This is a genomic window from Occallatibacter sp. (genome assembly GCF_049582745.1).
GTDB lineage: Bacteria > Acidobacteriota > Terriglobia > Terriglobales > Acidobacteriaceae > Telmatobacter.
This window is the reverse complement of the sequence record NZ_JBAUUO010000074.1, coordinates 115,343-173,013: the sequence shown is the minus strand read 5'-3', so window position 1 is coordinate 173,013 and position 57,671 is coordinate 115,343. Positions and strand designations below refer to the sequence as shown.

General features: G+C 58.9%; 37 protein-coding genes, 2 tRNA genes and 1 riboswitch (2 of these 40 running past the window's edge). Of the genes, 18 read left to right on the top strand and 21 right to left on the bottom strand.

Annotation, left to right across the window (positions count from 1 at the left end; genetic code table 11):
• A protein-coding gene (locus WCA10_RS12570) for a hypothetical protein (RefSeq protein ID WP_472822862.1) crosses the window boundary here: on the top strand, positions 1 to 754 show its 3' portion. Its footprint begins 110 nt before the window's first position; only the last 754 of its 864 coding nucleotides appear in the window; its start codon lies off the left edge, out of view; the stop codon is at positions 752 to 754.
• 10 nt (positions 755 to 764) lie between these two features.
• Here the strand turns inward: WCA10_RS12570 and WCA10_RS12565 are convergent, their stop codons facing one another.
• From WCA10_RS12565 to WCA10_RS12555, 3 genes are all read right to left on the bottom strand, one after another.
• Entirely contained in the window at positions 765 to 2,729 is a 1,965-nt protein-coding gene (locus tag WCA10_RS12565; RefSeq protein WP_472822861.1) for a cytochrome b/b6 domain-containing protein, read from the bottom strand.
• Between the two features lie 139 nt (positions 2,730 to 2,868).
• Positions 2,869 to 3,732 carry a formate dehydrogenase subunit gamma gene (locus tag WCA10_RS12560; protein WP_472822860.1) on the bottom strand — a complete coding sequence of 288 codons (864 nt, stop codon included), beginning with the start codon at positions 3,730 to 3,732 and terminating at the stop codon, positions 2,869 to 2,871.
• Positions 3,725 to 5,056 (bottom strand): cytochrome c3 family protein, encoded by a 1,332-nt coding sequence (locus tag WCA10_RS12555; RefSeq protein ID WP_472822859.1) that lies wholly within the window; start codon positions 5,054 to 5,056, stop codon positions 3,725 to 3,727. Before WCA10_RS12555 ends, WCA10_RS12560 begins: the two co-directional genes overlap by 8 nt.
• A gap of 265 nt (positions 5,057 to 5,321) precedes the next feature.
• Here WCA10_RS12555 and pyrF point away from each other — a divergent pair, with 265 nt between their 5' ends.
• A complete protein-coding gene (gene pyrF, locus WCA10_RS12550; protein WP_472822858.1) occupies positions 5,322 to 6,092 on the top strand; it encodes an orotidine-5'-phosphate decarboxylase in 771 nt (256 codons plus the stop codon).
• A 431-nt stretch (positions 6,093 to 6,523) separates the two neighbouring features.
• On the opposite strand, the gene WCA10_RS12545 is transcribed toward pyrF, so the two are convergent.
• From WCA10_RS12545 to WCA10_RS12530, 4 genes are all read right to left on the bottom strand, one after another.
• Positions 6,524 to 6,703 (bottom strand): Rcat domain-containing protein, encoded by a 180-nt coding sequence (locus WCA10_RS12545; protein WP_348261564.1) that lies wholly within the window; start codon positions 6,701 to 6,703, stop codon positions 6,524 to 6,526.
• A 153-nt stretch (positions 6,704 to 6,856) separates the two neighbouring features.
• On the bottom strand, positions 6,857 to 8,263 hold the full coding sequence (locus tag WCA10_RS12540; RefSeq protein WP_472822857.1) for a hypothetical protein: 1,407 nt from the start codon (positions 8,261 to 8,263) through the stop codon (positions 6,857 to 6,859).
• A gap of 111 nt (positions 8,264 to 8,374) precedes the next feature.
• Positions 8,375 to 9,415 (bottom strand): lysostaphin resistance A-like protein, encoded by a 1,041-nt coding sequence (locus WCA10_RS12535; protein ID WP_472822856.1) that lies wholly within the window; start codon positions 9,413 to 9,415, stop codon positions 8,375 to 8,377.
• A gap of 106 nt (positions 9,416 to 9,521) precedes the next feature.
• Positions 9,522 to 10,367 (bottom strand): acetyl-CoA carboxylase carboxyltransferase subunit alpha, encoded by an 846-nt coding sequence (locus WCA10_RS12530; RefSeq protein WP_472822855.1) that lies wholly within the window; start codon positions 10,365 to 10,367, stop codon positions 9,522 to 9,524.
• A 215-nt stretch (positions 10,368 to 10,582) separates the two neighbouring features.
• Here WCA10_RS12530 and WCA10_RS12525 point away from each other — a divergent pair, with 215 nt between their 5' ends.
• Complete coding sequence (locus tag WCA10_RS12525) at positions 10,583 to 12,406, top strand: amidase (protein ID WP_472822854.1); 1,824 nt, start codon at positions 10,583 to 10,585, stop codon at positions 12,404 to 12,406.
• A gap of 43 nt (positions 12,407 to 12,449) precedes the next feature.
• On the opposite strand, the gene WCA10_RS12520 is transcribed toward WCA10_RS12525, so the two are convergent.
• The 4 genes from WCA10_RS12520 to WCA10_RS12505 all read right to left on the bottom strand — a co-directional run bounded on the left by WCA10_RS12520 (position 12,450) and on the right by WCA10_RS12505 (position 18,629).
• Positions 12,450 to 13,106, bottom strand: a complete 657-nt coding sequence (locus WCA10_RS12520) for a TetR/AcrR family transcriptional regulator (protein ID WP_472822853.1) — start codon at positions 13,104 to 13,106, stop codon at positions 12,450 to 12,452.
• Positions 13,107 to 13,108: 2 nt separating this feature from the next.
• Positions 13,109 to 13,867, bottom strand: a complete 759-nt coding sequence (locus WCA10_RS12515) for an ABC transporter permease (protein ID WP_472822852.1) — start codon at positions 13,865 to 13,867, stop codon at positions 13,109 to 13,111.
• A gap of 3 nt (positions 13,868 to 13,870) precedes the next feature.
• Positions 13,871 to 14,656: an ABC transporter ATP-binding protein gene (locus WCA10_RS12510; protein ID WP_472822949.1), complete on the bottom strand. Its 786-nt coding sequence runs from the start codon at positions 14,654 to 14,656 to the stop codon at positions 13,871 to 13,873.
• A 106-nt stretch (positions 14,657 to 14,762) separates the two neighbouring features.
• Positions 14,763 to 18,629 (bottom strand): alpha-amylase family glycosyl hydrolase, encoded by a 3,867-nt coding sequence (locus WCA10_RS12505; protein WP_472822851.1) that lies wholly within the window; start codon positions 18,627 to 18,629, stop codon positions 14,763 to 14,765.
• A 467-nt stretch (positions 18,630 to 19,096) separates the two neighbouring features.
• Here WCA10_RS12505 and WCA10_RS12500 point away from each other — a divergent pair.
• A tRNA-Ser gene (locus WCA10_RS12500) sits at positions 19,097 to 19,186 on the top strand.
• 187 nt (positions 19,187 to 19,373) lie between these two features.
• On the opposite strand, the gene WCA10_RS12495 is transcribed toward WCA10_RS12500, so the two are convergent.
• From WCA10_RS12495 to WCA10_RS12485, 3 genes are all read right to left on the bottom strand, one after another.
• Positions 19,374 to 20,315, bottom strand: coding sequence for a VWA domain-containing protein (locus WCA10_RS12495; protein WP_472822850.1), 942 nt, complete (start codon positions 20,313 to 20,315; stop codon positions 19,374 to 19,376).
• 123 nt (positions 20,316 to 20,438) lie between these two features.
• Positions 20,439 to 23,312 carry a hypothetical protein gene (locus WCA10_RS12490; protein WP_472822849.1) on the bottom strand — a complete coding sequence of 958 codons (2,874 nt, stop codon included), beginning with the start codon at positions 23,310 to 23,312 and terminating at the stop codon, positions 20,439 to 20,441.
• A gap of 649 nt (positions 23,313 to 23,961) precedes the next feature.
• A complete protein-coding gene (locus WCA10_RS12485) occupies positions 23,962 to 25,338 on the bottom strand; it encodes an FAD-containing oxidoreductase (protein ID WP_472822848.1) in 1,377 nt (458 codons plus the stop codon).
• A 165-nt stretch (positions 25,339 to 25,503) separates the two neighbouring features.
• On the opposite strand from WCA10_RS12485, the gene WCA10_RS12480 reads away from it, so the two are divergent.
• Positions 25,504 to 26,028 (top strand): Dps family protein, encoded by a 525-nt coding sequence (locus WCA10_RS12480; RefSeq protein ID WP_472822847.1) that lies wholly within the window; start codon positions 25,504 to 25,506, stop codon positions 26,026 to 26,028.
• 91 nt (positions 26,029 to 26,119) lie between these two features.
• On the opposite strand, the gene WCA10_RS12475 is transcribed toward WCA10_RS12480, so the two are convergent.
• On the bottom strand, positions 26,120 to 28,579 hold the full coding sequence (locus tag WCA10_RS12475) for an ADOP family duplicated permease (protein ID WP_472822846.1): 2,460 nt from the start codon (positions 28,577 to 28,579) through the stop codon (positions 26,120 to 26,122).
• Between the two features lie 95 nt (positions 28,580 to 28,674).
• Between WCA10_RS12475 and WCA10_RS12470 the strand changes: the two genes are divergently transcribed.
• On the top strand, positions 28,675 to 29,121 hold the full coding sequence (locus WCA10_RS12470) for a MarR family winged helix-turn-helix transcriptional regulator (RefSeq protein ID WP_472822845.1): 447 nt from the start codon (positions 28,675 to 28,677) through the stop codon (positions 29,119 to 29,121).
• A gap of 144 nt (positions 29,122 to 29,265) precedes the next feature.
• Here the strand turns inward: WCA10_RS12470 and WCA10_RS12465 are convergent, their stop codons facing one another.
• Complete coding sequence (locus tag WCA10_RS12465) at positions 29,266 to 30,552, bottom strand: amino acid deaminase (RefSeq protein ID WP_472822844.1); 1,287 nt, start codon at positions 30,550 to 30,552, stop codon at positions 29,266 to 29,268.
• Positions 30,553 to 30,617: 65 nt separating this feature from the next.
• Here WCA10_RS12465 and WCA10_RS12460 point away from each other — a divergent pair, with 65 nt between their 5' ends.
• The 6 genes from WCA10_RS12460 to groL all read left to right on the top strand — a co-directional run bounded on the left by WCA10_RS12460 (position 30,618) and on the right by groL (position 38,074).
• Positions 30,618 to 32,072: an N-acyl-D-amino-acid deacylase family protein gene (locus tag WCA10_RS12460; RefSeq protein ID WP_472822843.1), complete on the top strand. Its 1,455-nt coding sequence runs from the start codon at positions 30,618 to 30,620 to the stop codon at positions 32,070 to 32,072.
• A complete protein-coding gene (locus WCA10_RS12455) occupies positions 31,984 to 33,456 on the top strand; it encodes a GntT/GntP/DsdX family permease (RefSeq protein WP_472822842.1) in 1,473 nt (490 codons plus the stop codon). The genes WCA10_RS12460 and WCA10_RS12455 overlap by 89 nt, the downstream gene beginning before the upstream one ends.
• Before the next feature lie 197 nt (positions 33,457 to 33,653).
• The gene (locus WCA10_RS12450; RefSeq protein ID WP_472822841.1) at positions 33,654 to 34,616 is read left to right on the top strand and encodes a glycosyltransferase family 2 protein; all 963 of its coding nucleotides are present in this window, start codon (positions 33,654 to 33,656) and stop codon (positions 34,614 to 34,616) included.
• 52 nt (positions 34,617 to 34,668) lie between these two features.
• A complete protein-coding gene (locus WCA10_RS12445) occupies positions 34,669 to 35,298 on the top strand; it encodes an SAM-dependent methyltransferase (RefSeq protein WP_472822840.1) in 630 nt (209 codons plus the stop codon).
• Positions 35,299 to 35,953: 655 nt separating this feature from the next.
• Positions 35,954 to 36,265, top strand: coding sequence for a co-chaperone GroES (locus WCA10_RS12440; protein ID WP_472799201.1), 312 nt, complete (start codon positions 35,954 to 35,956; stop codon positions 36,263 to 36,265).
• Between the two features lie 138 nt (positions 36,266 to 36,403).
• Complete coding sequence (gene groL, locus WCA10_RS12435) at positions 36,404 to 38,074, top strand: chaperonin GroEL (protein WP_472822839.1); 1,671 nt, start codon at positions 36,404 to 36,406, stop codon at positions 38,072 to 38,074.
• 168 nt (positions 38,075 to 38,242) lie between these two features.
• On the opposite strand, the gene WCA10_RS12430 is transcribed toward groL, so the two are convergent.
• The 3 genes from WCA10_RS12430 to WCA10_RS12420 all read right to left on the bottom strand — a co-directional run bounded on the left by WCA10_RS12430 (position 38,243) and on the right by WCA10_RS12420 (position 45,717).
• Complete coding sequence (locus WCA10_RS12430; protein WP_472822838.1) at positions 38,243 to 38,503, bottom strand: hypothetical protein; 261 nt, start codon at positions 38,501 to 38,503, stop codon at positions 38,243 to 38,245.
• A gap of 251 nt (positions 38,504 to 38,754) precedes the next feature.
• The gene (locus tag WCA10_RS12425; RefSeq protein WP_472822837.1) at positions 38,755 to 42,900 is read right to left on the bottom strand and encodes an outer membrane beta-barrel protein; all 4,146 of its coding nucleotides are present in this window, start codon (positions 42,898 to 42,900) and stop codon (positions 38,755 to 38,757) included.
• Between the two features lie 303 nt (positions 42,901 to 43,203).
• A complete protein-coding gene (locus WCA10_RS12420; protein WP_472822836.1) occupies positions 43,204 to 45,717 on the bottom strand; it encodes a TonB-dependent receptor in 2,514 nt (837 codons plus the stop codon).
• A 30-nt stretch (positions 45,718 to 45,747) separates the two neighbouring features.
• A riboswitch (cobalamin riboswitch) is annotated at positions 45,748 to 46,039 on the bottom strand.
• Positions 46,040 to 46,480: 441 nt separating this feature from the next.
• On the opposite strand from WCA10_RS12420, the gene WCA10_RS12415 reads away from it, so the two are divergent.
• Genes WCA10_RS12415 through WCA10_RS12405 form a run of 3 tightly spaced genes read left to right on the top strand, consistent with a single transcriptional unit; the run spans position 46,481 to position 52,335 of the window.
• Positions 46,481 to 47,698 carry an efflux RND transporter periplasmic adaptor subunit gene (locus WCA10_RS12415; RefSeq protein WP_472822835.1) on the top strand — a complete coding sequence of 406 codons (1,218 nt, stop codon included), beginning with the start codon at positions 46,481 to 46,483 and terminating at the stop codon, positions 47,696 to 47,698.
• A 3-nt stretch (positions 47,699 to 47,701) separates the two neighbouring features.
• The gene (locus WCA10_RS12410) at positions 47,702 to 50,923 is read left to right on the top strand and encodes an efflux RND transporter permease subunit (RefSeq protein ID WP_472822834.1); all 3,222 of its coding nucleotides are present in this window, start codon (positions 47,702 to 47,704) and stop codon (positions 50,921 to 50,923) included.
• Entirely contained in the window at positions 50,920 to 52,335 is a 1,416-nt protein-coding gene (locus WCA10_RS12405) for an efflux transporter outer membrane subunit (protein ID WP_472822833.1), read from the top strand. The genes WCA10_RS12410 and WCA10_RS12405 overlap by 4 nt, the downstream gene beginning before the upstream one ends.
• Before the next feature lie 28 nt (positions 52,336 to 52,363).
• Here WCA10_RS12405 and WCA10_RS12400 read toward each other — a convergent pair.
• A tRNA-Arg gene (locus WCA10_RS12400) sits at positions 52,364 to 52,440 on the bottom strand.
• A gap of 154 nt (positions 52,441 to 52,594) precedes the next feature.
• Between WCA10_RS12400 and mtgA the strand changes: the two genes are divergently transcribed.
• The 3 genes from mtgA to WCA10_RS12385 all read left to right on the top strand — a co-directional run bounded on the left by mtgA (position 52,595) and on the right by WCA10_RS12385 (position 56,109).
• Positions 52,595 to 53,269 (top strand): monofunctional biosynthetic peptidoglycan transglycosylase, encoded by a 675-nt coding sequence (gene mtgA, locus WCA10_RS12395; RefSeq protein WP_472822832.1) that lies wholly within the window; start codon positions 52,595 to 52,597, stop codon positions 53,267 to 53,269.
• A 619-nt stretch (positions 53,270 to 53,888) separates the two neighbouring features.
• Positions 53,889 to 55,028, top strand: a complete 1,140-nt coding sequence (locus WCA10_RS12390) for a tetratricopeptide repeat protein (RefSeq protein WP_472822831.1) — start codon at positions 53,889 to 53,891, stop codon at positions 55,026 to 55,028.
• Entirely contained in the window at positions 55,012 to 56,109 is a 1,098-nt protein-coding gene (locus WCA10_RS12385) for a multiheme c-type cytochrome (protein ID WP_472822830.1), read from the top strand. Before WCA10_RS12390 ends, WCA10_RS12385 begins: the two co-directional genes overlap by 17 nt.
• A 167-nt stretch (positions 56,110 to 56,276) precedes the next feature.
• Here WCA10_RS12385 and WCA10_RS12380 read toward each other — a convergent pair whose 3' ends face one another.
• Positions 56,277 to 57,671 carry the 3' portion of a TonB-dependent receptor gene (locus WCA10_RS12380; protein ID WP_472822829.1) on the bottom strand. It continues 2,145 nt past the right edge of the window, so the window shows 1,395 of its 3,540 coding nt (coding positions 2,146–3,540); the start codon falls outside the window, past its right edge; the stop codon is at positions 56,277 to 56,279.

Below are 57,671 nucleotides of genomic sequence, written 5' to 3'. Positions count from 1 at the left end.
GCGTGTACTGGCGCTTGCATACACGCAGAATCTTCCCAACTTCATCTGCACCCAGATCACCCAGCGCGAAGCCCAGGACCAGATCAACTTCGGCATGTCGCTCAATGGCGCGAGTTCTTCACGAGGCGGAACCGGGTTGGCCGGCGCGCCCCATTCCCAGACAGCCATGCATGACGTGATCGAAGAGCGGCTGACATTCTTCGATCAGATGGAGCACTACGAAGTGGTCGCGGTGAATGGCAAGAAAGCAGCGGGGCAAAAGCACATGGACTTTGCGGGCGCCATCAGCGCGGGCGAATTTGGCAGCGCGCTGCGGAACCTCTACGATCCGCGCTCGCGCGCGGATTTTTCATGGGAAAAGGCGACGAGCTTGAACGGCCGCAGCGTGAACGTCTTCAAGTTTTACGTGCCCAGCCAGAACGGCACGATCGTAATGCACCGGGAATCGGACCAGAAGATCCTGGTGGCATCCTCGGGACGGCTTTTCGTGGACAGCAAAACGTTCGAAGTTGCGCGCATCAGTTCAGCGCTGGAACTGCCGGTCGATTTCCCGATCAAGATGGCAACAATTGAGGTCACGTACAGGCCCGTTGAAATTGCCGGCAAAGCCTACAACCTACCCAGCCTCTCCGAGGTGCGCGTGAAAGACAGCACGCGCCTCTACGTAAACGAGATCGAATTCAAGAACTACCACAAGTTTGCCGTGGAATCGACGATTCATTACGACAGCCAATCGCCGGCGCCGAAAGAGTGACGACACCGCTTCACTGCTTCGGGGCTCCTGAATCGCTTCCGTGCGTTGTGTCGGGTGAGTCTGCGCCACGTAGCGATTCCGAATCGAGCGCGTGCTCCTCGCGGTAGTGTTCTACCGGCATCTTGCCGTCCCACCAGGCCCAGTTCATCGGGTAAATATCGGGATCGAAGAAGACCTGGTAGAAGTGCCAGACGAGAATCGCAAGGGTCGCGAGGATAGCCTCGTAAAAGTGCACGGCAGTGGCCACATCGACCCACCAGCGGGCCAGCAGGTTGCCGACCCACACCTTGGCCCACATCATGATGCCGGTGATGCCCATCAGGGCGGTGCCCCATACGAGCGCCCAGTACTCGGCCTTTTCGCCATACGTGAAGCGGCCGAATTGCGGCTTCTTCTTGCTGAGGCCGAGGTAATAGAGCATGGCGCCGAGAGCATCCTTTCCATCTTTCGGGCGCGGCGCAATGTCGCGGAGCATCCTGCGCCCTTCCTGCGCGATGGCGAGATAGAAGACGTGATAGAAGCCGGCGGCAATGAGCACGACTCCGGCAATGCGATGGACGATGCTGCGCAGGTGTTCGCCCATGCCGAGGAGTTCGGCAAACCAGGAATCGGGGAACTTGAGCGCAAACCCGGTCATGACCAGGATGATGAAACTGCTGAGAAGGATCAGATGCTGCCAGCGCTGGTTGGTGCTCATGCGCTGCATCATGGGGTTCTGCATGTGTCGCCGAGCGGCGGCCTTGCTGCGCCAGATGATGAAGTTGTGTACAAACATGGCGCCAATGACGGCGAGGATGAGAACAATGTAGAAGATGCGCACCCAGCGCGTGATGACCGACCCGATGTCTTTGGGGTGAACGCCGTCGGCCATGTGTACGGGTGTGAGAGTGAACTTCTGCGTAACGCCCTTGTGACACCTGCCGCAGGTGGCGCCGAGGTTGGCCTTGTTGATGGTAGAGTGTGGATCGCTCGAGGGCAGAATGTTGTGGACGCCATGGCAACTCGAGCAGTTTGCAGCGACCACGGAGCCGCCTTCTGCCGCGAGACCGTGGTAGCTATCCATATACGTGGAGACGCGATTGCCCGGAAGGCCGAACTCGCTGGAGAGACGTACTCCTTCGTGACACCGGGCGCAGGTGTCCCGCGAGAGATTCTTCTCGGACACGGGTGAATTAGGATCGGTATGCGCCTTGATGGAATGAATGCCGTGGCAATCTGTGCAGACAGGCGAGAGGTTGTTTCCCCGCGCGATGGCCTGGCCGTGAATGCTTTGATTGAAGGCCTGCGTGATCTCGGCGTGGCACTTGCCGCAGGTGGCGGGGACATTGAATTTCGAGATGGGGGACTCGGCGTCGTTCGCGGGGCTGATGGCATGCGCGCCATGGCAGTCGGTACAGACGGCAGCTTTGGTTGAGCCTTTTTCAGTGGCACGGCCGTGCACGCTGTCCTGGTATGAGAGGAATGGCTGCGTGGTTTCGCCGTTTGACTCCATCAGGAATTTCTGACCGTGGCAGCGTCCGCAGGTATAGGGAATGTTGGCGTGATTCACCGGCGAATCGGGATCGCCGCCGGCCAACACCTGGTGCGCGTTCCCGTGACAATCCTGGCAATTGGCCGCGCTTTTGCCGGCGGCGGTGATCTTCGCATGGGTGCTGTGCGCGTAAGCGTCCTTTGCGTCGGCATGGCAACCGGCGCAGAGGACCTTTTGCGGCGGCGTGTCGTGCGCCAGGCTCTTCACGTCCTTGTGGCAGTCGACGCACGCCAGCTTCATGGAGTTGTGGATGGAGCGCTTGAGCTTTTTTGCGTCGACAAACAGAGAGACTGACTTGCCGTTGATGTCGGTCGTGAGCGTCGGATCGCCGTGGCAGGTCAGGCAATCTTCATCTTTCAGCTTGTGTTGGGCGCGAATGGGGAGGGCCGAGCCCAGCAGAAAGAATGCGAGCGTACAGAGCAGGATTCTGCTGGAAACTTTCACGCTATTGAGGAGACGCCTGCGGCGATGCGCGTGCCGTGACAGGAGTCACAAGTCGATAGGAGACGCATCACAGCAAATAGTCCCGGCGTGATGGGGAGGGCATGACTGAAGGCATGCCCTGATATGATCCGCTCCCTGATTATTCGAAATACGCAGTCAGCGTCAGGACCAGGAGGGTGAGGCCGATGAATATCGCCGTAAATCCGACGATGCGCGAGCCGTTGACGAACCACAGAGCCGGCGCTGTGCCGAGGCGCTGCTCAAGTTTGCCTTCGCGGACCATGCGTGCGTATTCCTGGGGGCGCTTGTGCTTGAATTCTTCTTCGCTCTCGACGCCCGTAAAGATCACCATGTCCATCGGAAAGCTGTCTGGACGCAGGTGCGTGTTGACGAAGTGAATGGAAAAGATGAAGAGAATGGCGAGCAGGCCCTCTTCGCTATGAATGACAAGGGCGGCGTTGAGCGCCCAGCCGGGAAGGAAGCGTGCAAAGAACGGCGCGAACCACATCGCGTAGCCGGAGAAGCCGATCACGATCATTCCCCAGAAGACCGCCCAGTAGTCGAATTTTTCCCAGTAAGCGTAGCGCTCGAATTGCGGCTTGGGGCCCAGGCCGACCATCCAGCGCATATGGTTGAACATGTCTTTCGCATCTTTCCAGTTGGCGACCATCGAAGTCGCGCCCCAGAAGATGCCCTTTTCGCGGTGCAGGAGGCCGCGGGTGAAGATCTCTTTCACGTGAATTAGAAATGCAATGGTGAGTACGAGGGCACAGAATTTATGAAAGAAGAGGATGGCTCCGAAACCGCCGACAGCGCCGGCCAAACCGCGCGCCCAGATGCTTTCGCTGAAGCGCAGGGGCAGTCCCGTCCCAGCGAGGCCCAGGAACGTGCTGAACAGCACGAGATGAAGGTAGCGCTGCTCGCGGGTGAAGCGGTTGAAAAAGCGGCCCGCGGTCGTTATTTGCGCCTGGTCTTCAGCCGGCGCCAGTTCAAGATCAGGCATCTTTGCCTCCATTTGCCGACTTTTTCCTGACCTGGTCGAATCGGGAACGAATCAGCCACAGAATGGTGTGAATCACGAAGAACGTAAGCACGCTGACCAGCAGCAGGTTCATAAACAGGCGCACGAAGTAGAGAGCCGGATTGAGGTGCCGGTCATGCGCATTGGCGTGCGGCTGATATTGCACGAAGCTCAGATTCGCGCCGGCGTGGCAGCGGCCGCAGGTCTTTACCAGGTTGGCCTTGTTGACGGGCGAGCGTGGATCTGATGCGGGGTAAATCTCGTGCGCTCCGTGGCAGTCCCAGCAGCGCGCTGTTTCCACGTAGCCGCCGAGCGAACCAAGCTGCGAGTGGAACGTGTCGCGGTAAGTGGAGAGTTTCTCTTTGTGGCAGGATCCGCAGATCGGCGTCGACTGCATCCGGAATTCGGATTCTGTCGGCTGCAGGATCGCGTGCGCAGTGTGGCAATCGGTACAGACAGGCGCCTTCAAATTGCCCGAAGCGACAGCGTGGCCATGGGCGCCGCCCTGGTAGTCGTCGTTGATTTTGGCGTGGCATGTGCCGCAAGTTTTGGGGATGTTCGCCTTGTAGGTCGAACTGGCTGGATTGTTGTGACTAAGAATCCCATGCGATCCGTGGCAGCTCTGGCAGTTGGCTGCAACAAGCAGGCCTTCTTTGCTAAGCGCAAAGCCATGGATCGAATCCATGTAGTGCGGATAGACGCTTGACAAACCCTTCTTGTTCGCCATGGCGCCATCGCTGTGGCACTGGCCGCAGGTCTTGGGCACGTTGAGCGGGTAGACGGCGGAGCGGGCGTCGGTCTTGGGAAATATCTCATGCGCGTTGCCGTGGCAGCTCGTGCAGGGATGATCCTTTGAAGACGAGTGCACGCTGGCGGTGAGCTTCGAAGCTTCTTCAGCGTGGCAGGTTTTGCAGTCGACCTTGGCAATGTGATCAGGATGCGGGTATTGCTTGATGTCGGCATGGCAGTTGTTGCATTGCAGGCTTCCGTGCATGCTGGCGCTGAACTTGTCGCCATCGACGGCGATGCTGTGACCGGCTGCGTCCTGCATGGTCTTGTCGCCATGACAAGCCAGGCAATCCGCTTGCGCGGCCAGCCGGTGCGGCATAGCGAGCAGGAACAGGGCCAGGAAGCCGAGCGTCGCGGCCCGATGCCGTCGAGCGGTCTGGAACAAGCCGAAAAACCAGTCGGCTGTGCCCACAACAATAGCAATGAAGAACGAAACAATGCGTGCGGCTTTGGTCATGCGGCCGTATCTTCCTCCATGGTGCGTGAGCAGTTGCATTTGCGCACATGGCTTCCCCATAGCAGATTTCTCCGCTTCTTCGGAAAACTCTGGCGGGGATTGCACCTTTGAGAAGACTCTCTTTGCGCATCCGCTGGCAGTGATAGTTGTCACAACTGCAGGACTTATGGGATGTGTGGAAAGATATCCCTGTGTGACGCATGCCACTTCACAGTGCATTGCTGGACCGCGACTGCCAGAAATCGGTCTCCACCAGGGATTCTCAGATGCAAAATGGCAAACGGAACGCCAATCGCCGCGCAAGGAACCGGGGTACGATTGAGGTATGTCCCACTCTGAGACCGCTGCCGTCCCCGCCGAGGTCGCCAAAGCCGTCATGAATGACCCGATCGAGCTTGCCCGCCAACGCCTGATTGTTGCGCTCGATGTTCCCGATGCACGGTCGGCCATGCGCCTTGTCGCGGAACTCGAAGGTACCTGCAGATGGTTCAAGGTCGGGTTGGAGCTTTTTGTTGCAGCCGGCCCGGCAGTTCTGGAACCAATCGTTGCGCGCGGGCACAATGTGTTTCTCGATCTCAAACTGCACGATATTCCCAACACGGTTGCAGGGGCTGTTCGCTCGGCGGCAGGGCTTGGCGTGCGCATGCTGACCGTACATGCGGGCGGTGGTCCGGCCATGCTGGCCGCGGCAAAGAATGCGTTGGCTGGGGTTACGAATCCGCCGGAATTACTAGCTGTCACAGTTCTGACAAGCATGGATGCGGACCAGTTGCATGCGGTTGGCGTCGATTGCATGCCTTCTTTACAAGTCGAGACGCTGGCGAAGATGGGAATCGGCGCGGGCATTCGCGGCTTTGTTTGCTCGCCGCAGGAGGTGGCGGCGGTTCGATCCCTGACCGGGCCTGAGGGTGTGTTGGTCATCCCCGGGATTCGGCCGGCGGGAGCTGCGCTCGGCGATCAGAAACGTGTTGCGGGGCCTGCCGAAGCGTTGCGACTGGGCGCCAGCTACCTGGTCGTCGGACGGCCGATAACCCAGGCGCCAAACCCGGTAGAAGCGGCCAAGGCCATTCTGGAAGAGATGGCGGAAGCGATGTAGCGCCACCTGTGCTCGATGCGGCGGCATGCAGGGGAGGCTTCCGAACGGTCTCGAAGGTTAGAAAAACATCCCTCGGGGGATAAAGCAGGCTGCGGAAAAACCGGAATGAAATGGCGAATCGTCGAAAGAACCTCCCTCCGCGGCTAAGCCGACGTTGATTATGGTGCCTCTTACCGCACGGCTGAAGCCGTGCCCTTTCAAAGCAACGAGTTTCTCCGCAGCCTGTAAAGCCCGCACCTTCTTGGGTCAAGCTTTTGACATGATTGAAGTCCTACCCTGATGCAGACCATCCATCCGATACATGCCATCACGGCGGCGTCGATGCCCTGAGTGGGGTTGAAGCCTATCTTCCAGCGAAGTAAAGAGCGATATAGAAAGAAAAGCCCGGCGGTATGCCGGGCTTTCCCATCAGCTGAGAGTTATTCCAGGACTTAAAGTTTTTCGTAGAAGTCGCAGGCTGAGCAGGAGATATAGACTCCGCCCGGTACGCCGCGCTCGCGATCCTTTACGCGCTTGACGATGCGCGTCGGTTTGCTGCACTTGGGGCAGTCGGTGGACTTCGTCGTGTCCATTGCTTTCTTGCGGTCGCCGGTTTTGGCAATTTTGGCCATGGGTCGGGTGTTTCTCCTTTGAAGAGTGTCTCTGCACACACGCGCAAGATTGCTGCACGCGGCTTCAACGGCGCGGTCGATGAACTCACCCCTGCTTGCAATTTTGTTTGCGGGAGGCAGCCGGACTCGCTGCCTCCTAGTTTACATCAGGACTCAGTGCGGCGGGGTCGCGTCAGCCGACGGAGGCGCTGGGGTGGAGGAGGGCGCACTTGCGGGAGATTGCGACGAACTGCTTCCCTGGCCACCGGAGGGCTCTTGCGTGCCTGTGCTGCCGTTTGCAGGCTTGTCCCTGGAGGCATCCGGCTGCGTATCTTTCGCCTTGTCGGCTGCCTCAGCCGCCCTGGCCTGGTCGGCGCGCCGGGCCGCTTCGACATCGGGATAGTCATCCGGCTTCTGCTTGGGAAACTCGACCGGCTTCATGGCGCCAGGCTGATTCTGCCCCGCGTAGTCGGGCAGTTTCTCTCCTGGTGCCGTGAGCGTGGGCGGAGGCGCGGGGGCCTGCGTATCAGGATCGCGCTGGACATCGCCCATTTTGACCGTGTGGGCCGCGGCATCTGAAGCGACGAGGGGCGAGCCGTCTGTGCGCATCATGCCTTCAACTTCATCTTTGGTAAAGACAACGGGTTCTTCGCCTACTTTGGCGATCTCAACGCGAATAACGCGATTCCCGTTGATGCGGACGAACTCAACAGGCTTGGGAGGCGAGCCATATATCCACTCTTCGAAGGGCATCTGTCCTTCGATCTCGCGCACCTTGCGTTCGGGCTGGCCAAGGGCAAAGAGCACCATGTCGGTAGTCATGCCAACCATCACGTCGTGGCTCAGAATTGCGCTCTTGAGCTTGGCCGGAAGCGTATCAGTGAACGCCTCGATGGGCGTCTTGACGCCGAAGGAGATCAGGGGAGCGAGAAGCGCTTCAACCTCTGTACCGGTGAGTTCCGGGACGTGGCCTTTGAACTCCAGTGTGAGACGGGCGCCCGTGGCGGGGTTGCCGTCGTCCTGCACGACGGGATTCATCATGCCGCCGCCGCCCAGCTCGATGTGGCGCAGAAAGCGATGTTTCAGGTCGGGGCCGCCGTTCAGCTCGAAGATGATTTTGTTGTGGTCAAACTTGATGTCGGTAAGCACCACGCGGTCGCCGGGCTTTGCGCAGATTCCGAATTCCGTGACCATGTCGAGATAGGGCTCACCGGCGGGGATTAGCTTGCCGTTTGCCTCCAGTTTCAGGCCCTTGTGACCCATGGGAAAGGGACGCATGGCAAATCCCTGTTCGGCCTGCAGCACACGGATCAGTTCGCTCCTGGTCTTCGCATCCAGTTCAGACTGGGTGAGGGGAACATTGGTGGGCTTGATCTGGGCATAACGCCGGTCGACGGTGCCACCTAGACTTCCGTGGTTTGCTCCGCTATGCGTATCGATTGTGATGGCTTGTGCCGCTGCCAGGACGCCGGCGAAGGCCAAAGTCAGCACACAAGCGCCCGCTACGCCGTGGCGGCAAATTCCAGCAAAATGGCGAGGGATAACTACCGGAGAAGGGATGGTGGGCATTGGCCTGATCATGGGCGTCCTCCCATGGCCGCGCGTAGTGTTGTGCCAACAGTAGTTCTAATCAACCACAAAGGTCAAATCGAAGATATGAACCGGAGCAGGGGGTCTATGAGCCGGGCGCATTCAGCGAGTATCTTCGGGGTCGGCTGCTGGAGGCTCGGATGCGGGCTGGGCAGGCGCGGGTGGCGCGGCTACCGGAAGAATCTGGACCAGGGAGGGCGCCGGCGGTTCAGCGGCAGGGCCCAAAGCCGTCTCGTGCTGGCGGCGGGCAGCGGCATCCAGATCGACCGCGATACCGCCGGGAATGACGACTGGTGCGTTAAAGCGAAAATCGAGATCGCGCGTAACGCTGTAAACCACGTGAAATGCGACAAGAAGGACGAGGCAAGCGAACCAGCTTTCGTCGAGGCCGAAGCCGCCGCCGGTAAGCCAGAACGGCCCCATCGGGTTTCCCTCAATAATCGGAGAGTGGCTGCTGACGCCGCTGACCGTCAGCCCGAAGATAAGTGCCTGCGAGGCCTTCCAGCCAAAGTTGAGTCCCCAACTCACCCACAGGGCACGCGTCCGCAGATAAGCCGTCGTGAGCAGAAAGCTGAAGACGACAGAGATGGCGATGCTGGCATTCGTCGATCCCGGCTGCAAGGCGTGGACGATGGCATAAAACAGGGCGAAGCCAAACGCCGCACCCGATGACCCGACCACGGCAGCAAAACGTTGAAAGCCGTAACCTCGAAAAGCGACTTCTTCGCCAAGCGCGAGGAGCGCGAAGTAGGCTGCGTCTGCAACCAGCCATGGCCACGCGGATGGCTGGGTGGTGACGACGACGGCAATGCCGCCGATGACGACCATGGCGAGAACGCAGACGACCACTGCGCCCCAGCCCACTGCCATGCCAACGCCGGCCTCGCGTGTCCAGCCGGTGCGAAGAGGCAGGCCCTGCGCAGCGATCGACCCCGACTGCCGGTCGAAGAGGGAGCCAAAGGCGGCGTAACCGAGAATGAGGAACGTTGCCAATAGAAACTGCTCGATCAGAGGTTCCCAGGCAACGTGCTGAATGCGGATAGCGGCCCCGTGGGCGAAGGACCGCGCCACGAAGAAATAGAGGACCGCGGCGACGAATTCGAGATAGGCGCGCATCTTGCCGGCGCGTACAGGCGCACTCATCGCGGTCTCCCGTGAACTAGCGCATATGTGTTGACGATGGACATTGGGGATCGGCGACTATCGTGCGAGCGGCCGTGCTCGATGGCTTCTCGGAACGGCACGCGCACTAACTTTCTGTGTAGCACTGGGCGATGTTGCGGAACTTCAACTGCCGCGCTGCGATAAGCGCATCGACAGACATGGATTTCAACTCGGCGAGGTGCTTTTGGATCGCAGCGCCCACCAGTCCGGCTCCTACGGGATGATCGGTATGTACGCCGCCGGGCGGTTCGCTAATGATCTCGTCTACGCAACCAAGCGCGGCAACCTCCGGCGCAGAGATGCGCATGGCCTCGGCGGCTTGCTGTTTGTGCGCCGCGTCGCGCCACATGATGGCCGCGCAAGACTCCGGCGTAATCACGAAGTAGAGCGCATTTTCGAGAATCAGCACGCGATCGCTGACGGCCAGAGCCAAGGCCCCGCCCGATCCGCCTTCGCCGCTGATAATGGAAATTGTGGGCACCCGCAGCCGCGCCATCTCGCGGATGTTGCGAGCGATGGCTTCGGCCTGGCCGCGCTCCTCCGCGCCCAGTCCTGGATAAGCGCCCGGAAGATCGATCAGGCTGATGACGGGGCGGTTGAATTTCTCCGCGATTTTCATGCAGCGCAGCGCCTTGCGATAGCCTTCGGGATGCGGCATGCCGAAGTTGCGCTTGACACGCTCCTTGGTAGAGCCGCCTTTGCGGTTGGCGATCGCCAGCACCTCATCGTCGCCGAGGCGCGCCATGCCGCAAGCTATTGCGGCATCGTCGCCAAAAGCGCGATCCCCGTGAATCTCGCTGAAATCCGTGAAGATTCGCTCGATAAAGTCCATGGGATAGGGCCGCTGAGGATGGCGTGCCGTCTCAATTCTCTTCCACGCAGGTGAAACCGGCTGCGGGACGTCAGTGGAACCTGATGGTTGTTCGCTCATCGCTAGTCGGCAGCGGCTGGGACACGAGCGACCCTCCTGCCCCGCATGCTGCTCCTAGTGATTCTACGGGGCGGCGCTGCGTTGGACAAATCCTTGCTGGAATCAAAAGGTTAGATTGACGGCCGAACATGCACGCCGCCACCCTCCGATGCGCAGAGTATATTGCTTCTAGTCTTGCCGCACTCCTCAATTCACATGCTTCGAACGAAGGCAAAATGACCCAGACACGCAGAGATTTCCTCGCCGCCAGCGCGCTTGGAGCTTTGGGCGCAGCGCTTCCGCTTGATGCCCAGAGCAGCGCACAGACTCCCGCGTTACCCGCCAATCAGCAGACCCCAGGAGCGCCAACCGCATCCGGCACCGCGCCGCCAGTTGGACCCGAAGTGACCGCTGACACGTTTGCCGAAGCGGAGAAGCTGGTGCAGATCGAGATGTCGCCGGCCGACCGCTCGGAGGCCGCGGGCAACTGGCGCCAAGCGATGGCGCGGCTCTATGAACGCCGAACCGGCCCGCGCACGTTGGCACTGGAGGAAGGCCTTGCGCCGGCGACGGTCTGGAACCCGATGCTGCCCGGCGTGCAGGCCGGAAAATCCGGCACGGCAGGAAACCATTTCGTAATCGGCGAAGGGGTGCACGTTCCCTTGCCCGCCAACGAGGAGAACATCGCCTACGCATCCGTTCCCCAACTTGGCCGATGGATCAAGTCGCGCGTCATTACATCGGAGCGATTGACGCAGATTTATCTAGGCAGGCTCGAAAAGTTCAATCCGAAGCTGCACTGCGTGATTACGCTGACGCGCGATCACGCGCTGGAGCAGGCGCGGCAGGCGGACGCGGAGATTGCGGCGGGGAAATATCGCGGACCTCTGCACGGAATTCCATGGGGGGCGAAGGACCTGCTGGACACAGCCGGCATTCCGACGACGTATGGTGCAGAGCCCTACCGTGATCGCGTTCCGAAAAAAGACAGCGCGGTGGTGGAGCGGTTGAATGCGGCAGGTGCTGTACTGGTGGCAAAGCTGAGCCTCGGTGCGCTGGCCTTGAACGACATCTGGTTCGGCGGACAGACAATGAATCCGTGGCTGCCCGAAGAAGGCGCATCCGGATCGAGCGCCGGGCCGGGCGCGGCAACGGCGGCAGGGCTGGTTGGATTCGCCATTGGCAGCGAGACCGGTGGCAGCATCGTGAGCCCTTCGATGCGCTGCGGCGTTACCGGACTGCGGCCGACCTATGGACGCGTTGCGCGTACCGGTGCAATGACGCTGTGCTGGTCGCTGGACAAACTGGGGCCGATGGCGCGGTACGTGGAAGATACCATCGTTGTGCTTAACGCAATCTCCGGGCCGGATGCGGGTGATGTCGCAAGCGTTCCGAGTACCCTGGCCTTCGATGCGAATGCCAAGGTTGCCGGCCTGCGGGTCGGCTACTTCCCTGCCTGGATGAAGGAGACGCCAGCGACGGATGTGGATCGCGCAGCGCTGGATGTGGTCAAGAAACTCGGCATGGAACTGGTAGAAGTTTCTCTTCCCGACTGGCCTTACGACTCACTCAACCTCATTCTCTTTGCGGAAGGCGCCGCGGCCTTCGAGGAGCTGACGCTCGCGCACAAGGAGGCCGAATTAAAAGCGCAGGTACCCGATGCGTGGCCGAATACTTTTCGCCAGTCGCGCTTCCTTTCGGCGGTGGATTTTGTCCAGGCCGACCGCATGCGACGCAAGGTTGCCATGGAAATGGTGCGCGTGTTCTCTCAGGTTGATTTGTTGCTGGTGCCGTCACTGCGCGACGAGATTCTGGTCATCACCAACAACACTGGGCATCCCTCGCTTACATTGCGCGCCGGATTCGTCGAAGTGTCAGAGGCACGCAGCGACTGGGCTCCCGATCCGCAGCATCCGTTGCCGAAGTTTTCGCCGCCACGCAGGGTGCCACATGGGGTGACGCTGATCGGCAGGCTTTTCGATGAGGGGACTTTGTGCGAAGCGGGAATCGCGCTGGAGAGAGCCTTCGGAGTTGCGGGGGAACGGCCGGCGGGGTTCTGAATAATATAGCCGTCAGCTCTCAGCTTTCAGCCCGAACCTCGGGCTACCGAGGTTTCCTCGAGCCGCTTCCCGGCTGAGGCGCGCGCTTTTTGATCCCGGCCCTTTCGATCTTTTGCTCGCGGGCCTTGCTGTATGCGCGCCAGAAGGCGTGAGCAGTCACCGGTCCAAGGTCAGGCGCATGCGGGTGCTGCTCTTTGTGGAAGACGTGCGCGTAGAGCATGGGACCTAGCAGCAGCGCCATAGCGGCCTCGAGATCCAGATTGCCAGGCAGCAGGCCCCGCGCGATGCCGCGCCTCAGCACGCGCTTCAGACACTGCCGCGGCGGCTCCATGACACGATGCCGCCATGCCTTTCCGAACTCTGGATGAACGGCGGAATAGGCGATGAGCGTGGGCATCATGCGATTGCGCGCGTCGTCGAATTTGTCGGGAAGCTTGCGCGTGAGCACGGTCGTCAGGTCACGCTGCAGGTCGCCGGTGTCGACGTCTTCCGGCTCCCGATCAAGGCCGTTCAACATCAGCATCACTTCCAGCAGCAACGCTTCCTTGTCGACCCAGTGGTTGTAGATGGTCGCCTTGCTTACGCCCGAGGCCTGCGCGATGGCGTCCATGCTGGTGGCCTCGATGCCACGCTCGGCAAACAGACCGAGCGCGGCATTGAGAACCTTTTCGTGTGCTTCGATACTGCGCGTGCGGGCCACGGCTAGGCTTCGATCTTCGAGAAGCGCCAGGCACCGACGATCAGGAGAATCGTGCCGACCACAATGAGTACGGCGAGATCGATGCTGATACCGAACGCCGGACGGAAGGAGGCCGCGCTGAGGAGCACCGAACGCATACCGTCGATGCCGTAGGAAAGCGGATCGAGGGCGGTGATGAAACCGAGGATTTTGCCCTGGTTGGTGAGCGGGAACATGGCTCCGGAGAGAAAGTAGATGGGAAGGACCAGGAAGTTCATGATGAGCTGAAATCCCTGCATGTCCTGAAGGCTGGAACCGAAGATCACTCCCAGCGCGGCGAAGAGTAAAGCGATAAGCACCATGAATCCGATGGCCACTGGAATGGCAAACCAGTTTGCCGGACGGAAGCCGGAGATGAGACAGATCGTCAAAACGAGCAGCCCCTGAATGACAGCTACCGTGCAGCCACCGAGGGTGCGGCCGATCATGATCTGGATGCGCGGCACCGGAGCCACCAGTGTCTCTTTAAGAAAGCCAAACTGGCGGTCCCACAGCAGGCCGAGGCCGGAGAAGATTGAAGAAAAGAGCACCGACATTCCAATTACTCCTGGAGCGATGAATTGGAAATAGCTACCATAGCCTGCACGCTTGAACACGGGATTGAGGCCAAACCCCAGTACAAGCAGGTAGAGCATAGGCTGCCCCAGGGATGCAACGATCTGCGCGCGCGAGCGCGTGTACCGCTTGAGCTCGCGCAGCCAGAGAATATAGATGGCACTCATCGACTACCTCCTTTGCTGCTGCCACATTTTGGCGAACTGACGCATCTGGTCAGTTGAGTTGGCGCTCTCGTCGCGGATGGTCGAGCCGGTCAGTTTGAGAAATGCGTCTTCGAGCGTCGCGGTGCCGGTCTGCTCCTTGATCTGCGCCGGAGTTCCCTGGGTGACCAGTTTGCCGTGATCGATAATGCCGATGCGATGCGCGACGCGGTCCGCCTCATCCATATAGTGCGTGGTGAGCATGACAGTCACGTTCTCAGATTCGTTGACACGCTTCACGTGATTCCAGAGCTGGTTGCGACTCTGCGGGTCAAGGCCGAGCGTTGGTTCATCGAGAAACAAAATCTTCGGCGTATGCAGAAAGCCACGGGCGATTTCGAGACGCCGCTTCATGCCGCCGGAAAATTTCTTCACCTGGTCGTTGCGGCGCTCCCAGAGTTCGAACAGTTTCAGGAGTTCTTCGGAGCGATGATGGCGCGTCTTGTGCGGAACATGATAGAGCACACCGTGGATTTCCATGTTCTCCCATGCGGTGAGGTCGCCGTCCAAGCTCGGGTCTTGAAAGACGATACCGAAGCGCTGGCGAACTTCGTTCTGATGCGTCTGCGGATCGAGGCCGTCGAGTTCGATGGCGCCGCTGGTGGGGCGCAAGAGCGTGGTGAGCATTTTGATGGTGGTGGTCTTCCCTGCTCCATTGGGGCCAAGGAAGGCGAATATCTCGCCGGCCGCAACGTCAAAGGAGACATCGTTGACGGCGGTGAACGTGCCGAATGTCTTTACGAGGTTTTGCACCCTGATCAAAGCGAGCGACCTCCCGGGGCGCGAGATTCAATACTGAACGGTTTAGTTCAGTTTGTCAATAGCTTGATTTCGTGGTTTTCGATAAGAATCGTGCGGCCTATTTGTTCGGCTTGACCGGCAATTCTTCTGAAGCCTTCCGCGAGTTAGCCACGCGAGCGGCCGATGCCGAGTCATCCTCCGTCTGCGCCGCTTCCCTTCCGGATCCTGCCTCTTTCTCAGTCGGAGTCGCGGGCGTTCCGGGTTTCTTCGCATCGACGCCCAGCATTGTCTGCAGGCGATAGCCGGCCTTATCCGCTGCGGCCGAGGCTTCATGCACCTTCGCATTCAGTGCGCGGACTTCGGACTTGTTCGGCGAGGGCTGGCCGGCGATGCTCAGCAACTCCGGCATCTGCAGCCACCACAGCAGTTCTTCATAGGGCTCGCAGACCACGTAGGTACTGTCTCCCGCGTCGTGCACTCCTGTCAGCCAGCGCACATCGGGGTCGGACCAGAGTTCGCGCGGAATGCCGCATACGATGGGCTCCGGAATTGCCGGCACAGCGGGCGTTGCCGGACGATCTAGGTCCTGCTCCACCTTCGGCTCGGCGATTGGTTTCGAATCGATTTCCGCCGGCGTCGCAGGCAACTTTGCTTTCTCAACGGTCTTTGCCCTGGCTATCTCTGCCTGTGCCAGAAGTACGACCTTGATCCGCGCGGCGGCACGCCAACCCGCTTCCCCTTCAAATCCGAGCGCGTTGAAGGATTCACCAAGTGGCTGACGCAGGCGCAAACGATCAAATGCTTCGAGCGCGATCTGTTCCGGTTTATTCGCGTTGATCGATTCGGCCAGCGTCTCCAGCGCGCACCACGCGATGATGGGAGCCCACATGGCGGTCGCAGTCAACTGCGGGCTGGGGCTGGGCAGCACGCGACGGGCGGCCGCGGTCCATGGCTGCGGGAACAGCGCTTCCACCACTGGAATCCGCATGGCGGCGGTAAGCCGTTCGCGGAACGCTGGGCCAAGCAATCCCGGCATCGTCAACTCACCCTGCCCACCGGTGCGCGTGCGCCATGCCTGCTGCGCGATGCGCACAAAGGCTTCACAGCGCTTCCACGCGAAATTGAACAGTTCGCTGCGCTTGCGATTCGCCTTGCGATCGATGGCGGCGCTCACGCTGCCGTTTCCGGCGGCGGTGCGCGGATGTTCGGCGAGATCTGACAAAAGGCGAATCGTGTCCTGATCGAGAAGTGACCGCAGCGCGTGGTACATCGGCTGCAATTCCATGTCGATGAGCGCATCGTCGAGGCTGCGCACACCGCGGCCGTTGAGCTGATCGCACAGCCGGTCCCACGGATACTCTGCCGAAGACCACTTCTCGTGCCAATCCATAAGGACATGGCATTGATAGGCATGCAGGTGGAAAGTTAGGCCGCGGTCCGAGAATTCATTCGCGCGGCGCAGGTATTCGAGACCTGTAAGCACGTCGCGGTAGGCGAGAATTGCGCCGGAATCTCCCGCGAATCCAAGCCCATCGCCAATTCGCCGCTGGCGCAGTTGCGCGTTGCCCTTGTCGGCGTAGGCGGCGGAGTTGTGGATGGTTCCGTGCGCCTCGCCGTAACGATTGTTGTAGACAATGAGCGCGCGCTCGTTGCCGGTGCGGTTGGAGTAGGCGAAGACATTCTCGTCGACCGAACCGGATGCTTCAAAGAAGTCGTAGAGGAGGAAGTTGTGGCTCTCCGCGAAAACCCAGCGGCGTTTCAGCAGCGGCGCAATCTCTCGCTCGTGGCGCTCAACGAGCCAGTGGTCCGGCGTCTCGTCGTAACGAGGGCGCTGGTACTCCATCCCGTACTTTTCGGTGAAACCTTCGATCTGGCCGTGCCCAAACATCGGCAATCCCGGCAGCGTGGCCATGAGGGCGGTCACCCCGAAGCATTTATCGCCCTTACCAAACTGGTCAATTGCTGTTCTTTCATCGGGATTACTCATGAAGTTAACGTAACGCTTCATGATGTCCGGATCGAATTCCAGGGTGTTCTTGATGACGGAACGGTATTCGGCATTCTTCTCGTCGCGCAGCATGTTCATGAAGGCGCTGTTGTAAACCCGATGCATGCCAAGAGTGCGGACGAAGTAGCCCTCCATCAGCCAGAAAGCCTCGGCCAGCAGCAGTGTGCCGGGCACCTCAGCGGCCACGCGATCGACAACCTCGCGCCAGAATTCGTGCGGCATGTGCCGGTTAAATTCCGCCTGGCTCATGCTGTACTCGGCACGCGACGGAATGGCGCCGCTAGATCCGGGCCCCGGAAACCAGAGCCGATGAAAGTGACGCTTGGCCAGCGTCATCGCAGCATCAAATCGAATCACGGGAAAGAGGCGCGCGACATAAAGGATGGTCTGGATCACCTGTTCGCGTACGGCGGCATTCAGATAGTCCAGTTGCGCGGTGTCGTTCCACGGAAAGCTGGTACCGTCGTTGCCGTGATAGATAAAGCGCGTATCGCCGGTCCACTTGTCGCGGCGGCGAAAGACCACTGCCGCGTCAGTCTGTTCGAAGTAGTGATCTTCGATTTTGATCTCCACGCGGCTGTCGTGCGAGAGGTCCGGTCCGTTGAAGCTGTATGCCGGATAGGGCGACTCATTGCGCGAGATAAACCACTCGGGATGTTCGATTACCCACGGCGAATCGATGCCCATGTGGTTCGGTACCATGTCGCTGGCGAGACGAATACCCTTGTGATAGCAGCGGTCGCGCAGCGTGATGTATGCCGATTCCCCGCCCAGGTCTTCGGCAATCTTGTAGTCAAAGAGCGAATAAGCCGAGGCCACCGCATCCTGATTGCCGCAAAGCTGCTTGATGGTTTTCGAAGCGCGGCTGCGTTCCCACACGCCGATCAGCCACAGCGAGTTGATGCCGCGATGGGCCAGCGTGGCCAGTTCCTCTTCGGGGATCTGATCGAGCCGGTGAAAGTGCCGGCCGTACTGTTTGCTCAACTGCGCCAGCCACACGTAGGTGCTCTTCGCGATCAGAACGGTATTCGGCATCCACGCAGTGTCGGGGCTGAACTTTTCGTACTCGTTCGCAGGATCGCCAAATGTGGGTACCTGCGATTCGCTTACGATGGACGGCCATTGCTGCGTTCCCTGCTCGCGGCGCCGGCGCGCGGCCTCTTCGGCGGCAGCGCGAGCGCGGGCAGCATCGGGATTGAATTGCATCCAGATGGCCAGCTCTTCCTCATGCAGAACCTCGCCGCCCATCATCAGAAGACGATCCATCGAGTCACCCAGCAGCGGGCGCCACAGTTTGCGGATCAGGGCCAGTTGCTCGCTGAGCGAGGCAGGCGCACCACTCACAGGCGCTCGCAGCAGGTCGAAGAGGCTGATCGCCGTCGCTCCTTCAACAGGGATCAGCGGACGCGTAGCAAAATACTGGGGAAGCTCCTGCGTCACCTGCTTGTAGACCGTCTTTTCTGCCAGTGGCTTGTCTTCAAATAGTTCTTCGAATTTTTTGAAAGCCTCGTTGCGATTGGCCGACCACAACAGGAGCAGCTCTTCGAGCGCCGCCTCGCGATGCGTCGTTTTGCCGGTCTTGCCGTTCAGCCATTGCCGCGGAGTCTCCTCGCCCCGCATCACGCTCTGGCCGGGAAAATGCTCCACGAACGTGAGCAGCATGGTGTCGAGTTCGCGCGTTCCCACGCGCCCCGCAAACCAGTCCAGCGCCGAGGTCATCACCTCGGGGTCAAACTGCTCGCGGTAGCGGGCCATCAGCACGTGGCTCGCCTCGTCGATCAGGCCCATGGCGAATAACTGCCCGGCGTGCACGGCCAGGTCGGGGTTCTTGTCGGCCTCGCGCACGAGATTCATCTGGTGCGCAAAGGCGCGGCAGGCCGCCACGTTGGCGAAAACCACGTTGCCATTGTAGGAAAAAAGCGACTCCGCGAACCTGTAGCGTTCCCGGGCCTTTCGCGAGATGTGGAACTCCATCATCTGAGTTTCAGCTCCCCTGCAAACAGCGTGCAAGACGTGGAATGTGAATTCCCACAGGCTGTTGTTTTCGTCGATATTCGAGCCATCCCGCTGCGACAAACCAGGCCAGAGAGTAAAGTAACACCTCGCGGCGACCGACTGCTTCTGTCAGTCGCGTAAACCTATCCCACTCATTGCGGCACGCAAGGCATCCCCCAACCGGCTGCCCGGCACCCGCGCAAAACCCGCGGCCAGCCCAGACCTCCTCAGCGCGGAATCGAAAGCCGCCGCCTTCGGAATTGCCATAGCGGCATCGAGACCGGTAAACTTAGGATGCGCAATCGCATCGCAGCCTCAACTTTGCTGCTGGGGAAGTATCCCAGTCTGCGAGATCCGGCCGCGAACGACCGCGATTGCTGCCACTTCTCGCCATGGATCGCCGGCCGCCGGGCCCCAGCGCTTCGCTCGAGATGTGTTCCAATCAAAGCGGAGAGGTGGCAGAGTGGTCGATTGCGCTCGCCTCGAAAGCGAGTGAGCCTTTACGGGCTCCGGGAGTTCGAATCCCCCCCTCTCCGCCAGAACGCCTACCAGCAGTGTCCAGGCAGGTTCAACCATGAGCCTGTCCACTCCCTTCCAGCGGAAGCCATAGTTTGCTGGGCACCTGTTGGGACCAGCAGGGGCCGGAGGTTGAAATCGTTCTTCTCACCGAACAATGCGAATTCGGAAGATTCCAATAACTTCGCGGAGTTCGAGCGAAGATATCTTCTACCTTTGCCCAATGAGTCGGTAGCCATCCCGGGTGCGAACGCGATATTTCTGCAGCGCCTTACCTTCCAGGCTCACCTTGATTGAACGCCAGCCGCGATTGGGATTCGCCTGAGGATAATAACTCAGTGTATAGAGGTGGACCAAGTCCTCCCGGATTGAGGCGAACGCCTGCTTTTCTTCGCGCCAGTTCTTCGCAAAGTAAGCCTTGCCGCCCGAAACCTTGCTCATGCGCTCAAATGCAGCAGCAGAAACAGGATCCTCCTGGGCCTGCCGGGTGCTGATGATGTAAATGATCGTACCCGTCGATTGTGCCAACTCAGCCACATCCTCCGGGGGAATCGAACTGGCATTGTCGGGACCGTTTGAAAACACCACGACCGCTTTGCGACCCTTGAGCGGCGCAGCATCTTTCACCGTCAACAAGAGACTGTTGTAGAGTGCGGCATCATCACCGGCGACCGTACTCCGTACCCCGTTGATCAAGCGGAAGCGATCGGAAGTCAATTGAATCCCGCGAGAGAGATCCCGGCAATACGAATAAAACGCGATCCTGCTCGCATCATCCATCGAGCGGACAAAATCGGTGATCGCGTCCTGCGCGAACACAAAACTTCGGTACATGTAGTTGCTGGTGTCGAACAGAACAAACACTGTGGCTTCATTCAAATGCGGGCCGTCTGCCGGTGGATCAATCTGCGGCGACGGATCGGGCTCCGAAACCTGGCGCGCGGCTTCCGACGCGGAAACCTGACCCGGCCGAGTAACCTCCCTGGAACTGGGCGCCGATTCCCGGCTTTCTTCGAAGGTGGAGATCTTCTGCGGTATCTTGTCCTCGGTGATCGCAAAATCTTCAGGACGAAGGTCCGTCACGTAGTTCCCCTTGCTATCCATTACTGCGATGTTGAGTTGCACCAATACAACGTTTACACGCAGTTTCATTGGATCCTGAGCAGGAGATTGCGATCCCGTGCTCTGCAAAACGAGGCACGAAAGCGTGATGTAACAGCCTAGAGTTTTCCTTCTCATCGAAGTTAGACCCCTTTATGCGGTTCTCGCATGCTCTTAATGCTGGAACGTCGTAACGGCCTGGAGCGTAATCTTGCCCTTTCGAAATTCGTCTCCCGTTTGCTGCATCGCTCGAAGCAATGCGGGCGAGTCGTCGATGTTGCTGGCGAAGATATTGGCCACCATGTTGCGGGTTAGCTCGGGCACCAGAAGATTAAGTTCGGCTGGGGTATAGCCCATCTCGTCTGCAAGTCTGGCCCAGTAAAGATTGTTGGAATCCCATGATTCTGCAAACAGTCTGCCGGCGTCTCCGCCAAACGTTGAAATCGACTTTATGTTGAGCAGGGCGGAAGAAGCCGTGATCATCAGACCCGGATGGGGCACGCCGAAATCAGCCGACAATCGCTCCATGCCAGCCTCTGAAGGGTATTTCTGAGCAAGCTCATCCAATTCCCGCCCCACTGGTCCCGCCATCGATGCCGGATTGGGATATCTCCTCCGGAACTCCATCGCAAGATAAAAGACATCCGCAGGCGGCGTTTGTCCGATCACGATCGCGGCGCCCTCCGGACCCATAAGAGCCTTTGCGGTCTTTTCCACCTGACCCGGCATCATTCGATCCGCGAGGATGGCGATCACTTTCTCCCGAAGGTCCGCATTGCCCGCGGCTGCATTTAGCAGTTCTTCGCCCGCTCGTTGATACATCGCTGCAAGGTGCAATTCGTTTTGGCTCACATTCCACCAGCGCGGCAAGGTGGCGCTTACCAGGAGGTCGGGAACGATATCCTTCCAGATCAAGGCCTGAATGTTCTTTGGGACGATGAAATCTTCTTCCGCCGACGCCAGCGCATAAGGTAAATCTGCCAGAGAACCCAGCAAGTAGGCTCCCCCACCGGCCGTTGCGCCAATTCCTATCAGCCGGGGAACTCCCCATATCTCGACAGTCCCCTGAACCGAGATGGAGGAGAAATCATGGGAACGGACGAACAGCGGATTGTTATGGAGAACCTCGGCACCGGGTGGCTCGTAGTACGCATAGTTCAATCCAACCAGCGTGTCTCTCAGGAACGGAGTGAGCTGACCTCGGCCGGCCTCAATCTGCGACGGCGTTACCGAAGTTTTGAGGATCTTCGTCAGGTCCGTTCTCACCTGCAATTCCGCATGCCTGCTTGTGTATACAACTGGCGCCCAGGCGCTCTTCTCGTTTCCCGTAAAGATGGGCCGCGGCATCTCGAACTCACGGAGATTCTCAGCAAGGGGCAGCAACGCATTCCCGGTCGCGGATCCGCGCGCCATTTCGGTCATTCCATCGTAGAGGCCGAATAAGGTATCGAGAGAGACCAGGCGTTGATCATCCAGAACAGAACGAAGCCTCTCGGCCATTTCTTGGTGAACGCGTTGGCTGTCATGGTCATCGTGAACCGGTCCCGCAAGAAGGTCGATGATCTCATCCTGAGAGAGGTTTCGGTTGCCGCTCGCCGCCTGCAGCGCCCCCTGCAACGAACTTTGGGCCGCTTCGAAGAGTTGCACGGAGGAACGGCTCCCTATGAACGGCTGCACCACTTCGTGCCACGACGAATTCAGCTTGTCGAGGGGTATCTGGCCCTGCCGGGCAAGGATTTGCCAAATTCCAATGTCGGCCTGAAACGCTCCCAACGCATTCGAACGAAGAGCCAAATTCGGGATGCTGTCGATTCGATCTGACGCATCTACAAACTGCGCGATCGCGCTATCATCAAGACCCGGAAATTCGGCAAAGATAGCGAACCAATGGTGAAACTGTGCAAAGCGGCGTGCCACCAGTTTGTCCGTCTCACCGGACAGCTGGCGTTCCGGCGGTCTCAGGGAATTCATTGCATTCAGCAAAAGAAAAACCTGGACTGGGCCCGTGTCAGATTGAAGGTTCGACGACGCAATCAACGTTTCCAGCAGTCGCCCCGAGGTATTCCAGTCGTGACTCCGCCCTAACCAAGACCTCATTTGCCTGAATTTGGCCATCTGCGAGAGGATTTCCTCCCATACAAAAACATCTCCAGGAATCGCAAAGTCGCCGTCTGCCTTCCACTTTAACGAGGTCAATAAAATGAAGAGGTCGCCATTTCTAGGAAATATTCCCTTCGTCGCGCCGACGTAGGCAACGGGTGCTCTATAAACTTCGTAGAAACGCTTGAGGCGATTCCCTTCGGTCAGATGTTCCTGTTGGGCATGATTGAGACGAGCCAAAACATCGAAATACGCAGCCAGCCAACCGCTATCTCTTGTCAAGAGTTTGGCCACAAACGGTCCGGGAGCGCGCGGGCTTTCTCCTATCAGGTCCTCCCACGCTTTGTCGTTATCGCCGGGTACGATCACTCGCCCCGATTCGACACGAATTTGGCTTCCATACAAATCAATGACTGTCGCCACGGACATCAGCTTTTTCAGTCCCGGCGATTGATTCAAAGATAGCCGCGTTTCCAGGTCATATTTGGCCATTGCCGCGTAAAGGCGGTCAGCTTCGTGATTGTGCAACAACAGTTCAAGTAACGTGTTATCCGTTTTACGTTTTGAACCGGCGGCTGCAAGCCACTCTTTCTCAGTGAAAATGATCGGCACTCTGGTCGCTGGAAACGAATACGTGAACGGTCCATTCTTCTGCAAGGCTTGCTCAAGCGCGGTAAGCGGGAAACCTGAATCGATGGTTAGAAACGCTCGTTCTGCATTCCCCGTCACCAGCGCGGTATTTCTGTGGCCGCACAGTCCCTGAAACTTATATCCCAGCACGCTCAGTAACTCGGCCGCATCGCCGCAACCGCCGATGTGAATCTTGCCATCCGTCGCCGAAAGTCGCTCGAGGTCGCGAGCCTGGTGGACATACCTGTCTACCAGAATCAGGTACTCCTTTTCCCCGTCTGTGTCGAAGCCATATAGCACCACATTGCGTGCAAGCATCGGCAATACATCTTCAGGAGTTACCTCCTGGCTGATACCCGCCATGCGGAGAAAAGGTCGCAACGGGCCAGGGATCACGATCGAATCCGTTGGAACCGATTGCAGCTCATTGGGACGGGAATCAGAGTGCGCCCGCGAGGTCTGCGAACTCGCTTGCGAACACAGATAAGAAGGGCAGCAGATCGCCAGACAGAACAAACCGGATATACAAATAGACCGGGGATGAGAGAGACTCATCGAAACACCCCTTCAAACCACGAGAGGCATTGACTGGAGCGTCAACCAGGCTCCATTTGCCGGAAATACCCTTGGAACTCGAACGGCACAACCGCAACACATTCATCAAATAGCGTATTTCACAAAGAACGAAACTTCGAATCCGATCAGCGCCAGTCGCTTGGGAATCTCAAGCGGCAGGAGAGGAGCCGCGCAACCGGGCAACCATCATCGCAAATCAATGCGCGCCCGGCAAGCTTAATTGAAAAGCGTTGTTCATCAAGCCTCCCAGGCTCGGCACATAGAGCGGTTGGAGAAACGCAATGTAATTGAATGGTCATCGCTTCGGCGGATTCTGGCACGGACGTCGATATGCCCCGGAGATTTCGGTTCAACCAACCGCTCCTTCAGACTCATTCAAGGCGCGAAAGGTTCACGCAAGCGGTTTCAGTTCCCCAAACGTCGTCGGAATCAGTTCCGCCACCGTGGGATGAATATGCACCGAGTGTGTCAGCAGCGACGCTGGCTGGCGGGCATACATCGCGGTGAGGATGCAGTGGACAGCTTCGTCGCCTCCGACCCCAAATACCGTCGCCCCGAGAATCTGTTTTGATTCCGCGTCCACCAGCACCTTGATAAAGCCGGCGGTCTCCCCTTTTTCAATCGCGCGGCTCACACGCGTCATTGGGCGGACCCCCATCAAAGCCGGCTTTCCGCTCTTACGCACCTCGGCTTCCGACATACCCACACGCGCCAGTGGTGGGTCGATATAGATCGCCGATGCCGGAATCCGGTCGCTCACCTTCCGCGTGGCGCCCCCCAGCAGGTTGTCGGCCACAATCTCATAGTCGTTGTACGAGGTATGCGTAAAGGCGCCGCATCCATTGCAGTCGCCCAGCGCGAAGATGCCTGGGACATTGGTCTGCAACCCCTCATCGACGCGAATGTACCCGTGTTCATCCGCATCGATTCCAGCCGCCGCAAGATTCAGATCGCCGGTATTCGGCACGCGGCCCACCGCCAACAGAACGTGCGAACCATCCACGTGGGGAGCACCCTCATCGCACTCCAGTCCGACGGAGACACCGCGATCACGTTGCTCCAGGTGAATGCAATTGGCGTTGAGCCGAATATCAATTCCCTCCCCGGCAAAGATTTCGTGAATGACCCTGGATGCGTCCTCATCCTCGCGACTCGCCAGCCTCGAGCTCTTTTCTACGATCGTGACCTGGCACCCAAACCGCCGAAAGATCTGCGCAAACTCCAGGCCAACATATCCGCCGCCGACTACGACCAGGTGCTCCGGCAATTCGTCGAGCGAGAGAATGCTTGTGCTGGTCAGAAACGGGACCGTATCGGCGCCCGGCATCTTCTGCACCATGGGACGTGCGCCGACGTTAAGAAATATCTGCTCTGCCTCGTAGTCCTCTTGGCCCGCGCGCATCGCGTGTGGCCCGGTGAATCGCGCCTGTTCCCGGATTACGGTGCAATTCTGTGTACTTCCGAGCCATTTCTCCAGCCCGGACCGCGACTTGTTCACAATCGCATCCATGCGCGCCTTTACCGCACGCATATTTACGCTCACAGGGCCCGTGGTGACGCCGAAATCCACGCCGCGCCTCGCGAGATGCGCCGCGTGGGCGCTGGCTACAAGCGCTTTGGTCGGAGTACACCCCGTGTTCACGCACGTTCCACCCAGCAGATGCCGCTCGATCAGCGCCACCTTTCGCCCTACCTTCGCCAAACGCGCGGCCAGCGACGGTCCCGCCTGGCCCGCGCCGACAATGATCGCGTCAAAAGGCTGCGTCATCTAAAACCTCCTGAACATTTCCACGCACGAAGAGCTGTCATACGCCGAATTTATCGTAGCGTCACGTTGCCTCTCTAAGATGCGGGATTGTTGAAAACTGCCGTTCAGGCTGATGAACCCTTCACGCCATGCCAAACATCTGAAGCCTAGAAGGAGAAATTGAAGATGCCGTCAAGATCCGCACTTGTGGAGCACCAGAAGGCTCCGCTTACCACCCCTTCCGACATTGAACCGAAAGCAGTTGAAGATATCACCGGCGCACTCAACGCGCTGCTTGCCGATGTGTTCGGCCTGTACCTCAAGACCAAGAACTTTCATTGGCACATGAGCGGGCCGCACTTCCGTGATTATCACCTGTTGCTGGACGACCATGGAGACCAGTTGTTTGCCATGACGGACGATATCGCCGAGCGCGTCCGCAAGATTGGCGGTACAACGATCCGCTCCATCGGCCACATCGCGCGACTGCAGCGCATTCGCGACAATGACGCAGACTACGTCACTCCAGAGGACATGCTGGCCGAGTTGCGCGAAGACGAGAAGGCGCTGGTTCTCAGCATGCGCGCGGTTCACACCCTCTGCGATGACGAGGGAGATGTGGCCACTGCGAGCCTGCTGGAAAACTGGATTGACCAGGGACAGCGCCGCGGCTGGTTCCTGTTTGAAGCAACCCGCCACTCTCGCGGTTGAGTTCGATCAAACTCGCGTTTGGCAAACGAATCAGGAATCCATGAGCGCAGCGCCGGCCGTTGGGATGCAAAAGCCCCAACGGCCGCACGCACTATTCCGCCCGCAGCGCCTCAACCGCGTTGACGCTTGCGGCGCGCGCGGCAGGCACTGCGGAGGCAATCACAGCCGCGGCCAGAATGGTGAACGCCGACGCTACAAATGCCACTGCGCCCGGTTGGTGGATCTCCGCCACATATTTTCCCGCAATCGCTGAAAGACCGAAACCAAGCACCACGCCAGCCATTACCCCAATCGCGGCGATCGCCAGCCCGTCGACCAGTACATCGGTGAGAATATTGCGTCGCTGGGCGCCGAGCGCCATGCGGATTCCGAATTCACGCGTGCGGCTGCTCACCGAGAACGCCAGCACACCGGCAACGCCCACCACCGAAATCAGCAACGCAACTGCTGCGAATCCGCCAAACACAATCGCATTCAGTTTGTCGGGCGAAAGCACTTCTGCGCGAACATCGCCCAGCGTGCTTGCCTTCTCCACCGGTTGGTCTGAAGACATCTCGTGAATGGTGCGGCTGATCGCAGGCAGCAGCACATAGGGATCGTTATGAGCGCGCACAAAGAGTCGGCCGTTCCAGCCCTCCTGCTCGATCGGCTGGTACACGGTCATTGTGGGGGCCGGAATGATGTTCTCGTCATCGAAGTCCGGCACGACGGCGACGATGCGGCGCGGCTCCGTGCTGATGCCGATGAACTTCATCACGCCATCCGTCCACCATAGCTTGCGGTTCAGCGGATTCTGGCCCGGATAGAGCAGATTGGCAAGGCTCTGGCTGATGATCACCACGCGCTCCGACCCTTGCTTGTCGCCGTCATTGAAGTCGCGACCCGAAACAATCGGCACGCCGAACGTCGCAAAGAATCCAGGCGATACGGTCCGAAACTTGGCGCGGTAGTCCTGCCCGTCATTGCGCCGCGCTCCCTGCGCGGCAAAGGTGAAGGCGATGTTCAGTCCCTGGTCGTCGCGCCATGGCGCGCTGAAGCCGGAGGAAACATGCTCGACGCCCGGCAATACACCGACCCGGCGCAGCACTTCGCGATAGAACTGCTCCACCTGCTCCGGCGTCTTGCCATACGACAGCACGGGCAGATTCACGGCCAGCACATTGGCGGAATCGAACGGCGGCCGCGTTTCCTCGAGCACGAAGAGGGTCTTCATCAGAACACACGCCCCTGCCAGCAGCAAAAACGATGCGGTGATTTGCGTGACGGCGAAAATGCGAAGCCTCCGGCTGCTTCCACCCGCCGCCGCCCGCACCCCGCGCGCAGACAGGCCGCCCTGCGCGCCATTAGGCGAAGGCAGCCGCGGCACGTACGCCAGAAAAACTGCCGCCACCAGTGCCAGCGCAATTCCAAACCACACCAGGCTGAAATCGAGTGTCAGGTCATTGGCGCGCACCGAGAATCGCGCAGCGTACCGGCCCAGCACGTTCACCATCGGAATCGCGAGCAGAACGGCCGCAATCGCACCGCTGCCGCATAGCACCAGCCCCTCGGCCAGAAGCGATCGCCGGATGGCGCGCGTGCTTGCGCCCAGCGCCAGGCGAACCGCTAATTCCGATTCACGCCGTACTGTCCGCGCCAGTACGAGGTTGGCGACATTTGAACTCGCAATCACAAACAGCAGTCCTGAAGCCGCAAACAATATCCACAAAATCGCATTCGCGCGGGCATTGATCTGTTCGTGCATCCGCGTCACTTCGATCTGGTAGTGATCCTCGGGTTTGTAGACTTCGGGGTGGGCAGCAGTCATTGCCGCGTACACTGCGCGCAACTCCGCGCGCGCCGCTTCCACTGTCGCTCCCGGAGCGAGCCGCGCAAAGACCTCCGTCATGCGATGCTCGCGGCCGGTCACCATCGTTGCCGAGAGGTGATGCGGACTCGTCACCACGTTGGCAATCATCTCGGTCGCCACCGGATACGGCACCGACGGCTCCAGCACTCCCACCACCGTCGCCGAACGCGCGCCCATGATGCTTTCGAGCCGCACTTGTTTGCCCAATACGCTGGGGTCGGAGTGAAGCGAAGATTTCCAGAAGTGATACGTCAGTACAACAGCGCCTGCCGCGTTCTGTCCGTCGTCATTCGGGCCAAGCAGACGCCCAAGGATCGGTTTGAGCCCCATCACATCGAAGTAGTGTCCGTCGACAACGCCCGCCGGGATCTCGCGGGGCGTGCCCAGCCCTACCACCGTAAAGTCGATCTCTGAAAATGTGCCGAGTTCCTGAATCGTCTTCAGTTTGCTTCCGATGTCGCTGATCTCGGGAATCGAAAATGTCGCATTCGTCACTCCGATTCCCGGTGCGCTCTGGCGCACGTAGAGCAGGCGGTCTTCATCGCGATTCGCAAGCGGCCGCAGCAGCACCGCGCGCACCACGCTGAAGATGGCGGCGTTGGCGCCGATCCCCAGGGCCAGGGTAAGAGCCACGGTGAACCACAGGGCGCGAACGCGCCCCAGCGAGCGAACAGCAATCCTCAGATCACGAAAAAATGACATGACGGGCGACCTCCGAGGGGAATCGGTTGGAATCGTACGGAACCAGTGTAAGCCCAACACTTGACGAATATGTTGATATCAACTATTCTCATCTCGTGTCAAGCACAAATGCGCTACCCTTCGAGACAACGCTGCTGGTCAAGGATCGATGTCTTTGCCTCCATGTGCAGCGTGCGGCGCGCGCACTCGGCCGTCGATTCGACGAGGAGTTGCGTCCCTTCGACCTGACCAATGGGCAGTTTTCCTTGCTCATGTCGCTCAATCGCCCTGCACCTCCGCCCATGGGGCCGGTCGCCACCCTGCTGGCGATGGATCGAACCACTCTTACAGCGGCCCTGAAGCCGTTGGAGCGGCGTGGCCTGGTTAGGATCGCTTCCGACGCGTCTGACCGGCGCAGCCGTATCCTCATCCTGACCGCGAAAGGGCGCAGCCTGCTGGCCCGTGCGTTGCCTGTCTGGCAACGCACCCACGAAGAGATCGAACAGCTTGCTCCCGGCGTCGATTGGAACGGGCTGCGCCAGAACCTCCACGCCATCTCCTGACTGCTCATTTTTCTTTGTTCATTGCGAGTGTTGATCCAGCGGTCGACGATTCTAACTGCCCGAGAAGCCGAGTGACCGACAATCGCGATGTTTCGGTCCCGACCGGAGGCAATTTGAATCGGACCAGAAGATAAGCGGTTAATTCTAGAAGTACGTCTGCACCACATCGACAACGTTGTATGCCTCGTCGAGAATTGGGATCGTCCTCCACTTGTCGAATGTGAGGCACGGGTGCGAAATGTTGAAGCCGATCATGTCTCCAACGCGCACATTGTCTCCGGCTGCAATCTTCAGGTAGGCGTGCTGGTCCATCAACTTCGTGGTCTCCCAGTGTGCCAAACATGGCTTCGGCTCGGAGCTTCCAGGCCGAACGTGTAGCGCCGGCGTCGGCAGTCCGGAATCGAATGCCGCATCGCGCCGCCCCATGGTCACAACGGCCAGTTCGTCCTCTGGAACGGATTGGACGTACGCCCATATATGCAACGCCGGCACGAGGCCGGAACGCGTCTCCCGCGCAATCGGATTCGACGCAAGTATGCGCCTCTGTTGTGTCTCGTAGTTGCCCACATCGTGCGTCAGGTAACAGCCGGGCCGCAGCACAATCTCCACCGCATCGCCGAATTCCGCCGCAGCAAACTCTTCGGCCACCACGTCGTACCATGCCGATCCCGCGCCGGAAAGCAGAGCCGGCTTACGGGCGAAGGCGTTCCGCTCAAGCAGGGTGCGGGTTACGTCGCATGCGCGTTGCATAAACGCGCGAATGTCCTTCTCCTCCTTCAGCACGCCTTCGTAGAGCTCCACGCCGCAAAGTTGAATCGCGTTGTTCCATTTAGCCAGCGCACTCAGCACCTGCTCCAACTGCACATCGTCGCGAACTCCGCAGCGTCCGCCGATCACCCCAAGTTCGAGCAACACGTTCAGCCGCAGCCCGAGCACGGAGAAAAATCTCCCCAGCAGTTCCACACCAGCCGCCGAATCCACCAGGCAATAGAACTCGAACTCCGGATCTCTGAGGAGGTTTGCAATCATCTGCATGTTCTGCCGCCCTACAAGCTCGTTGGCCATCAGCACGCGATGCACTCCGTGCGCATGCGCCACCATCGTCTGGTGTGCGCTGGCCAGGGTGATGCCCCATGCGCCGCTTTCGAGTTGCATCTGGAACAGCCGTGGCGCCATCGTTGTTTTGCCATGCGGCGCCAGCCGAACCCTGTATGCATCCATGAAGCGCTGCATCCAGCCGAGATTGTGCTCCAGCCGATCGCGATACAGCACCGCTGTCGGCAAGCTCAGATCTTCGCGTAACAGATTCCATCCCAGTTGAACAATTTGTTCGGCCGACGAATCCCCGGGGATCGAGCCCAGCCCCTTGTTCAAGCAGCCAATCTGCCGTCCCGCCTGCATTTGCGTGTTGTTTTCGCGAATGATTCTCACCCCTTCCGCCAGCGACATCTCGAACCCGCACCCGCGACCATAGTCTATATTCTGAGTCAGTCCAGATGCTGAATTGCGACACACTCATACGCAACGCAACGGTGCTTGACGGCAGCGGAAACGACGCGCAGTTGCTTGACGTCGCCGTTCACAATGGCCGCATTGTTGAAATCGGCGCATCCCTCCATTGCAGCACAGCGGACATCATTGAAGCCGACGGTCTCTGCCTCGCGCCCGGCTTCATCGACGTACACACCCACGACGATACCAGCGTCATTGAAACACCCGCGATGCTGCCCAAAATCTCGCAGGGCGTCACCACCGTCATCGTCGGCAACTGCGGCATCAGCGCTTCGCCGGTCAGGCTCAAGGCCGACCCGCCCGATCCGATGAACCTGCTGGGGAAGCGCGAATACTTCCGCTACCCGACTTTCGACCACTACGTCTCTGCGCTCGCTGCCGCGCGCCCGTCGGTCAACGTTGCGGCCCTCATCGGCCACACCTCGCTGCGCAACAATCACATGGATCGCCTTGACCGCACTGCCAACGAGGAAGAGGTTCAGCGGATGCGCGCCGAACTTGCCGCAGCCCTCGCGTCGGGCGCCCTCGGCCTCAGTTCCGGGCTGGCATACGCGTCCGCCAATGCCGCCGGCACCGACGAAGTAATGGCGCTCGCAAGCACACTGATCGGCGCTCGCAGCATTTACGTTACGCACATGCGGACCGAGACCGACGCCATCCTCTACGCGATGGACGAATCCTTCCGCATCGGCCGCTATGGCGAGTCGCCCGTCGTCATCTCGCATCTCAAATGCGCGGGCATTGCCAATTGGGGTCGCAGCAGCGAAGTCCTCGACGCGCTCGAGCGGGCGCGTGCCTCTCAACACATCGGCTGCGACTGCTATCCCTACGCCGCTGGGTCCAGCACACTGGACCTCGGGCAGGTCGACCCGCGCGTTCGGATCGAAATCACCTGGAGCACTCCCTTCCCCACAGCCGCAGGCCGGACGCTCACCGACATCGCCACGGACTGGAACCTCACCCAACTCGATGCGGCAAGGCGTCTTCAGCCCGCCGGCGCGATCTATCACAGCATTGATGAGGACGACATGCGTCGCATTCTCGCGCATCCCGCCACGATGATCGGGTCGGATGGTTTGCCTTGGGACCAGCACCCCCATCCTCGCCTCTGGGGCGCATTCCCGCGCGTGCTTGGCCGCTATTGCCGCGATCAAAAGCTGTTCTCGCTTCCGCAGGCGATTCACAAGATGACCACCATGCCCGCCCGGCGCTTCGGTTTGGCACAGCGCGGAGCGATTGCCGAAGACTACTGGGCGGACCTCGTTCTATTCAATCCCCACACCATCGAAGACAGCGCGACTTTCGCCGACCCCATCCGTCCCGCCCGCGGCATCGAGAAGATCTGGGTCAATGGCACCTTGTCGTACACTTCTCAAGGACTCACCGGAGACCGCGCAGGCCGCTTCCTTCCTCGCGCCAAAACCGAGTGGCTCCAATGAACCGCGCAGTCATCTTCCTGAAACCGGCCAGCCGATGATCGATCCCCACAGCATCTTTCTGTTGCTCAGCGCGCTCGGCGCCGTTATCGGAATCATCCTGCTCGTCACGGTCCTCAAGCTCAACCCGTTTCTCAGTCTCCTGCTCGCTTCTCTCGCCCTGGCCATTGTCTCCGGGATGCCGATGGCAAGCGTGATTCACTCCTTCGAAGCCGGCGTGGGCGGCACCCTCGGCCATATCGCCATCGTGGTCGCCCTGGGCACCATGCTCGGCAAAATGATGGCTGAATCCGGCGGCGCCGACTCCATCGCGCTTACCCTGATCCGCATCTTTGGCGAAAAACACCTGCCCTGGGCCATGATGGTCATCGGCCTCATCGTGGGCCTGCCCGCATTTTTCGAAGTCGGCTTCGTACTCCTCATCCCCATTGCTTTTACTGTTTCGCGCCGCACGGGAACCCCCCTCATTCGCGTCGCCCTTCCGCTGGTCGCAGCGCTTTCTGTCGATCACGGCCTTGTCCCCCCACATCCGGCCGCTCTGCTCGCAGTTAACATCTACCACGCCGACGTTGGCCGAACGATCTTCTACGCGCTGCTGATCGCCATTCCGACCGCTGCGCTTGCTGGCCCGCTTTTTGCAAAAATCATTGCGCCCTGGATCAAGGTTCCCGCCGAAAATCCCATGGCCGACGATTTTGCCGATCACAATCCCAACCGCAGCCTACCGGGCTTCTGGCTTACCATCGGCAGCATCCTGCTTCCTGTCGCCCTCATGCTCATCGGTAGCTGGGCCGACTCCTTCGCGCCCAAGGGCACTGTCGCCAACGAAGCCCTTCATCTCGCCGGCAACGACGACATTGCCCTTCTCATCGGAGTCCTCATCAGCTTCATTACGCTTGGCGCGATGCGCGGCGTCTCGCGCGAAACCATACTCCGCTTCAGCAATGAGTGCCTGGCTCCCACTGCCACCATTACCCTGCTGGTCGGCGCCGGCGGTGGATTCGGACGCGTACTGCAGGACAGCGGCGTCTCCCACGCCATGATTCAGATCGCCATGCAGCGGCACCTGCCGCTGCTTCTGCTTGCCTGGACCCTGGCCGCTCTCATGCGTCTCGCAACAGGATCCGCGACCGTTGCGATGACTACCGCCGCAGGTATTGTGGCGCCTATTGCTCTGCAGACTCCCGGAGTTTCCCCGGAACTGCTGGCCATCGCCACCGGCGCCGGTTCCCTCATCTTTTCGCACGTCAACGACGGCGGCTTCTGGCTGGTGAAGGAATACCTGAACCTTAGCGTTACCGAAACCTTGAAGTCGTGGTCCATCTGCGAAACCATCATCTCCTTCGCAGGGCTGGGATTCGCCCTTCTCGCCTCGCTGGCAGTCTGATCCAAACAGCCTTCAGTGGGCTGCATCTCGAAAGTAGCGGCTCTGGAGCCGAATCCGGAGGAGTTTTAACTCGATTCTTTCAGCGAGGCTTAGATTGCACTGATCCGCTCATGATCTTTGAGATAATTGAAGTGGCGAAGTTTCAACTTTTATCACCCGTTTTTTAAGAGTGTCTCCTGGAGATTTTCGACGAGCGCTTGGAATATGAAATTGAGGTCTGTGCATTGAATGTTTCGGCCAGTGGCCTCGCGCAAATCATCTTGAATTCCGGTTGCGAGGAAACAACTCTGAGCGTATCTGTCGTCATTTGCACAAGAAACCGTCCCGCCAATCTGAGGGAGTGCCTCAGCGCCATTGCCCGGTTGGACCCGATGCCCAACCAGATTCTGGTCGTTGACAACACGCAAGGCAATCAGGAAACCGAGAACCTCTCGCACGAATTCGGCACCCGCTATGTGATCGAGCCGGTGCCGGGCTTGAGCCGCGCACGCAACCGCGGACTGGCAGAGTGCGACACAGAGATTGTGGCCTTTCTCGACGACGACGCCGTTCCGGCACCCGACTGGCTCGGCATCCTGATGGAGCCATTTGCCGACGAGAGGACGGCGGCCTCCACCGGAAAGGTGGTCACTCCGATCTCCCTGGGCGGCAACAGGACGGACGGTCCGCGCATCCTCAGCAGGAGCGATCCACACTGGTTCGAAATCACTACTTTTGGCGGAATGGGCCTTGGCAGCAACATGGCCTTGCGCAAAAGTGCATGTCTTACCCCCGACGTGTTCGACGTTCGCCTCGGCCGCGGTGCCCCATTTCAAATAGGCGAAGAATCCTACGCCTTTGCCAGCCTGCTCTCGAACGGATACAAAGCCGTTTACCTTCCCGCCGCAGTCGTATTTCATCCGTCTTTGAGCAGAGACACTATTGAAAACGAAGCTCGAAACTCGATTACCTATTGGCTCCTGTTGTTTTCAGAATTTCCTGCGCAGCGAATGGACCTTGTTCGGTTCCTCATTCGACGTTTGCGCGGCAAGCCGCTCGACTGGCCTCGCGACCCGCAGGAGCCGGGAGAGATTATGACCAGCGGATGGCGCATTCTCCTCAAAGCCTCAGTCGAAGGTCTTTGGCTCTTTCTTCGCACTCCGAAAGGAAGAGACACATAGGTACGTCAGGATTGAACGAAACATCGGCGCGGGTGGACTTCTGGACGAGCGAGTGCCCGCTGTTGAGCGTCCTCCCTTTGCCGCCGCCTGTTTCGTTTCCTGCAACACACAGCAATTGGCGTTTGAGAGAATTCAATTTACCCTATTGTGTGGTCACGTTGCGATCAAAGGAGCTAATTTGAGGAAGCAGGGGGCCCTCTATTCTACATATCGCAGTACACGAAAGGTCCTGGAGAAAGTCCCGCTTTTCCGAACGGCGATCGGCTACATGCTGGAAATCAAGAGCACCGTGGTTGACAGCAGCGAACGGAATCGCGCCGCGGTGGAAGAGAATTTCCAGGAACCTGATCCCTATGGCTTTGCTCGGGACCTCGAGCAGTTTCGCTTTCAGCGCGCATTGGAGTTCCTGCGTTTGGCAAAGCCGGATGGTGTCTTTCCAAGTGTCCTGGGGGTGGGTTGCGCAGAAGGTATGTTCACAAGGATGCTGGCTGAGCGCTGTGGAACGCTTCTTGCGGTAGACCTATCCGCGATAGCCCTCCAGCGTGCAAAGCAACGGTGCAGTGATCGAAGCAATATCGAATTCGCCGAATGGGACGTCCGCCGTGATCCAATTAACGGAACCTTTGACTTGATTGTCGCGACCGGCGTGCTTGAGTACATCCTGCGTCCAGTATACGTCTGATCTGCTTCTCTACGCATCCAGCAATTACCGAAAGGCCGCTCTGATTTCCGCATCTGGCGGGATAATCGCTCTCGCAATCGCACTTGTCCTGGTACCTCGATATGGGGCAGCCGGCATGGCGTTTTCAATGGCAGCGGTTCAGGTCCCATTTATGTGCACCTGGTTCACATTCGAGGCCTGCAAATACACCCACATTTCCTTTTGGCTTCTTGCGTCTGAGATGCTGCGCGGCCTTGGATTGCCAACCGCAATCATGGTTTCCGGCACTTGTGTCGTACTAGCATTCCGCCGACAAATTTCATCCCCCTGGATTGTTCTGGCCGGAATTGCCCTAGGCCTTTCTTATTTCGCCGTTTGGGGATTTCAAACGGCTCTCCCTCTCTATCGTCAAACCTCCAAAGCTTCCCACTGATCGCGTGGAACCGTATCTGAGCGACTTTCACTCAGATTTAACGATCTCCACTTGACAGATGCCAGGCTCCGACCCTATCTTTAGCAATTGGAAGCAGTGAGTGCTAGCACAAGGCTTGCAGCAGTGCTTATCTCGCAGTTCGGCCTCCCGTCGGAGACCTGTTTCCCAGAAGCTTTTACACCCAACTTAAAACCATTCCGCGGCCGGCATCTGCTGGTCCGCGTGTGAAGGAGAAGCGAAGCAATGGCAGCAACATCGGTTACCACCACCTTCACCCCGCTCCACGATCGTATCCTCGTCCGCCGTGTGGAAGAGGGAGAAACGGTCCGCGGGGGCATCATCATTCCCGACAGTGCAAAAGAGAAGCCCCAGGAGGGCGAAGTTATCTCCGTGGGCAAAGGCAAGTCGAACGACGAGGGCAAGGTATTCCCTCTCGACGTCAAGGCCGGCGACAAGATTCTCTTTGGCAAGTACTCCGGCACCGAGATCAAGATCGACGGTGAGGAGTTCCTTATCATGCGTGAAGAAGAAGTCCTCGGCATCATCAAGAAGTAGGCGCGCTTTAAGCGCGAGTTGTCAGTTTTCAGTCTTCAGTTGTCAGTACCAGTTGCGTACAACCCGCAAAGCTGACACGAGACGGAATTGACTGACAACTGGCAATTGTGAACTGACAACTGTACTTAGGAGAGAAGCATGTCAAAGCAGATTCTGCACGGTGAAGATTCCCGTCAGGCGATCTTGCGCGGCGTCAACACGCTGGCAGACGCCGTGAAGGCGACGCTTGGTCCCAAAGGCCGCAACGTCGTAATTGAGAAGAAGTTTGGTTCCCCCACCATCACCAAGGACGGCGTAACGGTTGCCAAGGAAATCGACCTCAAGGATCCAATGGAGAACGTCGGCGCGCAGCTCGTTCGCGAAGTGGCCTCCAAGACCTCTGACGTTGCCGGCGATGGCACCACAACCGCGACCGTTCTGGCCCAGGCGATCTTCCGCGAAGGCGTGAAGACTGTTGCCGCGGGCGCCAATCCCACCGCTCTGAAGCGCGGCATCGATAAGGCGGTCACCGTCATCATCGGCACCCGTGACAAGGACGGAAAGTTCATTGACCACGGCGCGCTCGGCAAGCTCTCAAAGCCCGTGGACGAGGGTTCCGTTGCCCAGGTCGGCGCAATCTCGGCCAATGGCGACCAGGAAATCGGCGACATTATTGCTCACGCCGTCAAGGTTGTCGGCAAGGATGGCGTCATCACGATCGAAGAGTCCAAGACCATGCACACCGGCCTCGAGACCGTCGACGGCATGCAGTTTGACCGCGGCTATCTCAGCCCCTACTTCGTCACCGATGCGGAGCGGCTGGAAGTGGTGTTGGAAGATCCGTACATTCTGATTTACGAAAAGAAGATCAGCGCGATGAAGGACCTGCTTCCTCTTCTCGAGCAGGTTGCTCGTGGCGGCAAGCCCCTCCTGATCATTGCTGAGGATGTTGAGGGTGAAGCTCTGGCCACCCTTGTGGTCAACAAGCTTCGTGGCACGCTGAATGTCGCGGCGGTCAAGGCTCCCGGCTTCGGCGATCGCCGCAAGGCAATCCTGGGCGACATCGCCATCCTCACCGGTGGCAAGGCGATCACCGAGGATCTCGGCATCAAGCTCGAAGGCGTGAAGCTCGAGGACCTGGGCAAGGCAAAGCGCATCACCATCGACAAGGACAACACCACCATCGTCGACGGCGCCGGCAAGTCCACCGACATCGAAGGCCGCGTCAAGGAGATCCGTTCCCAGATCGAGAAGACCACCTCCGATTACGACAAGGAAAAGCTGCAGGAGCGGTTGGCCAAGCTGGTTGGCGGCGTTGCCATCATCAAGGTTGGCGCAGCCACTGAGACCGAGCTGAAGGAGAAGAAGGCTCGCGTTGAAGACGCTCTCCACGCGACTCGTGCGGCCGTCGAGGAAGGCATTGTCCCGGGCGGCGGCGTCGCCCTGGTTCGTGCCACTCCCGCGGTGCAGGCGCTCATCAAGACCCTGGAAGGCGACGAAAAGATCGGTGCGCAGATTGTGCTCCGCTCGCTTGAAGAGCCGCTGCGGCAGATTGTTGCCAATGCCGGCGAAGAGGGCGCGGTCGTGGTTGCCAAGGTGCTCGAGTCCAAGGACCAGCACTTCGGCTACAACGCTGCGACCGGCGTCTTCGAAGACCTGGTGAAGGCCGGCGTCATTGACCCCACCAAAGTCACGCGGACTGCCCTGCAGAATGCAGCGTCCATCGCTGGCCTTCTGCTCACCACGGAAGCCCTGGTTGTCGAAATTCCGGAGCCCAAGTCTGCCCCGGCAGGCGGCGGCCACGGCGGCGGCATGGACGGCATGTACTAAAACAGGGAGTAGGGACTAGGGAATAGTGAGTAACAAACCCGCTCCCCGGCATTCCCGCTCAAAAGCATAGAAAAGGCCTCCAGCTTCGGCTGGGGGCCATTTTTCTTCCGGATTCGAGCTGCAAAGAGCTTCCTGGCAGCCGGGGCTGCCATCTGGCGCTCCCTTTCCTCAGGCGATCTGGCGGCGCACTTCGTTGATCGGCGTCGGAACACCCACCGGAGCTGCCTTGGGCCGCGCCGACTGAAGCCATCCAGCCGAGAGCCATTTCTCCGGAACGACGAACTCCGAAAATCCGCAGTCCAGGCAAATCTGGACATCGGGCTGAGGGGACATGGGCGGATGGCTCATCGTGCGGGGAGCGTTGCGATAGAGCCGAATCTCAGCGGGGACCGTCGAGAGGGCTCCCGACTTGCACTTGGGACAGAACATTTGAGACTCCAGAAATTATTTGACCTGTGGAAAAACCAACTTTAATCCGGGCCCGAATCAAAGAGCAACAAAAATAGTGCAGGGGATGAAACTTTTGGCAGGGTTTTCATCGGGACTTTGAGTTAGAGCCCTCCGACCGTCGGCCAGGACGTCTTCGCACACCCGGATCGGATCCGCCCCATCTTCGATCAGCCCAAAACAAATCGGGAGCCCGAAGGCTCCCGATCAGCACCCGTCCTGCGTGGTCGGGGTTAGTAGGTGATGTGAAAACCCATGGTGAATGCCCTGGAACCCCCAATCGCCCCCGTTACCGACCCGAAGTTCGCTGCATTATTCGGACAGACGCTGGTATTCGTGATGTAGAGATTCGGGTTGCAATAGGAGTCGCCATTGCCCAGCGCTATCGGTAGCTGGGTCGCTTTTCCCGTTCCGGATGAGAACGGAATCTGGTCGAGGTTCGTCCTCGCGCTCTGTTGATCCCCAGGATCGGCCGACGTCACAATCTGGCCGTAGCCGAGGTAGCTCCGGAATGTGCCGCAGTTATTATCGCCTCCAAAACTAGCAATGGCCGTTGTCGAGCATCCGTTGTTTTGCCGAATCTGCGCCTGGTCCTGTGGAACGTCCGGGCTTGTCGTGTTGGTCAGGTTGAAGACGTTGAGTTCATACTCCGCCCTGATCTTTTCCGTAATCCTGAAACCCTTGCGCAGCGAAAGATCAAGGCGCTTCTGCGGATCCTGGCGGAAGATGTTACGTTGTCCAGAATTGAACGCCGTCTCATAGACATCTGATGGATCAGAGCCCGTTGAAACCGGAATGCCCTCGTCTCCCGGCTGGAGGTAGGTGATGGCGATCTGCGACGGATCGACGTAGGGGATGTAGTTGCCGGACGAAGCGCGAAAGCGCCCCGGGTTGCCTGTCAGTGCTGTCTTTGGATGCTTCGGATCCTTGATACCAAGAACCGGGTTCATCAAGGTCGGGAAGTTGCCGAAGTTAATGCTTCCCACCGCACCGTAGAACTCATAGAGCGACCACGGTTCCCCACTCTGCAATGTTCCTATTCCGGTTACATGCCAGTCGTTGGTGAAGTACGACGCGAAGTTGTGTTCCTTGATCGCGTTCGGCAAATCCACCTGGAAGTTCGCCGTAAATACATGGGTACGGTCAAAGTCCGAGGACGCCCACGAGTTGCGCAGGTGCTTCGGGTCGTTGCCGGTGAAGAACAGGCCGATGTCGCTTTGTTCATCGAGGGAATGGCTCCACGTGTAGCTCGCGCCGAACTGGAAGTGGTGCGAAAGCCGCTTCTCCACGTGCGCTTCCAGTGCGTCATAGGCCGAAACACCGACACTCTTAAAGTCTGCGGCATTCGGGCTGAACCCGACATACGGCGTTCTGAAGTCGGTATTACCCGCGTCAAACGTAGCCCATGGCTCAACCGCAATTGGAAGATAGTCATAGTCCGGAGGACCACCATCCTCGTTCTGATTCATGACTTCCATGCCATAGCTCGAAGTTTCGCCCCAGATCGGGTTGGTCGGCGTTGCAATGCCAGGCTCATTGATCGGAATCGGAATCACCGCGTGACGTCCCCGATTGCCTGTGTAACCAAGACTGACAGCTAGATCGTTCCGCGGCTGCCACTGCACATTCAGCGTGTAGTTCATGGTGTAGGGCAGCACGTTGCTCTTGTCATAAATGCCGAAGTTCAACGGCGTCGTGCAGAGGAAGTATCCTTCCTGTGCCTGAAGGCCGCTGCAGTTCTTGCCGTACTGCGCGTAGTAGCCCGAAGTGGGTGCCCCCGTCATCTCGTTCAACTGGGCCTGCAATGCCTGTGTAATCACGCCCGGGTTGGAACTCGGCGGAACGTAGCTGCCCGCTGGAGCCGACGAGAACGCCAGGTTCCCCATCGGATTTTCCAGCGTGAGGCCCGAATCCGAATTACCGTTGGCAAGGCTAACCAGCGGCGAGGATTCCGAAACGCCAAACGGCCCACCGATCGAGCTGCCGGCCGGTTGCGAAAGGTACGTAAACAGCTCGCCACGATCGTAATAGATGCCGCCCCCGCCGCTGATCACAAGATTGCTGTGGCCGCTCTTCGGAGACCATGCGAAGCCGACACGCGGCGAAATACCCCACTGGCGCCCGTTCAGGGTTGATGCAGAAACACCCTTGGTGGGGTTCTCTTTATTGTTGCCGGCAATAACGAACCCGGCATTGATGACGTCGAATCCCGTTGTCGTAGTGCCGGTCACGTCGTACAGCGTCGGATCGAAGTTGAACATGTTGCCGTATTTCTCGGTCATGCCCCCGTGGTAGTCATAGCGAACACCGGCAGTAATGCTGAGGTTCGTGAGTACCTGCCATTTGTCCTGTGCATAGCCGTTTAGCTCGTTGGTGCGATAGTAGCGATCCGCGTTATTACGTTTCGTCGTGGGATCGATACTCTCCACCACGCTCGAGCTGCGCACTTCACCCTTCAAGAAGCTGTCAAATCCATTGACGATTACCTGGGCATGACCGGTGCGGTTATTGGTGATGTTCAATTGCGTATAGCTGTATCCACCACCAGCAACGATGGTGTGCTTGCCCGCCGTGAAGATCACATTTGTCGAGGGGTTTACGCGACTCTGGAAATAGCCCATGTCCACGAAGGCCCCCGGCACTCCGGCCGGACCCAGATAAAGCCGAGGTGAATACTGATCGTTGTTAGCAAAGTTGTTGATCTGCAACCCGGGCAGGACTCCGGCGACCAGGTTATCTGGCTGCGCAGCCGATAGGCCGAGGTTGCCACCAGCGAACCTCTGTTTATAGTCGCTGAAGGTCCCTTCCCGCACGAATCCGAGGCGCTGCTCCCAATTGAATCTCGGATTGACTGCAATGGTGTTGCCAAGCGAAAACACCTGGGCGCCGTTATGCGCGGTTACCGGGAACCCGGCCGTGTTCGAAAAGCCAAAGGGTCGGGTTACCGGGGCATTTTGGAAGAAGTACTTTCCTTCCACACGATCCCGCTTGGTTGCGTCGTAGTCCAGCGAGATCGTTGCCTGATCTGTCCTCAAGCGGGAGGTTCCAATCAGGTACCCATTCGGGACATTGGGATTATAGGGTGCATTGGACTGAGCCGAAGGAATCAGAAGCTGGCCGTCTGGAAGCTTTGCCTGCATGATCGCGAGCGCAACCGGATCGATCGTGGCGGGCGGCGTTTTGCCCGGCAGCAGCCAGGTTGCGTCCGCAGCCTGTAGACCGGCAACGCTCCTATCGTCCGTCAAGCCGCTCGGAACGTTGACCTCCGAGACGCCGGTTGCCTGATCTTCGTTGAAACTACGTTGGTACCCAGCGAAAAAGAAGAGTCTGTCCTTGATGATTGGACCGCCTGCCGTGACTCCAGCAGTCCAGCGGCGCAGCCAGGGGTTGACCAGCGACTGTGGAAAGACTCCGACTCCCTGCTGGGCCAGTTGATAGTCCTGGTTGAAGAAAAATGGCGAGGCATTCATCAGGTTATTCGCGTACGCCCCGTAGAGCTGTCCATGCCAGTTATTGGTACCCGTAGTCGTGTTCACGTCAATCTGCGCGCCCGCCGTTGCGCCCTGCTGCGCGTCATACATGGAGGTATTCACGCGCAATTCCTGGGTGAACTGCGGCGGAGGAGAAGGCAGGCTGTTGCCGTTCGATCCATAAACCGACGTGCCCACCGAGTACGCTCCGCCCACAGTCGGTGCACTTCCAATGTTGAAGTTGTAACGCTGCGAGCTGTCTCCGGAAGAAGTCATGCCATTGAACAGGTTGGTCGAATCAACACCATTGACCTGGAAAGTATTCGATGTAGCACGCTGTCCATTGGCCTGGATGTTCTGATTGCCGAGTCCAGCATTCGAATCGAGATTCGACAACAACTCCGCATGTACGCCCGGCGACAGAACGGCAATCTGCGTAAAGCTGCCGGTCGCCAGCGGGGTCAGGTCGATCTGCGCGCTATCCAGCGTATAGCCGTTGGTCGTATCGGTCGCATTCAGCAGCGGCGTCGACGTCACCTCGACCGAGGTCGACACCTGCCCGACCTTCAGAGTCGGGTTTACGGTGGTCGCGCGAGCTTCCTGGACCGGAATGCCTTTCAGGCTTGCGGTGTCAAATCCCTCGTGGCTCACCTTCACTGTGTAGGTACCGATGGGCAAGTTGAAGACCTGGAAAAACCCGGTGCCTTGCGTCATGGTCGTCGTTGAGTAATTGATGGCCGAATTCGTCACGGTCACGGTTGCTCCCGGAACCGCCGCCCCCGAAGAGTCGACGACGGTTCCGTTCAAAGAACCTAATGTCTGTTGGCTTAGTCCTTGCAAAGTACAAAACAGCACGGTCAGACACAACAGACCATACTGAGCGACACTCCTCCAAAAAGGTCGATTCATATGCTCCTCACGGCAAAATAGGGTTTGTGTTCGGCCATTGATGGGAAAACGGCGGCGAAGCCGCCGAAGCGGGCCCGATGCAAAAATTGAATTTGTGTTTTAAAGCCTGGGGGAAAAGATCAGATTAGGAATAGTTTGTGACATCTCCCCCGTTTTTCCCAAGAGAAATTCCTGTGACATCCGCAGATTCAGATGCGCCCCTGTGGAAAATCCACGCAAAACACTCGACAATTGGCGATTTATAGACCCAGCCGATGCGGTGGAGCGCATAGCGAAATCTGAGGCTCTCGGGAACCGCCCAGTTTACCTCTGCGCTGAGGGGGTCACGTTCGCTTTTTCCCTGCCCCATTGGAACTTCAACCCTACCCGCACACTTGTCGGCAGGCTTACGTAGCCGATCGGTGCAATGTGCTGATTGTTGGTCAGGTTCTCTGCCACCGCATAGAAGCCGACCCAATCCCGTAGCCGAATGCTGCCTCCAAAATCAAGCTTTGCGTACCCGTGGTCGAGGTTGCGATTGGGCAGCAGCAGGCTGTTGCCGCCGTCGATGTCAAAACCGCCAAGAAAATCCGAATCGTCGGACCGGCTCGCGAACGCGGAGTTGAACAAGACAGTCAGCCAGCTATGCGAGTAGCTCGCTGTAAAGAACCCCGTGTGCGGAGGCCGCCGGAATGGCCGCGCTCCCACCAGCGGCGAATCCGGGCCAACCGGAATGCCGTTATAAGTCGGCACCGGCCCCAGCAAATCGACATCGCCGTTCGTGTACGAGTGCTGGATCACCGCATCAAGGTACGTATATCCGCCGCGCAGAAAAACCGACCGCCCTATTCCGCTTTCCATCGTGGTTTCGAGACCCATCGCACGGTACGCTTCGGTATTCAGCGTCAGCTCGAACGCCCCATCCGCCTGCAACTGCTGCTCCAGTAGATTTTGTTGCGCGGGCGTCAGGTTGGGCAGCAACGCCGGTATCAGGTCCAGTCCCACATATTCAATCTGCCGCCCAAATTCATTATGGAAGAAGCTCGTCCTGAAAATCAGCCGCTCGCTGAAGAATGCCTGCTCCAATCCCCCTTCATAGGTCCGCGCGGTCGGCGCGCCGATCGGCGTAATGTGCAATTGCTGAATCGTCGATTGTCCGCCATTCTGCGCGAGAAAACTATAGAGCGAATAAAACTGATCGGTCAGCGAAGGCTCATGCACCGCATCGCCATAGTTGAACATCAGCCGCGTTCCGCTCAGCACGCCCTTCTTCGGCCGGAACACATACAGCGAAACACCCGCTCGCGGCGTAGTCTGCACGCCAAACAGCGAATAGTGCTCCAGGTCCCCGCCCAGCGTGTAGAACAGCCGATTCTTGAAGTCTCCGTGCACCGCCGCTCGATAGTCGTAGTTCCTCCGCTCCACCGGCGGGTAGTACGCGCTTCCCGGCTCCGACCCGCGTTCGTCTTCGTACTGGAACCCGATCTGCGCGGTCAAGTGCGGCGTGACCGTGTAGTCGCCCTGGTACACCAGCGCATCGCGATTCGACACTAGTTGGTACCCCTGCGGATAGGTGCCCGCAAAATCCATCAGCGCACGCCCCGTAACCGCGTATCCGTTTGCCCCCGTAATCGTCGCCAGGTCGCCAAAGCTGTCGCCGAAGGCATCGAAGACGCCGGCGCCCGTCTGCTCCCACAGGTTGTACTGCTCGCGCTTCCGAGTCGAGCCATAGCGCACCATGTTGTGGAAGTCCGCAGTGGTCTGGTTATCAATCGACCCGCTGATGTACAGGTCCTGATCTTTCTCCGTTGCATTATCTGCGAGGTGATGAAATTCCCACGTGCCCGGAACACCGGTTCCATCCACGCCGTAATGCAGCGTGCCGCGAAGTTGCGTCGAGCCCGTCGGCTGGAATCCCACATTCGCCGCCACCGTTCCCAGGTGATATTCGTCGTGCCGCAAATCATTCGCCGTTTGTAGCCAGCTATAAGCGCCCAGGTAATCGAGCTTGCCGTAAGTTCCCGCCGCTTCCAGTTGTTCCCGCGAGCTTACGAAATTTCCCCAGTCCCCATGAAAAATCAGCGAAGGAAAACTCGTAGTCCCATGCGGAGTCGTCACACTCACCACGCCGCTCTCCGCATCCGCTCCGTACAGACTCGAATTCGGACCGCGATAGACCTCGCTCCGCTCCACGCCCGTCGTCGACAGCGGGCCGAAATCGAATCGGCCACCCAGATCCCCGGCATTCACACCATCGACCAGCACGAGGTTGTCGTCCGAGTCCCCACCGCGCACAAACAGCGAACTCTGCGCGCCGCGCTGACCCGCCTGTGCAACAAATGTTCCCGGCATCAGCCTGAGGGAGCTCACCAGGTCCTCGCTCAGCTCCAGTTCGTTCGGGCCGATCACGCTTGTTGCCGCACCGGTCTGCGGCTGCGGCGTCGGAGTTCCAGTCGCGGTCACCACGATCGATTCGCGCACCCACTCCGGCTCCAGCACAAGATTGCGCTCGATATTGTCTAACTGCCCGGCGTAGAATCCCGGCGTCTCAAGCTGGCGAAATTTCGTAGCTGAAACCACCAGAAAGAACCGGCCGCGCAGGCCAGTCATAATCTGAAAACTTCCATCGGCCCCGGAAACCGCGGACCCCACGACGTGTCCGTTTGAAATCAGATCCACCGTGGCCCCGGTGACCCTGGCGCCAGACGCGTCGGTCACCACACCCCGAATCGAAGCTGCATAACTCGCAACGGCAAAACAGGCAAAGAGAATCATTGCCCCGACGTGCAGGGTAAATTGTCGGCCGGAAAATAAGCGCTGAAGCGTACGAAACGACATGATGGCTCCTCCGTTCCCCTCGGAACGCAAGCGGGTTGAGCGCACAGGACCGGTCTCCTGACTTGCGCCTCGCCGGGCCCCGAACGACAGATCTTCGTCGTTGGGGTGGCATTCGGCCACCTTCCCGGAGCCATGCTCCAGTGGTGTCTTGAGAGTCACTGTCCGCTTGGGCAAATTGACTCTAGCCGACTTCCTCGTTCGACCACCGGCGTTCTCAACGATAGGTACTCGTCGTTGGGGTGGTGAACCAGGGGCGCTCACAGTTGCGGGGCAGTGGCGGAATTTCACCGTCTTCCCGAGCATCCTGACGATTGCGGTTGTGGACTACAGAGCCCCACGATGGGGCCCTAATGATGATGTCACGAATACAGTTTCGATGACATCAACTTTTATAAACGTGTCAGGGCACGAAGTCAAAAACTTCTCTCTTGCGAGAAAAAGACACTTCCTTCAACAGCGCGGCGACCCGGCACGCGGCAGCCGCGAACGTCGAAGGACGACATCTTCACTTTCGTGCATGGCGATGCGTAAGCTTTGCTCGCCCGGCGTCGATGCGGCGCACTGCTGCCCCGGTGCAAATAAATTCTCCAGAAATCTCAATCGATTAACCGGCGAAGCCCCGCAGATCGACGCAAATTCCAATCCGCCCACCTTTGTGAATCCGCCGTCGCGATAGCTTCATCAAAGTTGAACACGCATACGTACCGATGCGACGTGAACGACCCATCGCTGAGCACATTTCAAACGTGAACGGAGTCTAAGTATGACCGTGTGGCAACGCCGCAGCACCGACGAAACCTCAATATCTTCTGTAATTGGATTAACAGTTCTGGGCATGCTTCTCATTGGCACGGGCCTGCTTGCAGGTTGCGATAAGGATGCGAGCGCCGCATCCACCGGTGTTCCGCCGGCCATGAAAGTTATGGTTGCGAAGGCGCAGCGGACTGACGTGCCGGTGACCGGCGAGTGGGTCGGCACTCTCGATGGCTATGTGAATGCCCAGATTCAGCCGCAGGCGAACGGCTATTTGATTCGTCAGGATTACCGCGAAGGCTCTCAGGTCCAGCAGGGTCAGGTCCTCTTCGAAATCGACCCCCGTCCCTTTGAAGCTGCACTGGAGCAGGCGCAAGGGCAACTCGGACAGGCGCAGGCACAGCTTGCTCTCGCCGAGATCAACGTGAAGCGAGACACTCCCCTGGCGGACGCTCGCGCAATTGCCCGGAGCCAACTCGACAACGAGATTCAACAGCAGGCCCAGGCGCAGGCAGCCGTGAAAACGGCGGAAGCCGCCGTGGCGACCGCGAATCTCAATCTTGGATTCACCAAGGTGCGATCCCTGATCACCGGAGTTGCAGGCCAGGCGACAACCCAGGTCGGCAATCTCGTCAGCACCCAGTCAATCCTCACCTCGGTCTCGCAGCTTGATCCGATCAAGGTCTACTTCTCAATCAGCGACAGCGAGTATCTCGCGCTTACCAAGCGTGCCGGCATCGACGGAGGCGACCTGCTTCATGGCGCTTCAAAAATCCCGCTCACGCTCACGCTCTCCAATGGCGAGGTCTATCCGCACAAGGGTCGCGTTGTGTTTGTCGATCGGCAGGTCAATTCGCAAACAGGTGCGATTCGCATTGCGGCTTCTTTTCCGAATCCAGGCAACATCCTTCGTCCGGGCCAGTTTGGCCGCGTGAGAGCCGAAACCGAAATGCTTCACAATGCGATTCTCGTTCCGCAGGTGGCCGTGACTGAGTTTCAAGGCCAGGAACAGGTCTATACCGTCGCCGCGAACAACAAGGTTCACGTGAACAACGTAAAGCTTGGCCCGCAATACGGCGACAGTTGGGTGATTGAAGACGGCATCCCTGCTGGTTCACTCGTCGTTGTCGACAATCTTCAGAAACTTCGCGAAGGTGCGCCGATCAATCCGCAAACTTCACAGACCCAAGCCGGCGCATCAGCACCGCCGCAACCGTCCGGCAGGTAACTCATGTCAAAATTCTTCATCCGTCGCCCGATCGTGGCGATCGTCATCGCTATCCTTACGGTCGTCATCGGCATCGTCTCGATGCTCACGCTGCCGATCTCGCAGTACCCCAACATCGTTCCGCCCGAGATTCTCGTCACGGCCACCTACCCTGGCGCCGACGCCAAGACCGTCAGCCAGGCTGTGTCCACGCCCATCGAGCAGCAGATGAACGGCGTCGACAACATGATCTACATGAACTCCGTCAGCGCCAACAACGGCGTGGTTCAGTTATTCGTGGACTTCGACGTCAAGACGGATCCCAATATCGACCAGGTGCTTGCGCAACTTCGCGTCGACCAGGCCCAGTCGCAACTTCCCGCGCAGGTGACGACCGCCGGCCTCACGGTGCAGAAGGCGCTCACTTCTCCGCTGATGCTCATTGCCATCAATTCGCCGGGTGGGAAGTTGAGCCAGGACTTTCTCACCAATTACGCCATCATCAATCTGCAGGACCAGATCGCGCGCGTGAAGGGCGTTTCCCGCGTGCAGGTCTTCGGCGGCCAGTATGCGCTGCGCGTCTGGGTACAGCCCGACAAACTCGCCAAATTGGGTGTCACCGCGACGGATGTGATTGCAGCCATCCGAACGCAGAATAACGTCAATCCTGCTGGCCAGATTGGCGGAGAGCCTATTCCGCATGGACAGGAGTTCACCTACACGGTGCGCACCCAGGGCCGGCTCATCAAGCCCGAGGAGTTTGGCAACATCATTCTCCGTGCCAATCCCGATGGCTCCATTCTTCACCTGAAAGATGTCGCCCGCATCGAACTCGGAGATCAGGCGTATGGAGTCTCGGCGCGCTACAACCAGGCGCCATCCGGTGTGATGGCTATCTACCAGCTTCCCGGCTCCAATGCCGTTGAAACTGCGGCGGCCGTGAATAAACGCATCAAAGAGCTTTCCGCAACATTCCCGCCAAGCATCACGTACAGCGTTCCGCTCGACACCACCAAGGCCGTCACTGCCGGCATTCGCGAGATCGTGTATACGCTGCTTGAAGCGCTCGGCCTCGTCGTGATCGTTGTCTTTATCTTTCTCCAGGGATGGCGCGCGACTCTCATCCCCTTGCTGGCGGTCCCCGTCTCGCTCATCGGCACCTTCATCATTTTTCCGGCACTCGGCTTCTCCATCAACACTCTCTCGCTCTTCGGCCTCGTGCTCGCCATCGGTCTCGTGGTTGACGACGCCATCATCGTGGTTGAGGCCGTTGAGCACCACATCGACGAAGGCATGGATCCAAAAACCGCAACTGAACGTGCCATGGAAGAGGTGGGCGGCCCCGTAGTCGCCATTGCCCTCATCCTCGCGGCTGTCTTCATTCCAACTGCCGCCATTCCCGGCATCACCGGCCGTATGTATCAGCAGTTTGCGGTAACCATCGCGATTTCGGTTTTGATCTCAGCATTCAACGCGCTCACCTTGTCTCCCGCGCTGGCCTCGCTTCTCCTCAAACCTCGAGACGAAGGCCGCAGGCCAGGACTCCTCGGCAGAGGATTCGCGCTTTTCAATCGATTCTTTCGCCGCAACACCGATGCCTTCGTCGGCACATCCCGTGTTCTCATTCACAAATCTGCAATCGCCATGGTCGCCCTTGTCCTGGTCGGCATTGCGGCTGTTTATCTAGGCAGCACCCTCCCCGGCGGATTCATTCCCACGGAAGATCAGGGATACATGTTCCTCGCTTTGCAACTCCCTGACAGCGCCTCTGCGCAGCGCACCGATGCTGCCGAGCAGAAGATCAGTGCCGCCCTGCTCAAGACTCCCGGCGTCGAGGGCGTCATTGCCGTCAACGATTTTTCGCTTCTTACTCAGGTTCAAAGCACCAACGCGGGCTTCTTCTTTGTCAGTCTCAAGCCCTGGGCCGTCCGCAAAAGCAAAACGGAGCAGCTCGAATACATTCAGAGCAATCTGCAAAAGCAGCTTGCCGCAAATCCCGATGGCATCGCCTTCGCTTTCCCGCCGCCTTCCATCCCTGGCATCGGAACATCCGGCGGCGTCACCATGATCCTTGAAGATCGTTCCGGATCGGACGATCCAACGACGCTCACGAAGAATGTCTTCACATTTCTTGGCGCGATTTCTAAACGCCCTGAGATCGCCGCTGCCATCCCGTCCTATCAGCCGGCGGTGCCGCAGCTCTTTGTGGACGTCGACAAGGAGAAGGCGCTCCAGCAGCAGGTCGATCTCTCCAACATCTACACAACCATGCAGACCTTCATGGGCGGATACCTCGTCAACTACTTCAACCGCTTCGGCCGCCAGTGGCAAACGTATGTCGAGGCAGATGGTACATCTCGAACAAATATCGCGAACATCGATCAGTTCTATGTGCGAAGCGCCAACGGCAGCCAGGTACCGCTTAGTTCGCTGGTGAAGGTCAAGCAAATTACCGGCCCAGAGTTTATCTACCGGTTCAACGAATTCAACGCGGCGCAGCTGAACATTACCGGCGCCCCCGGATACAGTTCTGGACAGGTGCGCAAGGCTCTCGAAGAAGTCTTCAAGCAAACCATGCCGCCCGGCGCGGGCTTCGACTATTCCGGCATGTCGTTTCAGGAGCAACAAGCCGAACATGGAGTGCCATCGTGGGCCGTGTTCGGTCTCTCGCTCATCTTCGTCTTCCTCATTCTTGCCGCATTGTATGAGAGCTGGACATTGCCCTTCAGCGTTCTGCTCAGCACGCCTGTCGCGATTCTGGGCGCGTATCTGGCGCTGCACGCGCGGCACTTCGAGAACGACATCTTCGCAACCATCGGTCTCGTGATGCTCATTGGACTCTCCGCGAAGAACGCCATCCTCATCGTGGAGTTCGCCAAAATGAACTACGAGCGCGGCGAGAGCATCTGCGACGCAGCGCTCGATGCCGCACGCCTTCGCTTCCGACCCATCGTCATGACCGCTCTAGCCTTCATCGTCGGCTGTCTCCCCCTATGGGCTGCAAGCGGATCAGGTGCTGCTTCCCGTCGGATCCTCGGTACCGTCGTCGTCGGAGGCATGACGCTCTCCACCGCCCTCGGCCTCATCTTCATCCCCGTGACGTTTGCGGTCGTCGAGTTTCTTTCGCATCGCTTCGTTCGAGGCGGTCAGGGAACCACGATGGACTCGATCTGCGGCCCCGGCAGCACTTCGAATGAACCGGTTCCCATCGGCGCGGCGCAGCGCACCGAAGGAGGCCAGGCATGAAGGCATTCTCAACGCTGACAAAACTAGGTTTAGTCGCCGCTCTGGCTTTCCTCCTTGCTGCATGCAACGTGGGTCCCAAATACGTGCGGCCGAACGTCACAGCGCCACCCGCCTATCGAGGCGCCGACAACGCCGCGGTTGCAACCGACGCCAAAGAATCCCTCGGCGACGAACAGTGGGCCGCTGTCTATCGCGAGCCTGAACTTCAGGAACTGATTCGCAAAGCTCTCGCCAACAACTACGACGTCCGCATTGCTGCCCGGCGAATCCTGGAGCAGGAGGCTCAGGTCAGGATCACGCGCTCGCAGCAGTTTCCCACTGCTACCGTGGGAGGCACCGCCATCGGCGCAACGTTGCCGTCCTCCCTCGGTACGCAAATTCCGAGCCCCCTTGTAAACGGTTCGTTCAACGTGTCGGCCGCGTGGACGCCGGATTTCTGGGGTCTCTACCGCAGGCAGACTGAGGCGGCCCGTGCGCAGTTGCTGGCGCAGGTCTGGGCCAAGCGCGCGGTGCAGATGACGCTGGTAGAGCAGGTTGCGACGGCATATCTGCAGATTCGCGCGCTCGACGCTCAACTCGAGATCACGAAGGAAACCATCAAGGTTCGGCAGGACTCGGTTGCACTCACCAAGACACTTGAAAGCGGAGGATCGGTCCCGCTCTCCGACGTGCGTCAGGCAGAACAACTGCTCTACGCTGCGACGTCAGAGGTACCTCAACTTGAAGAGCAGATTCAGCAGCAGGAAAATGCGATCGCGTTTCTGCTGGGAGAGAACCCCGGCCCCATCGCTCACACCGATCCCAATGCGCTGGCGCCACCCCCACAGAATCTTCCCGCCGGTTTGCCATCGCGCCTGCTTGAGCGGCGCCCCGATATTCAACAGGCCGAAGAAACCCTCATCGCCGCCAATGCACAAATCGGCGTTGCGCGCGCGCAGTTCTTCCCCAACTTATCCATCAGCGGCTCTGGAGGCGTTGGGGGCGACAGTCTTTCAAGCATCTTTGACCCAGCCGGAAAAACCATCTACGGCATCGGTACCCTCACGCAACCGCTGTTCGAGGGCGGAAAGCTGCGCGGTCAGCTCCAGCTTTCACAACAGACCAAGGAGGAGATGGTCCTCAACTATGAGAAGACGATCTCCGGCGCGTTCCGCGATGTCTCCAATGCCCTGATCGCTCTCAACAAGCAGCGCGATTATCGCGAACAGCAGGAAAAGCTCGTTGAAGCCGCAAAAGATGCAACACGCCTCGCTCGCATTCGTTACCAGGGCGGATCGACTGGATACCTTGAGGTGTTGACCACCGATTCAAACCTCTATGCCGCCCAACTGAACCTGGTGAGCGCCCAACAAAGCGAAGCCCTTGCGCTCGTCCAGCTTTACAGCGCACTTGGCGGCGGCTGGCAGTCCTGATCAGGTATAAGAGGAATCTGGCGGACAGTGGTGACCCCGGGCTGATTCGAACAGCCGACCTGCGGTTTAGGAAACCGATGCTCTATCCATCTGAGCTACGGGGCCACTGATGATAGACGAACAATCAACAGGTTAGCATCCGGAGCGTTTCGAGAGGCAACCCAGGCAATCAGCCTATACCGCTGCTGCTCGAGCGCCAATTCAACTCCGCCAATTATCCTGAAGCGTGCCCGAACAGCCCGACTTGCGCAGCAAATCCTTGGCACGGAATCGCTTTCTCCGGTCCTTCGTGCTCCTGTGCGTTCTCGGTTTCGCGGCCCTCTGGTCGCTCGCGGTATTGGTCCTTCTCGCCGCCCGGTGGATCGATCCGCCCACCACCGCCGTGCACATCGAGCGCCGCCTGCAGGCGTGGATTCATCGCACGCCCTATCACGAACGCTACAGGTTCGTTCCACTCAGCCAGATCTCGCCGAACCTCCAGCACGCTGTCGTCGCCGCAGAGGACGCTCGCTTCTACCAGCATCATGGCTTCGATTGGCACCAGATTCAAATCGCCGCCGAAGACGATATGGAAGGCGGCCGCATGCGGGGAGCGTCCACGATTACGCAGCAACTCGTAAAGAATCTCCTACTCGGCACCAGTCGCTCCATCCTCCGCAAAGGCGCGGAATTTACGCTCGTGCCCGTAGCCGAACTCGTTCTCGGCAAGCAGCGCATCCTCGAGTTGTACCTCAACGTCGTTGAATGGGGCTCTGGGATATATGGTGCCGATGCGGCGTGCCGCGCGTACGATGGAACCCCGCCTCGCAGCATCGGACGGGAACAGGCCGCACGCCTCGCCGCAATCCTGCCGGCGCCCCTGAAACGACGTCCGGACCGCATGAATCGCTACAGCGCCCTCATCCTGGAACGGATGCGCCAGATGGGCTGGTAGCCCTTTGCACCGCACTTTCACCCTAAGCCAATGAAATTTAGACGACTCACTCACTTAATTCTTTGAGGAACAGGGGGAGTGCGTTCGACTTCCGGCGTGACTCCATAGGGGGACGGCAAGTTGGTGCAAAAAACGAAAGCCCGCCGGTAAGCGGGCTGTCGAACTGGTTCAATCAACGACTCTTGCTTCAAACAAAGCAGGTGACGCCGCGAAGCGCCACTCAAAGCCGAAAGGCAAAGCACTTGCTCTATCTGTAGGCTAGGTCCGATCCACAAAAAGCCAATACACCGTTTGATCTATGCCGTTTGCATCTTTGGACTACCTTCATAGTCCAAAACGGTGCTCCATTTCCGCACAATCTCCGGCGAAAACCTGGTACAGTAGCTTAGATTTCAATCATTTGCAGCCAATTTCCGCATCTAGCACCTCACATTCCGGGCGCATCCCCCCATTTTAGTCGTCGCGTCGCCATACCGTGCCGGCTTCGTCACCTGCTACCATGTCCTTCATGGTGTGAAACTCCTCGCGCCGGAAGTGAATTCTACCGAATTCGGCCGGCGATGTTTTGACGCCGGATTCGTCCTATATCACAGACTTTGCACGGCATCCCAGGCAGAACGTGGCAATCTCCGTCTTCCCCATCGTGGCCGCCCGCGGCCTCTTGTTCTTCCTCTTGATTCCCACGCTTTCCGTCACGCGTGCGATCTCCGGCGCACAGGAAACACCCTCTCCCCAGCAGTTGCCTGCTCAATTCGACGAAATCGCGGCCCGTGCCGCGGCCGCCCGCGACGCGCAGAACGTCGCTCTTGCCATCCAGCTCTACTCCCAGGCCGAGCAGCTCAAGCCCGACTGGCAGGAGGGCTGGTGGTATCTCGGCAACCTGCAGTACAGCTCCAATCAGTACCCAGGCGCCATCGATGCCTTTACCCATCTCCTCCAGCTTGCCCCGACTGCCGTCCCCGCTATGGCGCTGCGCGGTCTCTGCGAATTTGAAACCGCCGCTTACGACGACTCGCTCCGCGACCTCGAGCAGGCCGTCGCCCATGGAGCCCTGAATCAGCCGCGCAACGAGCAGATCATTCGCTACCACTTGGCGCTCCTGCTCACCCGCGCCAGCCGCTTCCAGGAAGCGCTCGACCAGTACAGCTTCTTCGCCGAACACCACGCCGACGCTCCTGACTTGAAAATCGGAATCGCCATCGCCGGAATGCGCGTCGCCTCATTTCCAGATGATGTTCCCGCGCAGGACCGGGCGCTCTATCAGGCTGCCGGCGACGCAGGATACGTTTTTCTTTCCGGCGACAATGAACAGGCCGACGATCTCTTTGCGCAGCTCTTCAACCTCTATCCTTCCACGCCGAATCTTCACTACTTCTATGGATTCCTGCTCTTTCCGCACGATCCCTCGCTCGCCATCGATCAGTTTCACAGCGAACTGGCTGTCAATCCCACCAACGAAACCGACAACGCTCTGCTCGCTTTGACCCTCGTCATCGCCGGCCGCTTCTCAGACGCTCTCGCTCCGGCGCAGCGCGCTTACGCGAACGCGCCCGACATGGAAATGGCTCAGCTCGCACTCGGCCGATCGCTCGCCGAAACCGGCGACATGAAGCGTGGCCAGGAACTGCTGAATCAGGTTATCCAACGCGATCCCAATAACCTCGAAGCCCACCTCGGGCTCGTCTCCATTTACTCCCAGAGCGGAAACCGCGAAGATGCCGCCCGCGAGCGAAAGGTCTGCCGTGATCTGGCAAAATAGCGCTCGACTGAAAACGATCATCGCCAGCGCTTCAACCGCGGCAGCTTTGCTCTGTGCATGGTCACTGTCTGCGCCGCGCGTCGCCGTCGCCCAGCACTTCAAGCCATCGGCTGCTCCCGTCACCTGCGCGACCTGCCACAATGGCGTCGCCACTTCCTACGCAACCGCGCCCATGCGGCATGCCATGGAACCCCAGGGCGCAGACCCGGCGATGAACGCGCATCCCGATTTAACCGCCCAGATCGGTGGCTATACGTACACAGTAAAGACGAGAAATGGCCAAAGCACATACACGGTCTCAGATGGAACCGGCGCGCTTACTCTCCCGATCCAGTGGATCTTTGGGCAGCACTCGCAGACGTGGGTGCTTGAGAAGGACGGCCACTACTACGAGAGCCTCGTCAGCTACTTTCCGCGCGCCAACGGTCTCGCCATTACGCCCGGAGACCAGAAGATCACGCCCCACAACCTGACCGAGGCGATGGGCCGCCGACTTCCCATCTGGGAGACACGCACCTGCTTCAACTGTCACGGAAGTGGCGTCACTCCCGGCGAAAAGCTCGTCCCGGCCAAGGTCACACCGGGCCTGGATTGCGAGCGGTGCCATGCCGGTTCCCGGCAGCACATGGCCGACGCAGTGCAGGAGAACTTCAAGAGCCTCCCAAAATCTCTCAAGCGTCTCGACTCAGAACAGATCTCCGACTTCTGCGGGCAGTGTCATCGCACCTGGGACACCGTGATGCGCAATAAGTGGCACGGCCCGGCCTTCGTGCGCTTTCAGCCGTACCGCCTTGAAATCAGCAAGTGCTTTATCGGCAATGACCCGCGAATCAGTTGCCTCGCCTGCCACAATCCGCATCAGCCGGTAAACCACACCGCGATCTCTTACGATGTGAAATGCCTCGCCTGTCATGCTGGGGCCAAAACTGCGTCGACGCCTCCCAACGCGAAGACCTGCCCGGTAGCTAAGGAAAACTGCACAAGCTGCCATATGCCCAAGGTGGATTTACCCGGCGGCCATGCACAGTTTACCGACCATTACATTCGCGTAGTACACGCCGGCGAACCATATCCGGAGTAATTGTCCGCCTTCCGTTCCCTCGAAAACCTGCTTCCGTCTTTCACTCAGACGTTGAGTCGGCCACTCAGACGCACCATCGAGCAAGCGTCGCCAATTGCCGGTGATCCTTGGGCTCAAAAGAAAAGGGCGCGGCGGCTAAAGCCCCCGCGCCTAAGTTCAGTTTCGAACTAGAAGATCAATTTGCCTGCGAGTTCGAATGTTCTCGGATCCTGCACGCCGCTGACTTCACCGAAGTCACCGCCGCTGACGTTGTTGTGGAACCCGTTGAACTGGGTGTGATTGAAGGTATTGAACGACTCAGCACGGAACTCAAAGCGTGTGCTCTCAGTGAACGCAAACGACTTGTAGACGTTCGTGCCGAAGTTGGTGCGACCGGGACCTACAACGACGTCCCTGTGCGCATTGCCGAAGCCCAGGTTCGGGCCGCCGTTCCAAGCTGCCACCGGCTGCGAGAAGCCGGTCGGGGAGACCCACTGGTAAATACCCTTGGAGTCTCTCGTCTTCGGATACTTCACCTTGCCTGTGAAGTCTGCACGGTTGGTGTAGTTGCCGCCAAGACCCACGGTGTCAGATCCGCCATTGCCTGGCGCGTTTACGCCAGCCCAAGGCAAGCCAGTTTCTGAAATCACCGTTCCGGAGATTTCCCAGCCACCAAGAATGCTGTGCGTCAAACCATTCGAGTGTGCAAACAGCGGAATCTGGTACACGTAATTCATGTTCAAGATCTGACGACGGTCCAGGTTCCCTGAACCCTTGTCATACCTGAGGTTGAATGGATTACTTACACCCGTAAGATCGGCGCTTCCCAGCTGTGAGTCGATCTCATGTGCCCAAGTGTAATCGACTTCGAAGCTCAGGCCATGCCGGCTCTGCTGCCGAAGTCCTGCCTGGAAGCTATTGTAGGTGCCGGTAGCGATATTCGTTTCCTCGGTAATCTGATTGAAACCAGGGAACGTCCGGTCCAACGTCGTTTGCGCGCTTGTGAGTTTGCCTGCACCAGCCAGCGCACGCTCTGACATCGGTGTGCTCAGCGGGAACGTGTTGATCGGCAATTCGACATTCTGATGCCACGCCACATTGCCGACATACTGCGACATCAGGATGAGAGATGGAACGATCTCACGCTGCACGCCCAGGCTGTACTGCGCAACACCCGGAGCGGCATAACGTGGAGCGATCGATGTCGGGCCTTGCGGCACGACAGGAAGTTGGGCAGAAGACAAAGTAGCACCCGTCTGCCAGCTCAGGAACGGATTGCCAAATGTAACATTGTTCAGGCTAGGCGTATTCGAGAACGGTGCCGCCGTCGCAATGTTGTACACGTCGTTCCCTTGCATACGCTCAAAGAACGTGCCAAAGCCGCCACGAAGCACGGTTTTGCCGCTTCCGGTGAGATCATACGAGAATCCGACGCGGGGCATGTACGTCTTGTAGAAGTTCTTCGTCATGCCGCGTGGCGTGCCGCCCTGTCCCGCAATGGTGACGCCGTTCAAGTAGAACTGCGCACCCTCGAAGGTCTGCAATCCTGCGCTGACGTTCGGACAATTTGCCGAAACGGCCGT

Excerpts from the sequence above, each read along its gene's own strand:
- WCA10_RS12480 (WP_472822847.1), top strand. The coding sequence starts at position 25,504 with ATGCCGTCAAGATCCGCACTTGTGGAGCACCAGAAGGCTCCGCTTACC.
- WCA10_RS12540 (WP_472822857.1), bottom strand. The coding sequence starts at position 8,263 with ATGATCAGGCCAATGCCCACCATCCCTTCTCCGGTAGTTATCCCTCGC.
- groL (WP_472822839.1), top strand. The coding sequence starts at position 36,404 with ATGTCAAAGCAGATTCTGCACGGTGAAGATTCCCGTCAGGCGATCTTG.
- WCA10_RS12555 (WP_472822859.1), bottom strand. The coding sequence starts at position 5,056 with ATGGGGAAGCCATGTGCGCAAATGCAACTGCTCACGCACCATGGAGGA.
- WCA10_RS12410 (WP_472822834.1), top strand. The coding sequence starts at position 47,702 with ATGTCAAAATTCTTCATCCGTCGCCCGATCGTGGCGATCGTCATCGCT.
- WCA10_RS12515 (WP_472822852.1), bottom strand. The coding sequence starts at position 13,867 with ATGAGTGCCATCTATATTCTCTGGCTGCGCGAGCTCAAGCGGTACACG.
- WCA10_RS12560 (WP_472822860.1), bottom strand. The coding sequence starts at position 3,732 with ATGCCTGATCTTGAACTGGCGCCGGCTGAAGACCAGGCGCAAATAACG.
- WCA10_RS12425 (WP_472822837.1), bottom strand. The coding sequence starts at position 42,900 with ATGAATCGACCTTTTTGGAGGAGTGTCGCTCAGTATGGTCTGTTGTGT.
- WCA10_RS12455 (WP_472822842.1), top strand. The coding sequence starts at position 31,984 with ATGGCACCTTGTCGTACACTTCTCAAGGACTCACCGGAGACCGCGCAG.
- WCA10_RS12405 (WP_472822833.1), top strand. The coding sequence starts at position 50,920 with ATGAAGGCATTCTCAACGCTGACAAAACTAGGTTTAGTCGCCGCTCTG.
- WCA10_RS12535 (WP_472822856.1), bottom strand. The coding sequence starts at position 9,415 with ATGAGTGCGCCTGTACGCGCCGGCAAGATGCGCGCCTATCTCGAATTC.
- WCA10_RS12440 (WP_472799201.1), top strand. The coding sequence starts at position 35,954 with ATGGCAGCAACATCGGTTACCACCACCTTCACCCCGCTCCACGATCGT.
- WCA10_RS12525 (WP_472822854.1), top strand. The coding sequence starts at position 10,583 with ATGACCCAGACACGCAGAGATTTCCTCGCCGCCAGCGCGCTTGGAGCT.
- WCA10_RS12460 (WP_472822843.1), top strand. The coding sequence starts at position 30,618 with ATGCTGAATTGCGACACACTCATACGCAACGCAACGGTGCTTGACGGC.
- WCA10_RS12495 (WP_472822850.1), bottom strand. The coding sequence starts at position 20,315 with ATGAAACTGCGTGTAAACGTTGTATTGGTGCAACTCAACATCGCAGTA.
- WCA10_RS12475 (WP_472822846.1), bottom strand. The coding sequence starts at position 28,579 with ATGTCATTTTTTCGTGATCTGAGGATTGCTGTTCGCTCGCTGGGGCGC.
- WCA10_RS12415 (WP_472822835.1), top strand. The coding sequence starts at position 46,481 with ATGACCGTGTGGCAACGCCGCAGCACCGACGAAACCTCAATATCTTCT.
- WCA10_RS12545 (WP_348261564.1), bottom strand. The coding sequence starts at position 6,703 with ATGGCCAAAATTGCCAAAACCGGCGACCGCAAGAAAGCAATGGACACG.
- WCA10_RS12430 (WP_472822838.1), bottom strand. The coding sequence starts at position 38,503 with ATGTTCTGTCCCAAGTGCAAGTCGGGAGCCCTCTCGACGGTCCCCGCT.
- WCA10_RS12485 (WP_472822848.1), bottom strand. The coding sequence starts at position 25,338 with ATGACGCAGCCTTTTGACGCGATCATTGTCGGCGCGGGCCAGGCGGGA.
- WCA10_RS12530 (WP_472822855.1), bottom strand. The coding sequence starts at position 10,367 with ATGAGCGAACAACCATCAGGTTCCACTGACGTCCCGCAGCCGGTTTCA.
- pyrF (WP_472822858.1), top strand. The coding sequence starts at position 5,322 with ATGTCCCACTCTGAGACCGCTGCCGTCCCCGCCGAGGTCGCCAAAGCC.
- WCA10_RS12505 (WP_472822851.1), bottom strand. The coding sequence starts at position 18,629 with ATGATGGAGTTCCACATCTCGCGAAAGGCCCGGGAACGCTACAGGTTC.
- WCA10_RS12420 (WP_472822836.1), bottom strand. The coding sequence starts at position 45,717 with ATGTCGTTTCGTACGCTTCAGCGCTTATTTTCCGGCCGACAATTTACC.
- WCA10_RS12490 (WP_472822849.1), bottom strand. The coding sequence starts at position 23,312 with ATGCTTGCACGCAATGTGGTGCTATATGGCTTCGACACAGACGGGGAA.